The 55,900-nt window shown below is 71.1% G+C and carries 50 protein-coding genes and 1 pseudogene (1 of these 51 cut by a window edge); 24 read left to right on the top strand and 27 right to left on the bottom strand.

The features are described 5' to 3' along the window. Positions 1-206 precede the first annotated feature (206 nt). Positions 207-2,027, bottom strand: a complete 1,821-nt coding sequence (locus ACIHEJ_RS26655) for a phosphoenolpyruvate carboxykinase (GTP) (protein WP_400139147.1) — start codon at positions 2,025-2,027, stop codon at positions 207-209. Between the two features lie 307 nt (positions 2,028-2,334). On the opposite strand from ACIHEJ_RS26655, the gene ACIHEJ_RS26650 reads away from it, so the two are divergent. The 4 genes from ACIHEJ_RS26650 (at position 2,335) to ACIHEJ_RS26635 (ending at position 6,108) form a co-directional block, all read left to right on the top strand. Then, positions 2,335-3,048 (top strand): hemolysin III family protein, encoded by a 714-nt coding sequence (locus ACIHEJ_RS26650; RefSeq protein ID WP_400139146.1) that lies wholly within the window; start codon positions 2,335-2,337, stop codon positions 3,046-3,048. 109 nt (positions 3,049-3,157) lie between these two features. Beyond that, entirely contained in the window at positions 3,158-4,708 is a 1,551-nt protein-coding gene (locus ACIHEJ_RS26645) for an MFS transporter (protein WP_400139145.1), read from the top strand. After that, entirely contained in the window at positions 4,705-5,349 is a 645-nt protein-coding gene (locus ACIHEJ_RS26640) for a TetR/AcrR family transcriptional regulator (protein WP_400139144.1), read from the top strand. Before ACIHEJ_RS26645 ends, ACIHEJ_RS26640 begins: the two co-directional genes overlap by 4 nt. Before the next feature lie 33 nt (positions 5,350-5,382). Then, on the top strand, positions 5,383-6,108 hold the full coding sequence (locus ACIHEJ_RS26635; protein ID WP_400139143.1) for a Mut7-C RNAse domain-containing protein: 726 nt from the start codon (positions 5,383-5,385) through the stop codon (positions 6,106-6,108). Here the strand turns inward: ACIHEJ_RS26635 and ACIHEJ_RS26630 are convergent. The 6 genes from ACIHEJ_RS26630 to ACIHEJ_RS26605 form a co-directional block, all read right to left on the bottom strand. Next, positions 6,105-8,369, bottom strand: a complete 2,265-nt coding sequence (locus tag ACIHEJ_RS26630) for a galactose oxidase-like domain-containing protein (protein ID WP_400139171.1) — start codon at positions 8,367-8,369, stop codon at positions 6,105-6,107. The genes ACIHEJ_RS26635 and ACIHEJ_RS26630 overlap by 4 nt on opposite strands. A 167-nt stretch (positions 8,370-8,536) precedes the next feature. Next, entirely contained in the window at positions 8,537-9,712 is a 1,176-nt protein-coding gene (locus ACIHEJ_RS26625) for a glycosyltransferase (protein WP_400139142.1), read from the bottom strand. Next, positions 9,709-11,349 carry an ArnT family glycosyltransferase gene (locus ACIHEJ_RS26620; protein WP_400139141.1) on the bottom strand — a complete coding sequence of 547 codons (1,641 nt, stop codon included), beginning with the start codon at positions 11,347-11,349 and terminating at the stop codon, positions 9,709-9,711. The genes ACIHEJ_RS26625 and ACIHEJ_RS26620 overlap by 4 nt, the downstream gene beginning before the upstream one ends. Next, the gene (locus ACIHEJ_RS26615) at positions 11,346-12,614 is read right to left on the bottom strand and encodes a glycosyltransferase (RefSeq protein WP_400139140.1); all 1,269 of its coding nucleotides are present in this window, start codon (positions 12,612-12,614) and stop codon (positions 11,346-11,348) included. Before ACIHEJ_RS26615 ends, ACIHEJ_RS26620 begins: the two co-directional genes overlap by 4 nt. A 225-nt stretch (positions 12,615-12,839) precedes the next feature. Next, positions 12,840-14,870: a thioredoxin domain-containing protein gene (locus ACIHEJ_RS26610; protein ID WP_400139139.1), complete on the bottom strand. Its 2,031-nt coding sequence runs from the start codon at positions 14,868-14,870 to the stop codon at positions 12,840-12,842. Next, a complete protein-coding gene (locus ACIHEJ_RS26605; RefSeq protein WP_400139138.1) occupies positions 14,851-15,441 on the bottom strand; it encodes an ArsR/SmtB family transcription factor in 591 nt (196 codons plus the stop codon). Before ACIHEJ_RS26605 ends, ACIHEJ_RS26610 begins: the two co-directional genes overlap by 20 nt. 154 nt (positions 15,442-15,595) lie before the next feature. Here ACIHEJ_RS26605 and ACIHEJ_RS26600 point away from each other — a divergent pair, with 154 nt between their 5' ends. Together ACIHEJ_RS26600 and ACIHEJ_RS26595 are read left to right on the top strand one after the other, a co-directional pair. Continuing rightward, the gene (locus ACIHEJ_RS26600; RefSeq protein ID WP_400139137.1) at positions 15,596-15,994 is read left to right on the top strand and encodes a hypothetical protein; all 399 of its coding nucleotides are present in this window, start codon (positions 15,596-15,598) and stop codon (positions 15,992-15,994) included. A gap of 135 nt (positions 15,995-16,129) precedes the next feature. Continuing rightward, positions 16,130-19,333, top strand: coding sequence for a tetratricopeptide repeat protein (locus ACIHEJ_RS26595; protein ID WP_400139170.1), 3,204 nt, complete (start codon positions 16,130-16,132; stop codon positions 19,331-19,333). 9 nt (positions 19,334-19,342) lie between these two features. Here ACIHEJ_RS26595 and ACIHEJ_RS26590 read toward each other — a convergent pair whose 3' ends face one another. Then, entirely contained in the window at positions 19,343-19,585 is a 243-nt protein-coding gene (locus ACIHEJ_RS26590) for a hypothetical protein (RefSeq protein WP_366015350.1), read from the bottom strand. Next, positions 19,578-20,438 (bottom strand): mycothiol conjugate amidase Mca, encoded by an 861-nt coding sequence (mca, locus tag ACIHEJ_RS26585; protein WP_400139169.1) that lies wholly within the window; start codon positions 20,436-20,438, stop codon positions 19,578-19,580. Before mca ends, ACIHEJ_RS26590 begins: the two co-directional genes overlap by 8 nt. Positions 20,439-20,560: 122 nt before the next feature. Between mca and ACIHEJ_RS26580 the strand changes: the two genes are divergently transcribed. Both ACIHEJ_RS26580 and greA read left to right on the top strand, forming a co-directional pair. Then, on the top strand, positions 20,561-20,959 hold the full coding sequence (locus tag ACIHEJ_RS26580; RefSeq protein WP_400139136.1) for a DUF4307 domain-containing protein: 399 nt from the start codon (positions 20,561-20,563) through the stop codon (positions 20,957-20,959). Between the two features lie 191 nt (positions 20,960-21,150). Then, positions 21,151-21,651, top strand: a complete 501-nt coding sequence (gene greA / locus ACIHEJ_RS26575) for a transcription elongation factor GreA (RefSeq protein WP_400139135.1) — start codon at positions 21,151-21,153, stop codon at positions 21,649-21,651. A 212-nt stretch (positions 21,652-21,863) separates the two neighbouring features. Here greA and ACIHEJ_RS26570 read toward each other — a convergent pair whose 3' ends face one another. The 4 genes from ACIHEJ_RS26570 to ilvA all read right to left on the bottom strand — a co-directional run bounded on the left by ACIHEJ_RS26570 (position 21,864) and on the right by ilvA (position 25,278). Next, positions 21,864-22,664: an ABC transporter permease gene (locus ACIHEJ_RS26570; RefSeq protein WP_400139134.1), complete on the bottom strand. Its 801-nt coding sequence runs from the start codon at positions 22,662-22,664 to the stop codon at positions 21,864-21,866. Next, on the bottom strand, positions 22,661-22,843 hold the full coding sequence (locus ACIHEJ_RS26565; RefSeq protein ID WP_400139133.1) for an integral membrane transport protein: 183 nt from the start codon (positions 22,841-22,843) through the stop codon (positions 22,661-22,663). The genes ACIHEJ_RS26570 and ACIHEJ_RS26565 overlap by 4 nt, the downstream gene beginning before the upstream one ends. Continuing rightward, on the bottom strand, positions 22,840-23,823 hold the full coding sequence (locus ACIHEJ_RS26560; protein WP_400139132.1) for an ATP-binding cassette domain-containing protein: 984 nt from the start codon (positions 23,821-23,823) through the stop codon (positions 22,840-22,842). Before ACIHEJ_RS26560 ends, ACIHEJ_RS26565 begins: the two co-directional genes overlap by 4 nt. A 225-nt stretch (positions 23,824-24,048) precedes the next feature. Beyond that, complete coding sequence (ilvA, locus tag ACIHEJ_RS26555; RefSeq protein WP_400139131.1) at positions 24,049-25,278, bottom strand: threonine ammonia-lyase; 1,230 nt, start codon at positions 25,276-25,278, stop codon at positions 24,049-24,051. Between the two features lie 161 nt (positions 25,279-25,439). On the opposite strand from ilvA, the gene ACIHEJ_RS26550 reads away from it, so the two are divergent. The 3 genes from ACIHEJ_RS26550 to ACIHEJ_RS26540 all read left to right on the top strand — a co-directional run bounded on the left by ACIHEJ_RS26550 (position 25,440) and on the right by ACIHEJ_RS26540 (position 26,957). Beyond that, positions 25,440-25,946 carry a MarR family winged helix-turn-helix transcriptional regulator gene (locus ACIHEJ_RS26550; protein WP_400139168.1) on the top strand — a complete coding sequence of 169 codons (507 nt, stop codon included), beginning with the start codon at positions 25,440-25,442 and terminating at the stop codon, positions 25,944-25,946. 155 nt (positions 25,947-26,101) lie between these two features. After that, positions 26,102-26,605, top strand: a complete 504-nt coding sequence (locus ACIHEJ_RS26545; RefSeq protein WP_400139130.1) for a sigma factor-like helix-turn-helix DNA-binding protein — start codon at positions 26,102-26,104, stop codon at positions 26,603-26,605. 103 nt (positions 26,606-26,708) lie between these two features. Beyond that, positions 26,709-26,957: a hypothetical protein gene (locus ACIHEJ_RS26540; RefSeq protein ID WP_400139129.1), complete on the top strand. Its 249-nt coding sequence runs from the start codon at positions 26,709-26,711 to the stop codon at positions 26,955-26,957. Positions 26,958-26,970: 13 nt separating this feature from the next. On the opposite strand, the gene ACIHEJ_RS26535 is transcribed toward ACIHEJ_RS26540, so the two are convergent. Further along, positions 26,971-28,125 (bottom strand): cystathionine gamma-synthase, encoded by a 1,155-nt coding sequence (locus ACIHEJ_RS26535; RefSeq protein ID WP_400139128.1) that lies wholly within the window; start codon positions 28,123-28,125, stop codon positions 26,971-26,973. A gap of 251 nt (positions 28,126-28,376) precedes the next feature. Here ACIHEJ_RS26535 and ACIHEJ_RS26530 point away from each other — a divergent pair, with 251 nt between their 5' ends. Both ACIHEJ_RS26530 and ACIHEJ_RS26525 read left to right on the top strand, forming a co-directional pair. After that, positions 28,377-29,495 (top strand): hypothetical protein, encoded by a 1,119-nt coding sequence (locus tag ACIHEJ_RS26530; protein ID WP_400139127.1) that lies wholly within the window; start codon positions 28,377-28,379, stop codon positions 29,493-29,495. A gap of 256 nt (positions 29,496-29,751) precedes the next feature. Further along, positions 29,752-29,901 (top strand): hypothetical protein, encoded by a 150-nt coding sequence (locus ACIHEJ_RS26525; protein ID WP_400139126.1) that lies wholly within the window; start codon positions 29,752-29,754, stop codon positions 29,899-29,901. A gap of 32 nt (positions 29,902-29,933) precedes the next feature. Here ACIHEJ_RS26525 and msrA read toward each other — a convergent pair whose 3' ends face one another. Beyond that, a complete protein-coding gene (gene msrA / locus ACIHEJ_RS26520) occupies positions 29,934-30,446 on the bottom strand; it encodes a peptide-methionine (S)-S-oxide reductase MsrA (RefSeq protein WP_400139125.1) in 513 nt (170 codons plus the stop codon). 187 nt (positions 30,447-30,633) lie between these two features. On the opposite strand from msrA, the gene ACIHEJ_RS26515 reads away from it, so the two are divergent. The 5 genes from ACIHEJ_RS26515 to ACIHEJ_RS26495 all read left to right on the top strand — a co-directional run bounded on the left by ACIHEJ_RS26515 (position 30,634) and on the right by ACIHEJ_RS26495 (position 36,571). Then, entirely contained in the window at positions 30,634-31,242 is a 609-nt protein-coding gene (locus ACIHEJ_RS26515; protein ID WP_400139124.1) for a DUF4291 domain-containing protein, read from the top strand. Then, complete coding sequence (locus tag ACIHEJ_RS26510; protein WP_400139123.1) at positions 31,208-32,050, top strand: DUF6230 family protein; 843 nt, start codon at positions 31,208-31,210, stop codon at positions 32,048-32,050. Before ACIHEJ_RS26515 ends, ACIHEJ_RS26510 begins: the two co-directional genes overlap by 35 nt. Positions 32,051-32,136: 86 nt before the next feature. Further along, positions 32,137-32,616, top strand: a complete 480-nt coding sequence (locus ACIHEJ_RS26505) for a DUF6114 domain-containing protein (protein ID WP_400139122.1) — start codon at positions 32,137-32,139, stop codon at positions 32,614-32,616. A 130-nt stretch (positions 32,617-32,746) separates the two neighbouring features. Further along, positions 32,747-35,182 carry a SpoIIE family protein phosphatase gene (locus tag ACIHEJ_RS26500; protein WP_400139121.1) on the top strand — a complete coding sequence of 812 codons (2,436 nt, stop codon included), beginning with the start codon at positions 32,747-32,749 and terminating at the stop codon, positions 35,180-35,182. A 111-nt stretch (positions 35,183-35,293) separates the two neighbouring features. Beyond that, on the top strand, positions 35,294-36,571 hold the full coding sequence (locus ACIHEJ_RS26495) for an ATP-binding protein (protein WP_400139120.1): 1,278 nt from the start codon (positions 35,294-35,296) through the stop codon (positions 36,569-36,571). Positions 36,572-36,628: 57 nt separating this feature from the next. Here ACIHEJ_RS26495 and ACIHEJ_RS26490 read toward each other — a convergent pair whose 3' ends face one another. Continuing rightward, entirely contained in the window at positions 36,629-37,927 is a 1,299-nt protein-coding gene (locus ACIHEJ_RS26490) for a phosphatase PAP2 family protein (protein WP_400139119.1), read from the bottom strand. A gap of 129 nt (positions 37,928-38,056) precedes the next feature. Then, positions 38,057-38,422, bottom strand: coding sequence for a MerR family transcriptional regulator (locus tag ACIHEJ_RS26485; protein WP_400139118.1), 366 nt, complete (start codon positions 38,420-38,422; stop codon positions 38,057-38,059). 103 nt (positions 38,423-38,525) lie between these two features. Between ACIHEJ_RS26485 and ACIHEJ_RS26480 the strand changes: the two genes are divergently transcribed. Together ACIHEJ_RS26480 and ACIHEJ_RS26475 are read left to right on the top strand one after the other, a co-directional pair. Then, the gene (locus tag ACIHEJ_RS26480; RefSeq protein ID WP_400139117.1) at positions 38,526-39,326 is read left to right on the top strand and encodes an amidohydrolase family protein; all 801 of its coding nucleotides are present in this window, start codon (positions 38,526-38,528) and stop codon (positions 39,324-39,326) included. A 72-nt stretch (positions 39,327-39,398) separates the two neighbouring features. Beyond that, complete coding sequence (locus ACIHEJ_RS26475; protein WP_400139116.1) at positions 39,399-40,133, top strand: hypothetical protein; 735 nt, start codon at positions 39,399-39,401, stop codon at positions 40,131-40,133. Positions 40,134-40,210: 77 nt separating this feature from the next. Here the strand turns inward: ACIHEJ_RS26475 and ACIHEJ_RS26470 are convergent. Next, positions 40,211-40,306: pseudogene (locus ACIHEJ_RS26470) on the bottom strand (PPOX class F420-dependent oxidoreductase); the annotation flags it as partial. A gap of 135 nt (positions 40,307-40,441) precedes the next feature. Further along, entirely contained in the window at positions 40,442-41,482 is a 1,041-nt protein-coding gene (locus ACIHEJ_RS26465; protein WP_400139115.1) for an NAD(P)-dependent alcohol dehydrogenase, read from the bottom strand. Positions 41,483-41,663: 181 nt separating this feature from the next. Between ACIHEJ_RS26465 and ACIHEJ_RS26460 the strand changes: the two genes are divergently transcribed. Continuing rightward, positions 41,664-42,593 carry a helix-turn-helix domain-containing protein gene (locus ACIHEJ_RS26460; protein WP_400139114.1) on the top strand — a complete coding sequence of 310 codons (930 nt, stop codon included), beginning with the start codon at positions 41,664-41,666 and terminating at the stop codon, positions 42,591-42,593. Between the two features lie 170 nt (positions 42,594-42,763). Here the strand turns inward: ACIHEJ_RS26460 and ACIHEJ_RS26455 are convergent, their stop codons facing one another. The 5 genes from ACIHEJ_RS26455 to ACIHEJ_RS26435 form a co-directional block, all read right to left on the bottom strand. Further along, positions 42,764-46,003, bottom strand: a complete 3,240-nt coding sequence (locus ACIHEJ_RS26455; protein WP_400139167.1) for a S8 family peptidase — start codon at positions 46,001-46,003, stop codon at positions 42,764-42,766. 300 nt (positions 46,004-46,303) lie between these two features. Beyond that, the gene (locus tag ACIHEJ_RS26450) at positions 46,304-46,987 is read right to left on the bottom strand and encodes an ABC transporter ATP-binding protein (protein ID WP_400139113.1); all 684 of its coding nucleotides are present in this window, start codon (positions 46,985-46,987) and stop codon (positions 46,304-46,306) included. A 42-nt stretch (positions 46,988-47,029) separates the two neighbouring features. After that, positions 47,030-48,499 (bottom strand): ABC transporter permease, encoded by a 1,470-nt coding sequence (locus ACIHEJ_RS26445; protein ID WP_400139112.1) that lies wholly within the window; start codon positions 48,497-48,499, stop codon positions 47,030-47,032. A gap of 131 nt (positions 48,500-48,630) precedes the next feature. Then, entirely contained in the window at positions 48,631-49,878 is a 1,248-nt protein-coding gene (locus tag ACIHEJ_RS26440) for an Ig-like domain-containing protein (protein WP_400139111.1), read from the bottom strand. Between the two features lie 228 nt (positions 49,879-50,106). After that, positions 50,107-50,454, bottom strand: a complete 348-nt coding sequence (locus ACIHEJ_RS26435) for a hypothetical protein (RefSeq protein WP_400139110.1) — start codon at positions 50,452-50,454, stop codon at positions 50,107-50,109. 109 nt (positions 50,455-50,563) lie between these two features. Here ACIHEJ_RS26435 and ACIHEJ_RS26430 point away from each other — a divergent pair, with 109 nt between their 5' ends. Beyond that, positions 50,564-50,938: an LAETG motif-containing sortase-dependent surface protein gene (locus tag ACIHEJ_RS26430; protein ID WP_400139109.1), complete on the top strand. Its 375-nt coding sequence runs from the start codon at positions 50,564-50,566 to the stop codon at positions 50,936-50,938. A 42-nt stretch (positions 50,939-50,980) separates the two neighbouring features. Beyond that, positions 50,981-51,766, top strand: a complete 786-nt coding sequence (locus ACIHEJ_RS26425; protein ID WP_400139108.1) for a hypothetical protein — start codon at positions 50,981-50,983, stop codon at positions 51,764-51,766. A 103-nt stretch (positions 51,767-51,869) separates the two neighbouring features. On the opposite strand, the gene hutH is transcribed toward ACIHEJ_RS26425, so the two are convergent. The 3 genes from hutH to ACIHEJ_RS26410 all read right to left on the bottom strand — a co-directional run bounded on the left by hutH (position 51,870) and on the right by ACIHEJ_RS26410 (position 55,544). Further along, positions 51,870-53,408 (bottom strand): histidine ammonia-lyase, encoded by a 1,539-nt coding sequence (gene hutH, locus ACIHEJ_RS26420; protein WP_400139166.1) that lies wholly within the window; start codon positions 53,406-53,408, stop codon positions 51,870-51,872. 88 nt (positions 53,409-53,496) lie between these two features. Beyond that, positions 53,497-54,639 carry a diguanylate cyclase domain-containing protein gene (locus ACIHEJ_RS26415; protein WP_400139107.1) on the bottom strand — a complete coding sequence of 381 codons (1,143 nt, stop codon included), beginning with the start codon at positions 54,637-54,639 and terminating at the stop codon, positions 53,497-53,499. A gap of 110 nt (positions 54,640-54,749) precedes the next feature. Then, positions 54,750-55,544, bottom strand: coding sequence for an enoyl-CoA hydratase/isomerase family protein (locus ACIHEJ_RS26410; RefSeq protein ID WP_400139106.1), 795 nt, complete (start codon positions 55,542-55,544; stop codon positions 54,750-54,752). Between the two features lie 225 nt (positions 55,545-55,769). Here ACIHEJ_RS26410 and ACIHEJ_RS26405 point away from each other — a divergent pair, with 225 nt between their 5' ends. Continuing rightward, positions 55,770-55,900: the 5' end (the start) of a hypothetical protein gene (locus tag ACIHEJ_RS26405; RefSeq protein WP_400139105.1), read on the top strand. 487 nt of this gene lie beyond the right edge of the window; the window shows 131 of its 618 coding nt (coding positions 1-131); the start codon lies at positions 55,770-55,772; the stop codon falls past the right edge of the window.

Genomic DNA, 55,900 nt, shown 5'->3' with positions numbered 1-55,900 from the left:
CGGCGCGGGGAGGCAAGAGGCACGGCGACGAAGAACTCGGCAGGCGCCGCGCCCCACCCGCACAGGCGGAGCAGGCCCGTCGAAAAGACCGGGGCCCCGCACGCCGTTGTGCGGGGCCCCGGGGGGTGATCACCGCGGCCGGCCGTGACGATCTAGCTGGTCAGGGCACAGTCGGTAAAGCCGGCCGCGGAGTCTTCGGCGGGCGTTCAGCCCAGGCGCTCCACCAGCGCGCGGTACTGGTCCCACAGCTCCTTCGGGGTGTGGTCGCCGAAGGTGTTGAGGTGCTCGGGGACCAGGGCGGCCTCCTCGCGCCAGACCTCCTTGTCGACCGTGAGCAGGAAGTCGATGTCGGACTCGGACAGTTCGAGGCCGTCGGTGTCCAGCGCACCCTTGGCCGGCAGCACGCCGATCGGGGTCTCGACGCCCTCGGCCCTGCCGTCCAGCCGGTCCACGATCCACTTCAGGACACGGGAGTTCTCGCCGAAGCCCGGCCAGACGAACTTGCCCTCGTCGTTCTTGCGGAACCAGTTGACGTAGTAGATCTTCGGCAGCTTGGACTGGTCCTTGTCCTTGGCCACGTCGATCCAGTGGGCCATGTAGTCGCCCATGTTGTAGCCGCAGAACGGCAGCATCGCGAACGGGTCGCGGCGCAGTTCGCCGACCTTGCCCTCGGCCGCGGCGGTCTTCTCGGAGGCCACGTTGGCGCCGAGGAAGACACCGTGGTTCCAGTCGAAGGACTCCGTCACCAGCGGCACCGCGCTGGCGCGACGGCCGCCGAAGAGGATCGCCGAGATCGGCACGCCCTTGGGGTCCTCCCACTCCGGCGCGATGATCGGGCACTGCGAGGCCGGGGTGGTGAAGCGGGCGTTGGGGTGCGCGGCGGGCTCGGCGGAGTCCGGGGTCCAGTCGCGGCCCTTCCAGTCCGTCAGGTGGGCCGGGGTCTCCTCCGTCATGCCCTCCCACCACACGTCGCCGTCGTCGGTGAGGGCGACGTTGGTGAAGACGGAGTTGCCCCAGAGGGTCTTCATCGCGTTGGCGTTGGTGTGCTCACCGGTGCCGGGCGCGACGCCGAAGAAGCCGGCCTCGGGGTTGATCGCGTACAGGCGGCCGTCCTCGCCGAAGCGCATCCAGGCGATGTCGTCGCCGATGGTCTCCACGGTCCAGCCGGAGATCGTGGGCTCCAGCATGGCGAGGTTGGTCTTGCCGCAGGCGCTCGGGAAGGCCGCGGCGACGTACTTGGACTCGCCCTGCGGCGGGGTGAGCTTGAGGATCAGCATGTGCTCGGCGAGCCAGCCCTCGTCACGGGCCATGACGGAGGCGATACGCAGCGCGTAGCACTTCTTGCCGAGCAGGGCGTTGCCGCCGTAGCCGGAGCCGTAGGACCAGATCTCGCGATCCTCGGGGAAGTGCGAGATGTACTTGGTGGAGTTGCACGGCCACGGAACGTCGTCCTGGCCCTCCTCCAGCGGGGCACCGAGGGTGTGCACGGCCTTCACGAAGAAGCCGCTGTCGCCGAGTTCGTCGAGGACGGGCTGTCCCATGCGGGTCATCGTGCGCATGGAGACGGCGACGTAGGCGGAGTCGGTGATCTCCACGCCGATCGCGGACAGCGGGGAGCCGAGCGGGCCCATGCAGAAGGGCACGACGTACATGGTCCGGCCGCGCATGGAACCGCGGAACAGGCCCTTCTCGCCGGAGAAGATCTCCCGCATCTCCGCGGGGGCCTTCCAGTGGTTGGTCGGGCCCGCGTCCTCCTCCTTCTCGGAGCAGATGAAGGTCCGGTCCTCGACGCGCGCGACGTCGGTCGGGTCGGAGGCCGCGTAGTAGGAGTTGGGGCGCTTGATCGGGTCGAGCTTCTTGAAGGTGCCCTTGGCCACCAGCTCTTCGCAGAGCCGGTCGTACTCGGCCTCGGAGCCGTCACACCAGACCACGCTGTCCGGCTGCGTCAGTTCGGCGATCTCATCGACCCATGAGATCAGTTCCTGATGGGTGGTGGGAACGGTGGAAGCCGAGTTGTCGCGCGCCACGGTTGCTCCTAAGTGAGGGATTCATACCCTTGTGGGGGTTTTTTCCTTGTTGCCCCGTGGGGGCTGCGACCCGGATGCTTCGTGGACGCTCATCCGGTGCCGACCGCACTCATTTGATCGTATCCGACACGTGTGCCCATATGTCCAGGGGGCCTCACAGGTGAGCGAGGTGAGGAAGGCCACGATTACAGGCCTGTTTGCGTTCCCTTTGCGTGCAGGTGTGCTTCACCTGAAGGTCTTTTTGCGTACGACCGACCAAGACACGCCCTCACCACCGACTTACGGTGCCGTCGGTACCATGCCCCGCATGACTGCGTCCGCCCCCGACGCGCCCACGGAGACGCCGGCCAGCGGCCGCGGTCCCGTCGCGCTCTCCCTGCCGCATCCGGTCAAGCCCCGGCTCCGCGGCTGGCTGCACCTCGGCATGTTTCCGGCCGTACTCATCGCGGGCCTCGTGCTCACCGCTCTCGCCGACTCGACCAGAGGCCGCGTCGCCTGCGGCATCTACGTACTGACCGCCTGCCTGCTCTTCGGCGTCAGCGCGCTGTACCACCGGGGCAACTGGAGTCCCCGCATGGACGGCGTCCTGCGCCGCCTGGACCACGCCAACATCTTCCTGATCATCGCGGGCACCTACACCCCGCTGAGCCTGCTCCTGCTGCCCGGCGCCAAGGGCCGGTGGCTGCTGTGGGGCATCTGGGCCGCGGCGGCGGCCGGCATCGTCTTCCGCGTCTTCTGGGTCGGCGCCCCGCGCTGGCTCTACACGCCCTGCTACATCGCCATGGGCTGGGCGGCCGTCTTCTTCCTGCCCGACTTCATGCGCACCGGCGGGATCGCCGTCCTGGTCCTGGTGATCGTCGGCGGCCTGCTCTACAGCGCCGGCGGCGTGGTCTACGGCATCAAACGCCCGAACCCGTCACCGCGCTGGTTCGGTTTCCACGAGGTCTTCCACTCCTTCACGCTCGCCGCGTTCGTCGTGCACTACGTCGGCATCTCGCTGGTGGCGTACCAGCACGCGTAACCCCTCCCCCGCCCCTCACGGCCACGGCTCTCCAGCCGTGGCCGTTTTCGCATGCCTGGGAGCAGCCGACTGTTGACAGTAACCCGAATTTGAGAGCTACTCTCATTTCATGGTTACTGTCACTCAGAATCCTCGGCGCTGGTGGGCCCTGGGGGCCCTGGTCGCGAGCATGCTGGTGCTCGCCTTCGACTCGACGATCCTCAACGTGGCCCTGCCGACGATGGCCGGGCAGCTCGGTGCCACGACCGGGCAGCAGCAGTGGATGGCGGACGCGTACGTCGTGGTCTTCGCCGCGCTGATGCTCCCGGCGGGTCTGCTCGGCGACCGGTTCGGCCGCCGCCGGATGCTGATCACCGGGCTCGGTGTCTTCCTCGCGGGCTCGGTCCTGGGATCCCTGGCCTCGGGCGTGGACGCCGTCGTCGCGGCCCGCGCGGTGATGGGCGTCGGCGCCGCGCTGATCATGCCGCTGTCGCTGGCCGTGCTGCCCGCCATGTTCACCCCCGACGAGCGCGGCAAGGCCGTCGGCATGATCTCCGCCGCCTCCGCCCTCGGCATGCCGCTCGGCCCGCTGGTCGGCGGCTTCCTGCTCGACCACTTCTGGTGGGGGTCGGTCTTCCTGATCAACATCCCGATGGCCGCGCTCGGCATCGCCGCCTGCCTCCTGCTGCTGCCCGAGACCAGCGATCCCACGAGCCCGAAGGTCGACACCGTCTCCACCGCGCTCACCGCGACCGGCCTCGGCGCCCTCATCTACGCGATCATCGAGGCCCCGGACCGCGGCTGGACCGACGCGGTGGTGCCGGCGACGTTCGCGACGGCCGCCCTGCTGCTCGCCGCGCTCGTCCTGCGTGAACGCCGGATGAGCCGGCCCATGCTCGACATGACCCTGCTGGCCCACCGCGGCTTCCTGCTCAACACCGTCGCCGCGACCCTCGTGATGTTCGTGCTGTCCGGCCTGATGTTCGCCGTGCCGACCTACCTCCAGGCGGTGCTCGGCCAGGACGCCTTCGCCACCGGGGTGCGGCTGCTGCCGCTGTCGCTCGGGCTGATGGTCGCGGCCAAGGGCGCCCAGGCGGCCGTCGTCCGGTTCGGGGCACGCACGGTGGTCAGCGCCGGGCTGGTCGTCCTCGCCTTCGCCGCCCTGCTCGGCACCCGTACGACGGACGGCTCCGGCTACGGCTTCACCGCCCTGTGGCTGGCGTGCGCAGGCCTCGGCTTCGGCTTCGCGGTCGTCCCGGCGATGGACGGCGCGCTCGGCACCCTGCCCGGCGACCGGGCCGGCAGCGGCTCCGGACTGCTCATGACGCTGCGCCAGGTCGGCGGTGCCGTCGGTATCGCGCTGCTCGGCAGCCTCCTCGCGAGCGCCTTCCGGGACCGGCTCGACGTGACGGGGCTGCCCGGCCCGGTGGCGCACACGGCCGGGGAGTCGGTGGTCGCCGCGCACGCCGTCGCCGCGCGCACCCACTCCGCGCACCTCGCGGCCTCCGCGGACACCGCCTTCGTCCACGGCATGACCCTGGTCCTGCTCGTGTGCGGCATCGCCTCCCTCGTGGCCGCCCTGCTCGCCGCCCTGTTCCTGCCCGACACCCCCGTCGTACGGCGCACCGAGCCGCAGCAGGCCCCGGCCGTGGCCGCCCCCGCCGGGGATGCCGGACAATGACCGGCATGACGGCCGCACGCACCCGCAGCACCTCCCCCGCCGACCGGCCCCATGTCGGCCTGCGGGAACGCAAGAAGATCAAGACCCGGGAGGCGATCCGCGCGGCGACCTACGCGCTGGTCGAGGAGCAGGGCTACGACGCCACGACGATCGACCAGATCGCCGACCGGGCCGAGGTGTCGCCGTCGACCGTCTTCCGGTACTTCCCGACCAAGGAGGACATCGTCCTCACGGACGAGTACGACGCCGTCATCCTGGAGGAGATCAGGCAGCGGCCCGCCGAGGAGCCCTGGCCGGACACCATCCGGTACGTCATGCACCGGGCCGTCCAGCTCGGCACGTCCGAGGACGAGTCGGTCTCCCGGCTGCGCACCCACCTCATGGTCCAGGTGCCCGCGGTGCGCTCGCGGATGATGGAGAGCATGTCGGCCACCGGCCGGATGCTCTGCGAGGCCGTCGGCGAGCGCACCGGCCGCGACCCGGACAGCCTGGAGGTGCGGGTGTACGCGATGTCCCTGATCGGCGGCCTGATGGAGACGTCGATGTACTGGGCCGAGCACGGCCACCGGGACGATTTCGAGGCCCTCGTCGACCGCACCCTGGACGTCCTGGAGCACGGCCTGCCCACGGAAAACCGCTGAGGTCCGGGCGGTCTCCCGTGCGATCCTGACGGGGTGAACGGACCCGAGATCCACGTCGAAGTCGCCCCCGCCCTGCATCTGTTCGTGCCGTCGGCCCGGCGCACCGGCGCCACCCCGCTCGGCACCGACGGCGTCTCGACGCTCGGCCATGTCATCGAGTCCCTCGGCGTCCCGCTGACCGAGGTCGGCGCACTGGTCGTGGACGGCCGCGAGGTGCCGGTCTCGCACATCCCGAAGGCGGACGAGACGGTGAGCGTACGAGCCGTGGAGCGCCCCCAGCGGGTCCCCGGCGCCCCGCTCCGCTTCCTCCTCGACGTCCACCTCGGCACCCTGGCCCGCCGGCTGCGCCTGCTCGGCGTGGACGCCGCGTACGAGGCGACGGACATCGGCGACCCGGCCCTCGCCGCCCGCTCGGCGGCCGAGAAGCGGGTCATGCTCAGCCGCGACCGGGGCCTGCTGCGCCGCCGCGAGCTGTGGGCCGGCGGGTACGTCTACAGCACCCGTCCGGAGGACCAACTCCGCGACGTCCTCGACCGGTTCCGGCCCGAGCTGAAGCCCTGGACCCGGTGCACCGCCTGCAACGGGCTGCTGGACGAGGCCACCAAGGAGGAGGTGGCGGACCGGTTGCAGGGCGGGACGCAGCGGTCGTACGACGTCTTCGCGCAGTGTCGGGAGTGCGGGCGCGTCTACTGGAAGGGCGCGCACCACGAGCAGCTGGTGGCCATCGTGGAGCGCGCCCTGGCGGAGTTCGCCGGTTAACCCTTCCTGAGGTCCGCCTGTCCGCAGGCGATGCCGTCCTTGTCGGGGTCGAGGCCGAGCGGATCGTCCAGGCCGTTGACCTTCAGCCGGCCGTAGTCGTTCTTCTTCAGCCAGGCGCAGCGGGACGCCGCCGTCTTCCTCACGCCCTTCGGGAAGGCCGTCGGCACGCACACGTTGACCGACCCGTAGTGCCGGTCGCAGCCGGAGACGGTCGGGCTGACCGGCTGTGAGGTGCGCTTCCGGCCGGGTCCGGAGACCTTGCCGGACAGCGAGTCGGCGAAGGAGTGGACGTGCGGCGACGCGGCGGAGGCGCCGAGGGCCGCCGGTCCCGTCAGATGCACCCACTTGGCCACCGACGGTACCCCGTTCCCGTCGACCGCGAAGAGCATGTACCAGCCGGGCGGGGCGATGTCCGGGTTGTTGGTCACGTTGAGGTCGACGTTGTTGCCGTCCACCGCCAGCGGCAGGTCGACGAACCGCTGGTTCGGGTCGGAGGAGTGGGTGACCGCGGCCGGGCGGATCAGCTCGGCCCGGGCGACGGGCCGGTCGACCGTGATCCGCTGGGTGTCGCCGTACTTCCACTCCTGGTCGATCACCGAGGTGATCGTCGGCCGGGTGCCCTTGTAGAGGTACGGCGGGGTGTAGACGGACACGTTGTGGTTCCAGGTGCCGTTGCCGGGGTTGTCGCCGGTGGCCATCACGCGGCCGTCGGGCAGCAGGAACGCCGAGGAGTGGTAGCCGCGGGACTCGGGGTCGGCGGCGACGGGGGCGAAGGTGTTGCTGCCGGGGTCGTAGACCGACGACTCGTACACCGGGTCGGCCCGGTTGTGCAGGGCGCCCCCGGTCTCCAGCACCTTGCCGTCGGGCAGCAGCACTGCGGACACGTACATCTTGCCCTGGGCGCCGCTCTCCGCGACCTTGCCGTCGCCGAGGTCGACGGTGCCCTGCGGGATCGGCGGCCCGGCGACGTACGACGGGTCGGTCTGCTTGAGGTCGATCAGGTCGGTGAGGCGGTTCGCGTCCGGGTTGGCGTCGATGTTGCCGCCGCCGATGGTGAGGACCCGCTGGTCCTGCGCGGGCGGCAGCAGCACCGACGCCGACTGGTCGCGCTCGTCCTTGTTCCGCAGCCCGGGGACCTGGGTGACGGTGTTGGCGTCGTAGTCGTAGATCGCCGAGCCGGTGCCGGGGACGTTGTTGCCGAAGACATGGCTGCCCGTGTAGAAGAGGCGGCCGTCCTGCATCAGGATCATCGCCGGGTACAGACCCCAGTACGACCAGGTCTGGTTGACCTTCCACAGCGGCAGCCACTGCTGGTCCTCGTCCGACCAGCGCTCGGCGGTCACCGATCCGGTGGAGTCCTCGCGCAGCCCGCCGAAGGAGATGACGTCTCCGTTGCCCAGCTCGGTCGCCGACGGGTACCAGTGGCCGTCGTTGAGGTCGTTGGTCCTGCTGTAGGTCTCGGTCCTGGGGTCGAAGACGTACGAGTCCTTGAACCCCTCGTAGCCGTGCCCGCCCGCGACCGGGTACGCCTTGTTGCCGCTCATGACGAGGACCCGGCCGTCCTGGAGCTGGACGTGGCCCGCGCAGAACATGTCCTTCGGTGTCGGGATCACCTTGTAGGTGCCGTTCGCCGGGTCGTACACCGCGCTGGTGAAGCTGCCCGCCTCGAAGTTCTCCTCACTGTTGCCGGAACCGGCGATCAGCAGCACCTTGCCGTTGTTCAGGACGACGGAGTGCATCGAGCGGACCGGGTTCTGCGCCGGCAGCACCGACCAGCTGCCGTGCGCGCACTGGTCGTTCGTGCCCGTGCACCGGGCGGGCGGGAGCGGGTCCGCGACCTGGTCCATGGTGTAGTCGTCGGTGGTCGCCGAGCCGGTGCCGTAGACGGAGACACCCCAGGTGATGCGGTCGGTGCCGGCCGGGACCTCGGGGGTGCGGACGGTGGCCCGCGTCCAGTCCGACACCATGTCCAGCGTCTTGAGGTCGGTCCAGTACTGCCAGCCGGCGGTCGCGTCGTGCCGGAAGAGGGTGATGTTGGCGTCCGGGGTCGTGGTCCTGTACCAGAGCCCGAGGTCGTACTGCCTGCCGACGGTCACGGCCGGCGCGCAGTCGGTGGACTCGGTGATGAGCACCTTGCGGTCGCCGTCCACCCGCCGGGTCAGCGTGACCTTCATGGCCCGGGCCCCGGAGTGCGCGTCCGAGGTCGTCTGGAAGGTGACGTCGTTGTCGCCCCACCCCGACTTCTCCCAGCAGTACGGCATGCCGTCCGTACCGGCGGTCTCGAAGCCGGGGTTCTTGACCAGGTCGGCGGCGTCGGCGGACTCGGGTGCGCCCAGGAGCAGCCCGGCGGTCAGGGTACCCACCCCGGCCAGCGCGGTCCGTCTGCGGTACTTCCCGCTGCGGTACGTGCCTTGGCGGTACGTGGCTGTCACACGGCTCTCCTTGCTCGGCTCCCCCGGCGGCGAGGGAGGTAGACCAGGGCTTCGGTGCCGACGAAGCGCAGGACGAACGTCATGACCAGGGCGAGCGCGGTGGCGGGCAGGGCGCCCAGGTGGAACCGGCCGACGAGGAGGGCGATCAGGGGGATGCGCAGCACCAGGTCGGCGTTGGCGAGCAGCGCGAACCGGCCGAGCCGGTCCCACCAGCGGCGGTGCGCGCGCCGATCGCGGAAGAGAAGCTGCTCGATGAGCAGGAAGTTCCAGCCGACGCCGAACTGGTTGGCGAGGATCTCGGCGGGCACGTAGTGCAGGCCGAGTGCGGTGAGCGCGTACAGGCCCACCAGGTTCGGTACGAAGCCGCTCGCGCCGATCAGTCCGAAGCCGACCATGCGGGCGGCCGGCGAGGCGGTGCGCAGTCCGGCCAGGTGGTGCAGGAAGCGCAGGCCCTCCTTGGCGGTGGACTTGGACTCGCCGGCGTACCGGTCCCGGAAGACGAACGGGACCTCCGCGACCTGGCGGGGGCGGCTGCGTACGGCCAGTTCCAGCAGGATCTTGTAGCCGAGGGGCCTGAGCACGTCCGCCGTGACCGCGCTGCGCCGGATGGCGAAGAAGCCGCTCATCGGGTCGCTGATGCCGTGCAGCCGGCGCGGGAAGAGGCTCTTGGTCAGCCAGGTCGCGACGCGCGAGACGGCGACCCGGTAGCCACCGGCGAGCCCGGCCCGGCTGCCGCCCTCGATGTACCGGGAGGCGACGACGAGCCCCGCGTTCGCCCGCTCGCCGGCGGCCACCAACTCCGGTACCAGGGACGGCGGATGCTGGCAGTCGCCGTCCATGACGACGATCCATTCCGAGGTCGCCGCCCTCAGTCCCTCGACGACCGCCCCGCCGAGCCCGCCGACGGGTTCCTCGCGGTGCAGGACGGCCACCGGGAACGGGCAGTCCTGGGCGGCCTCGCGGATCACCTCGGGGGTGTCGTCGGTGGAGTCGTCCACGAAGACGACCTCGCAGGGCAGACGGGCGGGCACCGACTCGGTGATCTGGTGCAGTAGCTGCCGGATGTTCGCGGACTCGTTGAAGGTCGGTACGACGATGGTGACCGCGCCCGGCTCGGGGACCTCGACGGCGTCGAGGCCGGGGGCCGGCGCGGCGTACTCGTGGCTGGTCATCGCGTGCCTCCCGTGGCCTGTATCTGCCGGATCTCGATGCGGTCCGGGCCGCTGCCGAAGGTGGCGACCGGGGTGGAGTGCCGGATCGCGGACCTGACGCCGGGCAGGTCCTTGGCGTCGCGGCGGACGGTCGGCGAGGCGACGACGTAGTCGAGGTCCCGCCAGCCGTGCGGCATGGTCCGGGTGACGGCCGGGTCGAGGTCGGCCTTGTAGAACCAGATGGCGCCGAGACCGGGCCGGTATCCGGCGTGCACCAGGTCCAGCCAGAGGGCGTCGTCGACGAGGACGCGGGTGTCCTCGGGGTGCTCGACCTTGCTGCTCAGCCAGTGGGAGGCCTGCCGGTAGGGCTCGTTGGCGTCGGCGGTGAGGGCGGTGCGGTCGCCGTCGTACCAGTGCGGGACGACGTAGGCGCCGGCGGCGACGGCGAGGACCGCGGCGAGCGCGTACCGGCCGCCGGTGACGTACCGGCGCTCGCCCTCGGCCCGCCACCTGCGGACGACGGCGTGGGCGACGGAGGCGGCGCCGCCGGCCAGGACCAGGGCGAGGAAGGGCAGGGCGCCGATGATGTACATGGCGGGCAGATAGCCGCCCGGCCGCAGGGCGACGAGGGCGAGGACCGCCACGGTCAGGGACGGCCCGGCGAGGGCGCGGGCGGTGACCGACCAGCGCCAGGTGACGAGGAGGAGCAGCGCTCCGGCGAGGCCGCCGAGAGGCAGCACACGGTCGTAGTAGAGCCAGGAGTGCAGGACGCCGTGCGAGCCGGATCCCGCGTCGAGGATGAAGCCGGAACCCGGCCGGGACATCTGGTAGGTGATGCCGTCCCACAGCGAGACGTGCCCGGCGCCCGGGAACAGCTCGCCCTTCAGCAGGGCGAAGAGCGGGTAGGAGAAGCCGATCAGGGCGCAGGCGGTGACGGCTCCGGTGAGGGCGAACTTCCGGGTGTCACGGTGGCTGTGCCGCCACATGGTGACGAACAGGGCGGGCAGGACGACGAGCATCGTCTCCTTGGTCAGGACGCCCGCGGCGGCGGCGAGGCCCGCACCGAAGTGGTGCCAGAGGTGGCGGCTGGGCGAGGCGGCGAGGCAGAACGCCAGCAGTAGCCACATCACGGCGATGTTGTCGAGGAAGATCTCCCGGCTGAGGACGACCGCGAGCGGGGACAGCCCGAACAGCGCCATGCCGAGTCCGGCGGCCCAGCGGGGCAGCGAGAGCCGGCGGCCGAGCACGTAGACCAGGACCGCGCTGACGCCGGTGATCACCAGCATGGTGATCCGCATGGTGCCGACGGTCATCGAGCCGGGGCTGAGGGCCGAGGGGACCCAGCTGAGCAGGGCTATCTGGATCCAGCCGAGCGGCGGGTGGTCGTACCAGTAGGTGTAGTGGGCCAGGCCCCGGCCCTGCTGGACGGCCCAGGCCTGGGCGAGGTAGGTGCCCTCGTCGTCGCTGAGGGCCGGGTAGTCGGTGATGTTCCAGCCCTGGACGACGAGGATCGCCGTGAGCAGGGCACCGCAGAGCAGCAGGTCGGGGCGGGAGGAGCGGAGCCGCTCCGGGCCTCTTCGGCCGGCCGGACGCGCTTTTGGCACAGGGGGGTGCTGCGCGGGGACCTCGCCGGTCACCGCGGGAAGAGTGGAGGTCACGCGGGAACGTCCTCTCGGATCTGCTCGGCCGCGGTGAGGTGCGCGCCGACGTGCGTGGTCAACTCCCAGTCGTTGCGGCCGCGCTGCTCACGCCAGACGGCGCGGATCGCGGCACCGGCGAGCAGGACCTGGTAGAACGGGCCGCCCACGACGAGCTTCACGTAGTGCGCGAAGCGGACCCGCAGGCCGTACTGCTTGCCGAAGTCGTGCAGCCCGACCACTTCGAAGACGAAGGTGACGGCCGCGGTGACGAGCGGCAGGAAGGTGAAGAAGGCTACGCCGACCGGCACGTCGAGGAAGAGCGCGACGGCCGCGTTCAGCGGGATGATCACGCCGGAGAAGGCCTGCAGGAACGGGGTCATCAGTGTGTACCGGGCGAGCAACCGCTGTCCGAACGCGGGCAGTTGCTTCCAGTCCCGCTTGCGGTACACCTGCAGGAAGCCCTGGTTCCAGCGGGTGCGCTGCTTCAGCAGCGACATGAGGCTGCCGGGTGTCTCCTCACGGGTGACCATGTCGGAGTCGTAGGCGACGACGACCTTCTTGCCGACGCTGGACAGCCGGACGCCCAGGTCGCAGTCCTCGGCGAGGCAGTCGGGGTCCCAGCCGTCCGCTTCCCGCAGCACGTCCGTGCGGACGAAGACGGTGTTGCCCCCGAGCGGGATGAATCCTTTCTGCGCATGCAGATGGAGCCGGGAGCGGAACCAGAAGAAGTACTCCAGGCAGTTGCGCAGGCTGTACCAGCTGGAGTGGAAGTTGATGAGCTGGACGCCGCCCTGGACCACGTCCGCGCCGGTGGTCCGGAAGGCGTGGTCGACGTGGGCGAGCAGCTCCGGGTGGACCTGGTCCTCGGCGTCGAAGACCCCGACGACGTCACCGCGGCAGTGCGGCAGCGCCGTGTTCATGGCCTTGGGCTTGTTCTTCTTCTCGTGGGTGTCGACGACGACCCGGACGCGCGGGTCCCGGGCGGCGGCCTCCTCCGCGACGGCCGCGGTCCCGGGGTCGTCGTGTCCGACGATCACGATGATCTCGAAGTCGGTGTGCGTGGACCGCAGCAGCCGCTGGATGGTGTGGTCGAGCACGGCCTGCTCGTGCCGGGCCGGCACGAGCAGGGAGAACGACAGGTGTTCGGCGCCATCAGGTCTGCCGAACCGGGTGGAGGCCAGCACTTCCGGCGTGCGCCACGCGTGCATCTGCCACCACAGGGTGAAGGCCGCCATCCAGAACAGGGCCAGTGAGACGACAGCGATGAAGACAGACGTCAGCAAGCAGATCCCCCCAGATCCTGATTACCCCCGGTGGACACGACGGTGAGTCACGCACGCCGTGTCACTGTGGAGAGATTAGGAGGGATCTGTGAAGCGCGGGAGCTGTTCAGATAAATAACGTGTTTCGGAACGGCGGGCCAGCAAGCGGGATCTACCCGAACACCTGCTCACATTCGGACAGTTCGACGCTTACGCTCCCACGCGCAGAAGCCACGTACTGGCTGGTCAGCGGCCGTTGAGCGTGGCGCGCAACCGTTCCGGATCGGTCGTCGGGGCGTCACAGGTGAAATGACGGCAGACGTACGCCGCCGGTTCACCGGCCACGAGCGGACGGTCGGCGAGGAGCGGAAACTCGTCACTGTCCGTAGTGCCGACGGCGACGACGGCTCCCGGTGCGGTGCCCAGCAGCGCCGTACGGTGCAGGGCGCCGGTCCGTTCGTCGGTGCGGGACGGGCCGACGACCGCCACCTCCTTCGGCCCGTCGAGCAGGGCCTCGGCGACGGCGAGGCCCCAGCCGACGAACCGCGGCACGCGCGGCCCGAGGGTCTTCACGACACCCAACGCCCGCTCGGCGGCGGTCCGGTGGGCCTGAGACCCGGTGTGGGCGGCGTAGCCCAGCAGGGCACCGGCCGCGGCCGTCCAGCCGGAGGGGGCGGCGTTGTCGGTGGGGTCCTGGGGCCGGCGGATGAGCTTCTCGGCGTCGGAGGCGGTGTCGTACAGGGCGCCCGTCTCCGGATCGGTGAAGCGGTCGAGCACGTGGTCGAGGAGCAGGCCGGCGAAGTCCAGCCAGACGCCCTCGCCGGTGACGGAGGCGAGTGCGAGGAAGCCCTCGGCGACGTCGGCGTAGTCCTCCAGCACGCCCGCGTTGGGGCCGACGCGACCGTCCTTGCTGGTCCGGGCGAGGTGGGCGTGCTCGTCGAGGTGCACCCGGACGAGGAGGTCGGCGGCGGCGAGGGCTGCCTCGACCAGGTCGGGCCGGTCGAAGTAGGCGCCGGTCTCGGCGAGCGCGGCGACGGCGAGCCCGTTCCAGGCGGCGACGACCTTGTCGTCCCGGCCGGGAGCGGGGCGCCGGGCCCGGGCGGCGAGGAGGCGGCCCTTGACGGAGGCGACCTTCTCTGCGTCGGACACGCCCTCGTCCTGCGGGAGTTGGAGCACGGACTGCCCTTGCTCGAAGGTGCCCTCCTCGGTCACCCCGAAGTGCCGGGCGGCGAGTTCGGCGTCCGCGCCCAGCACCTCGCGCAGCTGCTGCGGCGTCCAGACGTAGTACGCGCCCTCGACGTGCCTGCCCGTTCCGTCGTCGCTGTCGGCGTCGAGCGCCGAGGCGAACCCTCCCTCGGACGTGCGCAGTTCACCGACGAGGAAGTCGGCGGTCTCCAGGGCGACCCGGCGGGCGAGGTCCGAACCGGTGGACCGCCAGAGGTGGGCGTACACCCGGCACAGCAGCGCGTTGTCGTACAGCATCTTCTCGAAGTGCGGCACGGTCCAGTCGCGGTCGACGGAATAGCGGGCGAAGCCGCCGCCGAGCTGGTCGTAGATGCCGCCGCGGGCCATGCGCTCACAGGTGTCCTGGGCCATCTGCAGCGCGCCCTCGGCGCCGGTGCGCGCGTGGTGGCGCAGCAGGAACTCCAGGACCATGGACGGCGGGAACTTCGGCGCCCCGCCGAATCCGCCGCGCTGCGCGTCGTACTCGCGGGTCAGCCCGAGCAGGGCCTGCGCGAGCTCCTGCTCGCCCGGGGCACGGTCGCCCTGGTGGCTGATCTCCCGCTGGGCGAGGTCGCGCACGATCTTCCCGGCGACCTCGGCGACCTCGTCGTGCCGGGTGGTCCAGGCCTGCTGGACCCCTTCCAGCACCTGCCGGAAGGAGGGCATGCCGTGCCGGGGCTCGGGCGGGAAGTAGGTGCCGAAGTAGAAGGGTTCGGCATCCGGGGTGAGGAAGACCGTCATGGGCCAGCCGCCGTGTCCGGTGGCCGCCTGGACGGCCTCCATGTAGACGGCGTCGACGTCCGGGCGCTCCTCGCGGTCGACCTTGACGCTGACGAAGTGCTGGTTCAGGTAGTCGGCGGTGGCGCGATCCTCGAAGGACTCGTGCGCCATGACGTGGCACCAGTGACAGCTGGAGTACCCGACGCTCAGCAGGACGGGTTTGCCGGCCTTGCGGGCCTCGTCGAAGGCCTCGGCCGACCAGGGCCACCAGTCGACGGGGTTGTCGGCGTGCTGGAGCAGATACGGGGACGTCTCATGGGCCAGTCGGTTCACCGTTCCACTCTCCCACGGGCTCGGGCACCGCGAAGAAACGCACGAGCACCGGGCGCGCCCCTTCCGGAGCCTCCTCGCGCGAGCGGCTGTACCGGTCGAGCAGGGCGTGGTACTCCCGCATGAAGTCGAGCAGTTCCTGCTTGGTCATCCAGGTGCCGTGGCGCTGGATCTGGGCCCAGCCCTCGGGGCCGCGGTACTCCTCGTAGGCACGGCGGTGGAGGGCGGTGTCCAACTCGATCTTGATGTGGGCGACCTGGACGGCGGCGGCGTACTCCTCCGCAGACATGGCGGCCGGGTCGGGCGTGGTGTGCCGGAAGGGCAGCGCCCGCCACCAGCGCTCGCGCCCGCCGGACTTCTCCGGGATCTCCTCGACGAGCCGCTGCTCGGCGAGTTTGCGCAGGTGGTAGCTGGTGGTGCCGGAGCTTTCGCCGAGTTCCCGGGCGAGGACGGTGGAGTTGGCCTCGCCGTGCCGGCCGAGGTACTCGAGGATCCGGCGGCGCAGGGGGTTGCCGAGGGACTTGTAGAGAGCGGTGCGCTCCAGGCTGGTCATCTCGGGCATGCCGTCGGTCATGACGTCACGGTAACCCTGAGAACCCTGAGACGTCCCCGACATCTGCCGAATTTTCTTTGCAGAACTTTCTCTGCGATTTACTGTGGAGGCAGCGGGAAGCCGCTGGATGCGGTCGGTACGCAGCGGGAGGACGCTGCCGGAAGGGGGCGCGGCGATGGGGAAGAAGTGGACGCTGGTGGCGCTGGGGGCGGCGGCGGTCCTCCTGGTGCCGTGGATGGTGGTGCTGGCGGTGACCCTGCCGGGCAGCACCGAGGTGGACCACTGGCCGCTGGCCTGGATCGGCCTGGACGTCCTGATGGCGGCGGGCTGCGCGGCAACGGCCCTGCTGGGCCTGCGCGGTGACCCCCGGGCCCGCCTGACGGCCTCCGCGACGGCCGCGGTGGCGGTCCTGGACGCCTGGTTCGACATAACGACGTCGGGGACGGGCGCCCCGCTGGCCGAGGCACTGGTGTGCGCGGTGGCGGAGGCGGCGCTGGCGGGGGCCTGCGCGGTGCTCGCGCTGGGCAAGGGCCGGCTGGCGGACCACGGGTTCGAGCACACCGGTGGACGGTGACCCCGCCCCGCGCCCCGTCGCCGCGACGAAGTGCCACGAAACCCTCACCCGCCCACTGATCGCTCCCCCTCGCCATCCCGCCTCCCCCGAAGGACACTCATGGGCAAGGAAGTTGCCGCCGGAGGGGGACGGGACATGCGGGACGACCATCGGGCGGAGGCCGAGCGGCTGCTGTCGCGGGCCGTGGAGGAGGAGGTACGGCGCTCGGGAGGGCGGCTCGACGGGCAGCTGCTGCTGTCGCGGGCGCGGGGCGGACTGGACGCGATGGCGCAGGCCGCCGGGGAGGAGTACGAGGCGTACGCGCGCGCTCTGGAGGAGGCCGAGGCCGGCCGGATGACCTTCGGCCAGCGGTATGCGCGCGAGGGAGCCGGAACCGCCTTACTGGTGGCGGCCGTTGCCGCGGTCGCCGCGGCCGTGGCCGACCTGTCCCTCGGCACCGGCACCGGCACGGCCGTCGGCGCGGGCGTCGTGGCGGGTGTGGTGGGCGCCGCCGCCACGGTGGTGAAGGTGGCCGGCTCCCATCTGCCCGCCGCTCATCACCGTGCGGGCGCGGCCGGTCAGCCCGGCGGCCCGGAGCAGCTGCGGCTGCAGTGGCTGACCGCGCTGGAGGTGCGGGGCATCCGCCCGTTCCTCGACCAGCAGCGGATGCTCAGCGCCTCCACGGGCCCGAAGAAGACCGCCGGCCCAGCACTGCGCGGCACGGACAAGAGCGCGGCGGCCCGCAGGCGCACGGTACTGGAGCAGTCGTTCGGTCAACTTCCCGAGCCGGACGGGACGTTCGCGGGGCGGCGGCAGGAGCTGGCGCGGATCAGGCAGTGGACGCAGGCGGCACGGGCGGCCACCGAGACCCGGCCGACGGTGGTCGTCCTGCACGGCGAGCCCGGCTCCGGCCGGAGCACGCTGGCGGTGCGCGCTGCGCACGATCTGCGGGACCACTTCCGGGGCGCGGTGGTCGTGGACCTGCGCGGCGGCAGCCGGGAGGAGGCCCCGCTGTCCACCCGGGACGCCCTGCTGCATCTGCTCAACCGGCTGGGCGCGCCCCGCGAGCAGCTGCTGTTCCGGGAGCGCTCCTCCCCCGACCAGCAGGTCAAACGGCTGAGCGAGCTGTACCACCGGCATCTGACGGGCCTGCCGGTGACGATCGTGCTGGACGACGCCTCGGACCCGGAGCAGGTGCGGGCACTGGTGCCGGAGCGTTCCGACAGCCTGGTCCTGGTCACCGCCCGTGCGGCGCTGGACCTGCCCGTGGATCTGCCGGCCCGGGTGCACCATCTGCCGGTCGAGGCGCTGGACGGGGCGGGTGCCGAGGAGCTGCTGGGCGCGGCGGCCGAGGACGCGTCGGGTCCGTACGACGCCGAGTCCGCCGAGACGATCCGTGCGCTGTGCGGAGGGCTGCCGCTGGCGCTGCGGATCGCGGGGTCGGCGCTGGGGCCGCGCTCACCCCGGCAGCTCGCCGGTGACCTGGGCGCGTACGGCCCGGTGGAGCCGGTGGAGCGGGCGCTGTGGCTGCGCTACACCGACCAGCCGGAGCCGGCGCGCCGGCTGCTGCGACGGCTCGCGCTGGCCGGGCGGGCCTCGCTGGGCACGGCGGCGGCCGCAGCCCTGCTCGCCACGGACGAGGCGGAGGCGACGCGCCATCTGTCCGCCCTGGCGCGGGCCGGGCTCCTCGACCATGTGCGCGGCAGCCGCTACCGGCTGCACGACCTGGTGCGCGCCTTCGCCCAGGCCCGGCTGCTGGACGAGGAGGACCCGGCCGAGCGCACGGCGGCGCAGGAACGGCTGATCGTGAACTACGCGGAGCTGGCCGACTCGGTGCTGCGCCTGGTCGACGGCAACGTGTCCACGCGGTCGAACCAGTTCGGCTCGCACGGCTTCACCTCGCTCGACGAGGCGCTGCGCTGGCTGGACGACGAGTCCAGCTTCATCACGGCGGCGCTGCGCCAGGCGGAGGGCGTGGACCAGGCGGCGGTGCTGAACCTGCTGGGCGCGCTGTGCGACTACTGCCTGCTGCGCGGCGACCTGTACCGGCTCGGCGAGATCAGCGAGCTGACGCAAGCCGTCGACCAGGGCCTGCTGGTGCGCTCGGTGCAGTGGCGCACCGGCATCGCGGCCCGGCAGCTGGGCGAGCTGGACAAGGCGCGCACCACCCTGGCCTCGGTGGTGGACCTGTACCGGGAGGCCCACCACGACGCGGGTGCGGCCCGCGCCCTGTGCTCGCTCGGCATCACCCTGCACCACCAGGGCAATCTCACCGAGGCCGCCGCCAAGCTCCAGGAGGCGCTGGACCTGCAGGCGGCGCCGGAGCTGGCGACCGACCGGGCGTGGACGATGCACGCCCTCGCCGCGGTGCAGCGGGACCGGGCCCGGCTTTCGGAGGCACTGGAGCTGCTCACCGCCTCCCTGGTCCTGCACCGCGAGGGCGGCTCGGTGCACGGCGAGGCCTGGGCGCACTTCCAGCTCGGCCAGCTGGCGCTGCGCATGGGCGACGTGCCGCGTGCGCAGAAGGAGCTGCGGGCCGCCCTGGAGCGGTACGGCCGTACCCACGACGCCCGCGGCGAGGCGTGGGCGCTGACCCAGCTCGCCCGGGCCCGGCTGGTGGACGGCGACGCCTCGGCCGCCGTCGACGCCCTGCGGCAGGCCGCCGCCCGGCACAGGGAGAACGAGGACGCGCGCGGCGAGGCGTGGACGCTGTTCTACCTGGGGCAGGCACTGGAGGAGACCGGCGAGCTGGACCAGGCGGTCCGCGACCTGGAGCGGTCCCGGACGATGTTCTCCCGGATGCGCGACGTCTACGGTCTGGCCTGCGCCCGGCACCACTCGGCCCGGGTCACCCGGGACCAGCGGGCCGCGCAGACCGGCTCGCTGCGCAATTCCGGCTTCGCCCGTCAGCTGCTGGTGGACGCCCGCGCCGACTTCCAGCGCATCGGCGTCGCCCACGGCGAGGCATGGACCTGCCTGGAGCTGGCGGTGGTCGACGCCGGCAACGCCCGCACCCAGCAGGCGCTGGCCCTGTGCGACGAGGCACTCGACCTGTTCGCCTCCTACGGCGACCGGCGCGGCGAGGACTGGGCCCGCTTCCTGCGCTGCACCCTGCTGCCGTACGCGGCGCCGGGCGGGACGGAGGTGGGCACGGCTGTCGCCCAGGAGGAGCTGGCCCAGCTGGAGCGCGCCACGCATCCGCTGCGCGACGAGAAGCTCACCGACTTCCTCCCGACGTACGCCCTGCTGCTGGAGCGGGGGGTGAGCCTGGAGGCCGGCTGGCAGGCCTGGCGTCTGCGCATGACGCCGGACCGCCACGCCCGGGAGGTGATGGGGGTGGCGGTGCCGGCGGGACGCTGAGGTTTCGGGTCAGCTCCGCCGTGCCGTGGAGTCCGCCTGCTCGTCCTTCGCCTCCGGGTCGGGGGCCTCCTTGAAGTCGACCTTCCGCATCTGCTTGCTCATCGACTTCATCAGGCCCCAGACCGCCAGGGCCATCACCGCGAAGACGACGAAGCCGAGGACGCCGGGGGTGACCTTGTTCTCGTCCACCTCCTTGGCGAGGGGGACGAGGTGCGTCACTGCCAGGCTCACGCTTGCGCTCATGTCAGGCATTGTCCCGGATGCCCGCGAAGAGGTCGTCCTCGGGGAGGGAGGTGTCGACGAGCGACTTCGCCAGCTCGTACTCCTCCGTGGGCCAGACCTCCTTCTGCAGCTCCATCGGGACCTTGAACCAGCCGCCGTCCGGGTCGATCTGGGTGGCGTGCGCGATCAGCGCCTTGTCGCGGATCTCGAAGAACTCCGCGCACGGCACGTGCGTGGTCAGCGTGCGCTCGGTGCGCTCGATCTCGCTCCAGCGCTTGAGCCATTCCCCGTACGGCGACTCCAGGCCGCGGTCGAGCATCGCGTTGTGCAGCGCCTCGGTGCGGGGGCGGTTGAAGCCCTGGTTGTAGTAGAGCTTCAGCGGCTGGTAGGCGGTCCCGAACTCGCTCTCGGGGTACTTCTCGGTGTCCGCCGCGCCCTCGAACGCCACCATGGAGATCTTGTGGGTCATGATGTGGTCGGGGTGCGGGTAGCCGCCGTTCTCGTCGTAGGTGGTGATCACCTGCGGGCGGAAGGAGCGGATCTGCCTCACCAGCTCACCGGCCGCCTTGTCGACGTCCTCCAGGGCGAAGCAGCCCTCGGGCAGCGGCGGCAGCGGGTCGCCCTCCGGCAGACCGGAGTCGACGAAGCCGAGCCACTCCTGCTTCACCCCGAGGATCTCCCGGGCCTCGTCCATCTCCTTCTTGCGTACCTCGTGGATGTGCTCCTCGATGTACGCATCGCCCTGCAGTTTCGGATTGAGGATGGACCCGCGCTCGCCGCCGGTGCAGGTCACCACCAGCACATCCACCCCCTCGGACACGTACTTCGCCATGGTCGCCGCGCCCTTGCTCGACTCGTCGTCGGGGTGCGCGTGAACGGCCATCAGTCGTAGCTGGTCAGTCAAGACTCAATCCTCGTAAGTCGGCGCCCCCGTGACTTGGGGTGCGATCGGCGCTTCTATAGTGACCGAATCGGGGGGCGAATAATTCCGCGGAGAGGACGATCATGAGTACGGCGAGCACGCGGCTGCCCGAGGGCCGCTACGGCCGCTCCTCGGACGAGCGCGCCGACCGCAAGCTCAAGGTCGCCGGCACTGTGCTCGGCGCGGTCCTGCTCGCGCTGGTCGGCTTCTTCGCCTACCACTACGTCGTCGAGAGCAAGATCAGCGCTCAGGTGATCGCCTTCGACGCCACCGACGACGCGGTCAAGGTGCATCTCGAGGTGCACAAGGACTCCGGCACCGACGGCTACTGCACGCTGCGCTCCCAGGGTGCCGACGGCTCCGAGGTGGGCCGGGCGGACTTCCGGTTCACCGGACCGGCCACGCGCATCGACAAGGTCGTCACGCTCCGTACGACGGCCAAGGGGACCACGGCCGAGCTGCTCGGCTGCCACACCGGCTGACGCCCGCCGGACACTCCCCTGGTGTCACCCGGAATACGTAGGGCGTGACCTGCGTTGATGCGATTCTGATGCCTTATGTCCTCCCCCTTCTGCCGTTGAATTGTTAGGCTCGTGGTTTCGCCCATCCAAGAGGGAACATTCTTCTGGGTAGGGCGATGCTTTGTATTCCCAGTACCGACGAGGAGCACCCTGTGACCCAGACCAGCGAGAACGTCACCTGGCTGACCCAGGAGGCGTACAACAAGCTCAAGGACGAGCTTGAGTACCTTACTGGTCCTGCGCGCACGGAGATCGCCGCCAAGATCGCGGCCGCGCGCGAGGAGGGCGACCTGCGCGAGAACGGCGGGTACCACGCGGCCAAGGAGGAGCAGGGCAAGCAGGAGCTGCGTGTGCGGCAGCTGACCCAGCTTCTCGAGAAGGCCAAGGTGGGCGAGGCTCCGGCCTCCGCCGACGGTGCCGTCGCGCCGGGCATGGTCGTAACGATCGCCTTCGACGGTGACGAGGACGACACCCTTACGTTCCTGCTCGCCTCCCGCGAGTACGCGAGCGCCGACATCGAGACGTACTCCCCGCAGTCCCCGCTCGGCGCGGGCGTGATCGGCCACAAGGTCGGCGAGGACGCGGAGTACGAACTGCCGAACGGCAAGAAGGCCTCGGTGCGGATCCTGAAGGCCGAGCCGTACGCGGGCTGACCCGAACCACGCGCGGCCGAACCCAGCCGCACCGGACTGATCCCGGTCCCTGATTCATCGGGCCCCCGGCGTCCAGCGACGCCGGGGGCTTCGTCATGCACGCCGCGTCGTCATGCGGTGGCGGAGCGGTACCTGCGGACCGCGAACGTGCGGAAGACGGCGATGATCAGGATCGAGTACAGGCCACGCTGGAGGCGCAGCGAAGAAAAACATCAACCGGCCGCCCGGCGGTACTTGCGGACCGCGAGGGTGCGGAAGACCAGGATGATCACGACCGACCAGACCAGCGAGGCCCACACGGGGTGCTGCATGGGCCAGGCGTCGGGTGTCCTGAAGCCCGGGGGAAGGTTGCCGAACATTTCGCGGGCAGCCTGCACAGTGGCGCTGAACGGGTTCCACTCCGCGATGTGCCGCAGGAAAGCAGGCATCTGGTTCGCGTCCACGAACGCGTTCGAGATGAACGTCAGCGGAAAGAGCCAGATCAGGCCGCCCGAAGTCGCCGCCTCAGGAGTGCGCACAGACAGGCCGATGAGCGCGCCGATCCACGAGAACGCGTACCCGAGCAGGAGGAGCAGACCGAACCCGGCCAGCACCTTTCCGACGTTCTCGTGCGCGCGCCAGCCGACGATCAGGGCCACGACCGCCAGGACGACCAGGGTGAGCGCCGTCTGGACCAGGTCAGCGAGGGTGCGCCCGGTCAGGACCGCGCCGCGCGCCATGGGCAGGGAGCGGAAGCGGTCTATGAGGCCCTTGTGCATGTCGTCGGCGATGCCCGCACCGGCGCCCGCCGTGGCGAACGTGACGGTCTGGGCGAAGATGCCGGCCATCAGGAACTCGCGGTAGGCCTGCGTGGAGTTGGACGAGCCGACCTGGATCGAGCCGCCGAACACATAGGTGAACAGCACCACGAACATGATGGGCTGGATCAGCCCAAAGATGAGCATCTCAGGAATCCGGCCCATGCGAATCAAGTTCCGGCGGGCGACGACCAGGGAATCGTTCACGGCGCTCACTTCACCTGCTCCTTCAGGGCATTGGGTCGCCGGTCCTGGATGCGCGGCGAAATGGATCCCGAACGACACCGGGACATGCGGATCAGGTTGCGTTTCGCGACGACCATCGAGTCGCGGACGGACCGGATGACCGGATTGCCCGGCGGTGCCACCCGCACGGCCTCGGTGACGGCACTCATTTCACGGCCTCCTTGCCGTTCGCCTCGTCCTGGTCGGTGGCCTCGGCCACGTGTCCGGTCAGGGACAGGAAGACGTCGTCGAGGGTGGGGCGGCGCAGCCCGACGTCGTCGAGCTCGATCCCGCGGGTGTCCAGTTCCCGGATGACCTCCGCGAGCAGCTTCGCGCCGCCCGTGACCGGGACCGTGAGCTTGCGGGTGTGCTCCTCGATCGTGGTCTCGCCCTTGCCGAAGCCGGCGAGGACCTCGGCGGCGGCCGTCATGTGCTCGCGCTCGTGCACCACGATCTCCACCCGCTCGCCGCCGGTGCGGGCCTTGAGCTGGTCGGAGGTGCCCTTGGCGATGACCCGGCCGTGGTCGACCACGGCGATCTCGTGGGCGAGGTGGTCGGCCTCCTCCAGGTACTGCGTGGTGAGCAGCAGGGTCGTACCGCCGGAGACGAGCTGTTTGATGACGTCCCACAGCTGCTGGCGGTTGCGCGGGTCGAGGCCGGTCGTGGGCTCGTCCATGAACATCACCGGCGGCGAGACCACGAGGGCCGCGGCCAGGTCGAGCCGGCGGCGCATGCCTCCGGAGTACGTCTTGGCGGGGCGGTCGGCGGCGTCCGCCAGGTGGAACTGCTCCAGCAGCTCCACCGCGCGCGCCTTCGCCGCCTTGCTCCGCATCTGGTAGAGCTGTCCGACCATCTGCAGGTTCTCGCGGCCGGTCAGGTACTCGTCGACCGCCGCGAACTGGCCCGACAGGCCTATGGAGCGGCGCACGGTGTCGGGATGTCTCAGCACGTCCACGCCCGCGACCACCGCCTTGCCGCTGTCGGGGCGCAGCAGGGTGGTCAGGCAGCGGACGGTCGTCGTCTTGCCGGCGCCGTTCGGCCCGAGCAGGCCGAGGACCGTGCCTTCGGGCACGTCGAGGTCGACGCCGTCGAGTGCCCTTACGTCTCCGAAGGTCTTGACCAGGCCTTCGGCATAGATGGCGCCTGGCATGTCTGTCTCCACGTCGTCGGGGATGCTCCGGCAAAGGCTAGGTTTGCGGGCCGGTTTCCGCCTGCGGTTTTCCGCAAGCCCGCACACGGCCGTCCGGGAGCGAGCGTCCGGCGGCCGCACGCACAACGTAACGCGATGTATCGCGTCTTACAACAGGCTTCTCCGACCTACGCCCGAACGGGTGATCCCCGGTCTCCGGGCCCCGTGCCGGAAAAGGTCCCGGTCTCAGTCGATGACCGTGTAGCCGGCGTCCCGCAGCGCCCGGCCCACCTCGGCGCAGTGCGCCGGGCCCTTGGTCTCCAGGTGCAGCTCCACCTCCGCCTCCGTCAGCCCGAGCCGGGGGTCGGTGCGTACGTGGCTCACGTCGAGGACGTTGGCGTCCACCGCTGACAGCACCCCGAGCAGCGTGGCGAGGGCGCCCGGGCGGTCCGTCAGCCGCAGCCGCACCGCCAGGTAGCGGCCCTGCGCGGCCATGCCGTGCCGCAGCACCCGCTGCATCAGCACCGGGTCCACATTGCCCCCGGAGAGCACCGCGACCACCGGCCCCTCGAAGGCGTCCGGAGCACCCAGCAGCGCCGCGACCGGGCTCGCACCGGCCGGCTCCACCACCAGCTTGGCCCGCTCCAGACACAGCAGCAGCGCCGCCGACAACTGGTCCTCGCCGACCGTGCGCACCTCGTCGACCAGCTCCTCGACGATCCCGAACGGCACCACGCCCGGCCGCCCCACCCTGATCCCGTCGGCCATCGTCGCGGGGTTCCGCACCGACACCGGGCGCCCGGCGGCCAGCGAGGGCGGGTATGCCGCCGCGCCCTCCGCCTGCACACCGACGATCCGCACGTCCGGCCGCAGCGCCTTCACCGCGACCGCGATACCGGCCACGAGCCCGCCGCCGCCGATACCGACGACGATGGTGCGGACCTCCGGGCACTGCTCCAGGATCTCCAGACCGACCGTGCCCTGACCGGCGATCACGTCCGGGTGGTCGAAGGGGTGGATGAACACCGCGCCCGTCTCGGCCGCGTACTCCTGCGCGGCGGCCAGCGTCTCGTCGACCACCTGACCGTGCAGCCGCACCTCCGCGCCGTACTCCCGGGTCGCGCTGATCTTCGGCAGCGGCGCGCTCTTCGGCATGAACACGGTCGCGTGTACCCCCAGCAGCGAGGAGGCCAGCGCCACGCCCTGGGCGTGGTTCCCGGCGCTCGCCGCGACCACACCGGCCGCCCGCTCCTCCGGCAGCAGCCCGGCGATGCGCACATAGGCGCCGCGGAGCTTGAACGAGCCGGTCCGCTGCAGGTTCTCGCACTTGAGGTGCACCGGCGCCCCGACCAGCTGGGACAGGTGCCGGCTGCCCTCCATCGCGGTCACCCGCGCCACACCCGCGAGCATCTTCCGGGCGCCGCGCACGTCGTCGAGAGTGACGGACCGCAAGGACTCAGCCGTGCTGTAGCTCATGACTCCAGCATCGCAGTTCACACGCGCACGCGACGGGTGTGACCAAGCTCCGAGACCGGTTTGCGCAGCGCCGGTACGGTCCGTCGCCGAGCCGCGTACCCTGTCCCCCAACCAGCAGCCTTTTATGAAGCGAGCCTCCGGCCATGCCCACAACACCTGAAATGTCGATGGACATGACGACCGTCGGTGAACCCGGTCTTCTCGACACCCTCCAGCACGAGGTGGCGGTGTTCGCCCGCCGCGCCGAACAGACGCGGCTCGGCGGTGTCGGGCAGGTGCGCAACTCCATGGACCGCGCCGCCTACCTGCTGCTCAACCGCCTCGACAAGGAAGGCCCGATGGGCGTCAAGGCGCTCGCGGCGAGCATGGGCATCGACTCCTCCACGGTCACCCGCCAGGTGGCTCCGCTGGTCGACTCCGGACTCGTCAAGCGCACCTCTCACCCGGAGGACGGCCGCGCGGTGGTGCTCCAGCTCTCCCCGCGCGGGACCACCCGGCTGGAGGAGGTGCGCTCCTCCCGGCGTCAGCTGATGGCCGAGCTCACCCAGGACTGGGAGCCGGAGGAGCGTGAGCAGTTCTGCTCCCTCCTGACCCGCTTCAACGGCGCCCTGTCCGCGCGGATGACGGTGCAGGGCGTCGCGCCTGCGGAACAGCCGCCCGTCTCCTGAACCTGGGCGCGTCCCCGACCGCTCCCGGTCGCGCCGACCGGTCGGCTCCGTAGTCTTGACCCCGGGCCGCCGCTGGCCTCATATGAGACCGGGTCCTGCGTCGTACGCGGTTCACCTGTCCCGTACCGGACAGGGCCCCTGCAGGGGGAGGAACGGTGCGTGATCGGCAGGTGTCCCACGGTGCCCGCCGGGCCCGGGAGTACGAGGCGTTCGTCGCGGGTGCCGCCGGGCGTCTGCTGCATGCCGCCACACTGCTCACCGCCGAGGCGCCGAACGCCAACCCGCGCGCGCGGCGCCTGCTGACACAGGCCCTCGCCCACACCTACGCCCGCTGGGACCGGCTGCGCGGCGAGGACCCGTACGACTGCGCCCGCCAGTACCTCGCCACCCGCTTCGCGCGCGCGACCTGGCACCGGTACGGCGCCTTCGGCCGGTCCCGACCGGATCCGCGCAGCCCGCTCGCGGCCCTCTCGCCGCAGGAACGGCTCATCCTGGTGCTGCGGCTCTACGAGGGCGTCGCGGAGGAACAGGCGGGGGCCCTGCTCGGCCTCCCCGTGGAGCGTGTCCACACCATCTGCGACCGCGCGACGGCCACGCTGCTGCATCCCGCCCGTCCGACCGCCCCCCGCGCGGTGGGCACGAAGGTGGCGCCGTCATGAGCGCGGGCCGGGGTATGGAGGGACCGCCTCGTCCGGAGAGGCCGCCGCTGAGGGAGGGGCTGCCGCCTGCAGGCAGGCCGTGGCTGCTCGCGGGGAGGGCGCGGTGAATCGAGCCGAGCGCGAGGCCGCCGTACGGCGGATTCTGGAGCAGACCCCGGCGCCGGTGCCTCCGGACCTGTGCGCGGAGGCGGTGCGCCGGGGTGAACGCATGCTGCGGCGCAGGCGGTTCGTCCGCCGGGTGCTGTGGCTGGTGACCTGCGCCGCGGTCGTCGCGTTCACCGTGTGGGCGGCCAGGGTGCACCCGTGGGTGGAGCCGCCCTCCCAGACGACCCCACCGATCACCGGGTGGTGAGACCGGCCACTCGCTAGCCGAGGGCCTGCTGCAGGTCCTCCAGCAGGTCGTCGACGTTCTCGATGCCCACGGACAGGCGCACCAGGTCGGCGGGGACCTCCAGCGCGGAACCGGCCGCCGAGGCGTGCGTCATCCGGCCCGGGTGCTCGATGAGGGACTCGACACCGCCGAGCGACTCACCGAGGGTGAAGACCTTGGCGCGGTTGCACACCTCGACCGCGGCCTGCTCGCCGCCCTCGACCCGGAACGACACCATGCCGCCGAAGGCCTTCATCTGCTTGGCGGCGACCTCGTGACCGGGGTGCTCGGGCAGCCCCGGGTAGAGGACGCTCGTCACGCGTGCGTGCCGGGTCAGCATGTCGGCGATCTTCGTGGCGTTCTCGCTGTGCCGGTCCATGCGCACCGCGAGCGTCTTGGTGCCGCGCAGCACCAGCCAGGAGTCGAAGGGGCCGGCGACGGCGCCCATCGCGTTCTGGTGGTACGCCAGCTCCTCGCCCAGCGCCTGGTCGGAGACGATCAGCGCGCCGCCGACCACGTCCGAGTGACCGCCCATGTACTTGGTCAGGGAGTGCACGACGACGTCGGCGCCGAGCGACAGCGGCTGCTGGAGGTAAGGGGTGGCGAAGGTGTTGTCGACGACGAGCTTCGCGCCCGCGTCGTGGGCGACCTGGGCGACGGCGGCGATGTCGGTGATGCCGAGCAGCGGGTTGGAGGGGGTCTCCACCCAGACGGCCTTGGTCTTCGGGGTGATCGCGGCGCGCACGGCGGCCGGGTCGCTGGTGTCCGCGACGGACCACTCCACGCCCCAGCGGGTGACGACCTTGGCGAACAGTCGGAAGGTGCCGCCGTAGGCGTCGTTCGGGATCACCACGTGGTCGCCGGGGCTGAGCAGCGTACGCAGCAGGGTGTCCTCGGCCGCCAGGCCGGACGCGAAGGCGAGACCGCGCCGGCCGCCCTCGAGCGCGGCGAGGTTCTCTTCCAGGGCGGTCCGGGTCGGGTTCGCGCTGCGGCTGTACTCGTAGCCGCCGCGCAGCCCTCCGACGCCGTCCTGCTTGTAGGTCGAGACCTGGTAGATCGGCGGGACGACCGCGCCGGTGAGGGGATCCGCGGTGTTGCCCGCGTGGATCGCGAGAGTCTCGAAGTGCTGACTGATGTGCCTGTCGCTCATTGCACCGAGCGTAGTGCGCCCGGCCGGATGCTGACGGCCGCCGGGCGCACGGAGCACCGGACGAAGGGTTTTCCCTGCACCGGATCCCCCGCCTCCGCGCCCCCGCGTCGCCCCGGGTGCCGGCTCCGCGCCGGCTTCGTGCCGTCCGCCGCCCCGCCCGCGGCCTCGTTCTGTCATGGTCCGGCCCGGAGTTTTCCACAGCCCCGCGGTGGGGTTGGCCAACTGTCGGCGGCGTCTGGTTCGCTTGAGGCATGGCGATTCTCTGGCTGCTGATGGCGCTGCTCATGCTGAGCTTCGTCCTGCTCCCGGTCATGCGGCGCAGGCGCGGGGTGATCGAGCAGGTTCCCCCGGGACACCCTGATGCCGCGGACCCGGCGGACTACGGCTTCGTGCTCCAGGAGGAGCTGGACGTGCGCATGCCCGGCCCGGACCAGGACCTGCTGGACGTCCTTGAGCTGGTGCAGCGCACGCGGGACTATCGGGCCGCCGCCCAGCTGCTGGCCGGCACCGAGGCCGGGGGCGAGGAGCGCTGGCAGCGGGTGCAGGCCTTCGCGGGCGCTGCCGCGCTGGAGCTGCAGCAGCGGCCGGGCGGGATACACGAGACGCCGGGCGGCCAGTGGCTCAGAGTGTGGCGGGCCGAGCAGCCGAAGGACGCGGGCGGTGCCGCCGTCCACGCGGAGTTCCTGGTGCAGCAGGCGTGGCGTACGTCGACGCCGGGCACGGACGACTTCCGGATCATCATGGAGGAGGCCCGGGAGGCCTGTGCCCAGGCGGCCCTGCTGGCCCCCGGTGACCCGGTCCCGTACATCGTCGAGCTGTCCATCGCCCGGGGACTCGCCTACACGCAGGCCGAGTTCGAGCAGCTGTGGCTGAAGGTCCTGGACCGCGCGCCGCACCACATGGGCGCGCACCTGGCCGCGCTGCACTACTGGTGCGAGAAGTGGCACGGTTCGCGTGAGCAGGCGTACGCCTTCGCCGAGGCCGCCGCGGCCCGCGCCCCGCAGGGCTCGCTGCTCGCCGCGCTGCCGCTGTTCGCGGTCTTCGAGCACCTTCCCGAGGTGAACCTGGTCGCGAGCTTCTACCAGAGCGAGGTCGTCACCAAGGCGATGCACGGCGCGCTGCACGCGGTGCACACCGCCGGCCCCGACGACCCGATGCTCGCGCACGTCCGCCATCTGCTGGTGTTCTTCCTGGTCCGCGCCGAGCGCTGGTCGGAGGCCATGAACCAGCTGATACACGTCGACGGCCACGTCGGCGCTCTGCCCTGGATCCTGTCCGCCGACCCGGCTGCCGATTTCGCCGTCTACCGCGCCCTGGCGGTGGCAGGCTACGAGGCCAACGGCGGCAGCCCGGCAAGCCTGCCCGGCTGACGCCCGTGGTCGACGCGGCCGCCCCGGCGCCGCTCGGCCCAGCTGATCCGGCGCCGCTCGGCCCGGCTGCCTGCCCGGCCCGGCCCGAACGCCGTGTACGGGCCGGCGGTGTGGCACAGCCGCATCGGCACCCTCCTGCCGGCGGCTCGGGACACCTGGTGGACGGTCTCCCCCACGAGCGATCGAGCCGCGTGGCCCGTGGTGTCATCACCACGATCACGGACTACGTGCTCCCAGCCATCAAGGAACGACTCTCTTGACGGCCGAGCGAAGACACCAGCAGTACCGGGACAAGAACCCGGCCGGCTACCGCGGGCCGGGCGGGACGGGGGTCAAGCCGAGTACCCCGTTCGAGACGAACTCGGGCGCGTCCTGCCCCACCGGTGTCGCCACGACCGACGGCTGAGCCGCACGGCTCTTCTCCCGGTCACCTCGTGGTCAGCCCTCCGCACGGGTGGGCAGCCGCCATCCCGGGCGCGGGAAGTGGCAGGTGTAGCCGTCCGGATAACGCTGCAGGTAGTCCTGGTGCTCGGGCTCGGCCTCCCAGAAGGGGCCGACCGGCTCCACTTCGGTGACGACCTTGCCGGGCCACAGTCCGGAGGCGTCCACATCCGCGATCGTGTCCTCGGCGATCCGCTTCTGCTCGTCGTCCACGTAGTAGATCGCCGAGCGGTAACTGAGGCCGATGTCATTGCCCTGGCGGTTCTTGGTGCTCGGGTCGTGGATCTGGAAGAAGAACTCCAGGAGCGTACGGTAGTCGGTCCTCGCGGGGTCGAAAAGGATCTCGATGGCCTCCGCGTGCGTGCCATGGTTGCGGTACGTCGCGTTGGGCACGTCACCTCCCGTGTATCCGACCCGGGTCGCCGTCACGCCCGGGAGTCGGCGGATCAGCTCCTCCATCCCCCAGAAGCATCCGCCTGCAAGCACGGCCCTCTGCGTCTGCGCAGTCATCACGACCCCTCCACTTTCTGTCAGCTCCGCGGCATCCCTGCCCGTTGTCCTCAACGCGCGAGGCCTCCAGGCGATTCCGCGCGCCGTGGCACCGGCCGTCCGCACGGTGCTGCGGCCGGAGCTCTCGCGGCGAACGGCAGTCGAAAATCAGTGGCCGCCCGAACCGGTCGACCCCACGCTGTACGCCATGGAAGAACCGCAACGCAGGATCCGTGCGGCGTACTCGGAATCCACCGTCACCGTCTACCAGGCGTACTGCCCGGACATCGGCCTGCCCGCTGTCCGTGACGGCCGATTCCCCGCCGTGTGGAAGCGGGACAGGATGACGTGGATCAAGCCGTCGTTCCTGTGGATGATGTACCGCTGCGGCTGGGGTGCGAAGGCAGGGCAGGAGACCGTTCTCGCTGTCGAGATCACCCGCGAGGGCTTCGAGTGGGCGCTGCGCCATGCCTGCCTGTCGAGCTACGCCCGCGAGGTCCACCCCGACCGCGCCACCTGGCGGCGTCAGCTGAAGCGCGCGCCCACCCGCGTGCAGTGGGACCCGGAGCGGGACCTGCACCTGCAGCCCCTGCCGTACCGGTCGCTGCAACTCGGCCTCTCCGGTGAGGCCGCAGGCCGCTACGCGGACGAGTGGACGGTCGCCATCCGCGACGTGACCCCACTCGCCCAGGAGATCCAGGTCCTCGTCAGTGGTGGGGACCTGGACTCCGCCGCCGGGCTGCTGCCCCGGGAACGCCCCTATCCCGCAGGAGACGGTCTTCTTGCCCACCTCTCCGTCCGGGCCGGTCACCCCTGAACGGGCGTCGGCTCGTGAGCACTGCGTCGCCCGAAGGGCCGAGCAGCAGGTGCGTCACCCGGACGGCGGCCCCGGCGTGCAGCCGATTGCCACAACGGGAAGCCTAGGATCCGTCACTGGACAGCGAAGAACTATCCGCTTCGTCCAGGTGGAGGCGGCTGACGCCATGACCGAAGGAGACGGGATGTCGCCCCGCGTCGGCAAAACCTGTTGGCGCCGCTTCGTGACGGTCCTGGTGCCCAGCGTCGCCGCCTGCGCGGCCCTCGGCATCGCCATGGGACAGGGTGTGCTGGCCGCGTCGTTCCTCATCTCCGGCAAGAAGTTCCAGGTCACCGCGGACACGCTGACCGCTCGCGGGTTCAGCGTGTACAGCATGGTGGATGTGACCCGGCAGGGCGAGCGGGTGCCGGTGATGGTCACCGGAGCCCGGCACTCGACGATCAGCGCGCTGTGCCAGTCCGTACTGGTCGAGGTCCCGGTGCTGGGCGAGCAGACCGTGAAGCTCACCGGCGGAGACGAACGACCGGTCGAAGCGTCGAACCTGTTCCTCGACACGACGTCCCAGTCGGCCGGGCAGGCGGATTTCAGCGGCCTCGACCAGGGAATCGCGCAGGGGGAGATCACCAAGGGCCCGATCAATCCGGGCGACCGGAACTCGCGCTTCTTCGACCCCGACGGCTTCGGGCAGCAGGCCACGTCGGTCGTCCTGACCGACGTACGCGTGACCGCGGTAGCGCTCTCTGCCGGAACGTTCAACATCCCGGGCCTGCGCGTGCAGCTCGAGCACGGCCGTCACGAGTGCTTCTGAGTCCTGGGCGGGCCGTACCTGCCGTACGCCCCCGCAGTCACCTCCCACGGCCCGTGCGCGCGCCGCACCGCTGATCAGGAAGACACGTGATCACCAATTTCCCCGGCAGACGCCCCCGACCGCGCGTCACCGCGGCGCGCGTCCGGCACAGATTCAGAACCTGGCGCGGCGAACGCCCCTTCTGGGCGGGGTTCTTCACCTCGACGGCGGGACTGCCGATCCTCTACTGGCCGTACGCGAACCTGGACCTGGGCGGAATCCCGCTGGCCATGTCGACCACATCCGGTGCCGGGGCCCTGGTCATCGGAGTCCTGCTCATCACCCTGGGGCTCACCCTCTGGCGCCACCCGCACCTCCGCGTGTTCTCCGGGATCGCCACTCTGCTGCTCACCCTCATCTCCTTCCCCGTCGCGAACTTCGGCGGCCTCTTCCTCGGGCTGATCACCGGTCTGATCGGCGGCTCCCTGGCCTGCTCCTGGACTCCCGTCGCCAGCGGGACCTCGACGGCGCCGGCGGACCGCGCGTCCACGGCCGTTCCGGCGGAAGAGGGTCGACGTGGATCCTGACGACACCGGCTGGGGCGTGCACAAGTAGGCCACGGGTCCTCCCAGAGGGCTCCGGGCCGAGAGGAACGGGAGAGTCGCGGACGAAGACCACAGGGAGGAACATCGGAGGCACGGAGGCAAGGTGGTGGCTATGGGGACGCCGTCGATCCATTTCAGCGAGAGCCCCGAGGACCCGTTCGCCCTCGGGCGTGGCGCCTCGGCGGTGCTCGACGATCAAGGCACCGTGGTCGGCTGGAGCGCACGTGCACAGGACCTGCTCGGCTATTCGGCCAAGGAAGTGATCGGGCGGGCGTGGCAGGAGCTGCTGGTCGACAGGCGTGACCTGCCGGTCGCGCGGTCCGCCGTCGTGGCCGCCGTGAAGGCGGGGGGATGGTTCGGTGTCCTGCCCGTCCGGCACCGCGACGGACGCCGTGTGGAGTTGGGTTTCCGGGCCCGTACGGTCACCCGGGAGGGGGGCGGTCATGAGTGGTTCCTGGTCGGCGCTCCCGCCACGGAGGTCGTCACCTGGCAGCGGGACCGTGCACTGCTGGACGGCCTGTACCGCCGGTCCCCGATCGGTCTGGTGACCTACGACCCGGACCGGAGGGTGATCCGGGTCAACCGTGCGGTGGAGAAGGCGAGCGGGGTTCCGGCCGAGGCGCCGGTGGGCCACCGGCCCCGCGAGTTCATGGTCGACGAGGACGCGGGTCCGGCGGACGAACGGGTACGGCACGTCCTGGAGACCGGCGAGCCGCTGATCTTCACGGAGCAGTCCGCCCGGGCACGCCACGAGCCGGGCCGGGAACGGATCGTGTCCGTCTCGGCGTTCCGGATGGAGGATCCCTCGGGCCGGGTCCTCGGTGTGGCCGAGACGATCGAGGACGTGACCGACCGCCACCGGGCGCAACGCAGGCTCGCCCTGCTGAACGAGGCGAGCGCCCGGATCGGAACGTCACTGGACGTGGCCCAGACCGCTCGGGAACTTGCCGGGGTGGCCGTCCAGGGGCTGGCCGACTACTGCTCGGTGGACCTCCTCAAGCCCGTCACCACGGGTGACGAACCGGGTCCCGAGGCGGCGGGTCCGCTGATCCGGACCGCCCTGTCGCCACCGGAACACCGCGTCCCGTACCGGGAGGGCGATGTGGTGCCGCTGCTGCCGGAGTCCGCACAGGCGCGGTGCCTGGCCGAGCGTCGCCCGATCCTCGAAGGGCTGCTGTCCCTGCGCCCCGAGTGGTACGCCATGGACCGGCGGCGGATCGAACTCGCCCTGGGCCTCGGTGTCCATTCGCTGATCGCGGTGCCCCTGATCGCGCGCGGCCTGGTGCTGGGCGTGGTGAGCCTGTGGCGTTCGCGCAATTCGGAGCCGTTCGAGGACGACGATGCGGCGGTGGCCCAGGAGCTCTCCTCGCGTGCGGCCGTCTGCATCGACAACGCGCGCCGCTTCACCCAGCAGCAGAACACCGCCCTGACTCTTCAGCGCAGTCTGCTGCCGAGCACGCTGTCCGACCTGCCGGCCGTGGAGGTGGCCTGCCGATATCTCCCGGCGAGCGGTGAGCCGGGCCTCGGGGGTGACTGGTTCGACGTGATCCCGTTGTCAGGGGCCAGGGTCGCCCTGGTCGTCGGGGACGTGGTCGGTCACGGGATCCACGCCGCCGCCTCGATGGGCCGGCTGCGCGCCGCCGCGCGTACCCTGGCCAGCCTCGACCTGGAACCGGACGAGGTGGTGGCGCGGCTGGACGATCTGGTCAGTCTGCTGGCCGGCGAGCTGGAGGCGAACGCCGGCGGCAACGCATCGGCGATCGAGCAGGTGCTCGGTGCCACCTGCCTCTACGCCGTCTACGATCCGGTCACCCAGCGCTGTTCCCTGGCGCGGGCCGGTCACCCCGCGCCGGTGGTGTCCACCCCGGACGGCGAGGTGACCGTGCTGGATCTGCCCGCGGGTCCGCCGCTGGGCCTGGGCGGGCTGCCCTTCGAGACGTACGAGCTGGACCTCCCCGAGGGCAGCCTGCTCACGCTCTACACCGACGGCCTCCTGGAGGCGGGCGCCGGCGACGTGGACACCGCGCTGGAGCACCTGTACGCCTGTCTCGGCGGCACCACGCAGTCCCCGGAGCACGCCTGCCACGCCGTGGTCGAGGCGCTGCTGCCCAAGGGCCACCTCCCCACCGACGACGTCGCGCTGCTCGTCGCCCGTACCCGGGTGCTGCGGCGGCAGAACGTCGCCGCATGGCAGCTGCCGCTGGAGGCGACCTCGGCCGCCCGCGCCAGGGAGCTGGCCACGGCGAAGCTGGCCGAGTGGGGGCTGGACGAACTGGCCTTCACCACCGAGCTGATCGCCAGCGAACTCGTCACCAACACCTACCGGTACGCGGCCGGCCCCGTGACCCTGCGCCTCATCCGCACGGACTGTCTGATCTGCGAGGTGTCCGACACCAGCCACACGTCGCCCCACCTCCGCCGGGCCCTCAGCACGGACGAGGGCGGCCGCGGACTCTTCCTGGTCGCGCAACTCACGGAGCGGTGGGGCACCCGCTACTCCCACGACGGCAAGACCGTCTGGACGGAACAGCCTCTGCCACCCGCATGACGCGTCTCGCCGGGACCGGTGTCCTCCTGCTCGACGGCGAGGACCGGCCGGGTCGTCACCGGAACCCCTCGCTGGGACAATGAGGGTTCCAGGCCGGTGAGGGTGGTGGACATGCCCGCTTGGCATCTGCGCGACTATCGCGACGACGATCTCGACCAGGCCATTCAGATCTGGGACCAGAGCCGCCGTGCCGGCGAGGACAGGGTGTTTCCCGTCTCCGAGGTCATGGCCGCGGCGAAGGCCGGTCAGACGGCGGTCGTGGCCGTGGTCGGCGACGAACTGGTGGGCATGGCCGTGGCCCAGGCGCACGGCAAGCGAGGGTGGATCCTCCTGGTGGCGCTCGCCTCCCGATGGCGCGAGCGCGGGCTCGGCAGTGCCCTCCTCACCGAGTTGGAGCGGCGCCTGCGAGCGCTGGGCGTACGCCACATCAGCGCGCTGCTGCCCGCCGGTGCCGCCGGCACGAAAGCCCTGGAGAACTCCGGCTACCGGTTCCGCGACGACCTGACCTACTACGAGAAGGTCGAACCGCCCGGAGCCGCCAACGCCGATGTCCTCGCGGCGCTGGGTGGTCGTATGCTCCCCGACCGGCTCTGGGACGCCATGGCCGGCATGGAACGCGAGAAGCAGGTGGTCGAGCGTCGCGTCGTGCTCCCACTGACGGAGCCCTCGCTCGCCGACCGCTACGGGGTCGCCCCTCCCAAGGCGATCATCCTGTTCGGCCCTCCTGGCACCGGCAAGACCAGCTTCGCCAAGGCGGTCGCCTCGCGGCTCGGCTGGCCGTTCGTGGAGCTCTTCCCGTCCCGGCTCGCGGCCGACACGAGCGAGGGGCTGGCCGCGGCGCTTCGGGAGGCCTTCGCGGACCTGGCGGAACTGGACTCGGTGCTGCTCTTCATCGACGAGGTCGAGGAGATCGCCGGCGTGCGGTCCGGGAAGGCGGTCGATCCCGGGCACGGGGTGACCAACGAACTGCTCAAATTGATCCCCGGCTTCCGCGAGCACGACGCGCGGCTGCTGGCGTGTGCCACCAATTCCGTGCGTTCGCTGGACCCGGCCTTCCTGCGGCCGGGCCGGTTCGACTACGTCATTCCCATCGGCCCACCGGGCCCGACCGCCCGCGCGGCGATCTGGTCCCGCTATCTCAGGGCCGCCGGCGACTCGGTGGACCTGACACAACTGGTCGAGGCCAGCGAGCTGTTCACCCCCGCGGACATCGAATTCGCGGCTCGCAAAGGCGCACAGGCGGCGTTCGAGCGTGAGGTCACGGAGCGCAGGGACAGACCGGCCGACACCCAGGACTACTTGACTGCCGTGGCCGACACCCGGCCGACGCTCACCGCGCAGGCGATCAAGGAGTTCACCGAGGACATCGAGAAGTACAGCCGCCTCTGAGAGCCGGAGGCGGCGGCCGCCCCGAGCCACCGCTTCGTACGACTCCCCCCCGCGGGCTCAGGCCGGTTCGGGCTGGGGTTCCGGCTGGGGTACGGGTGCGGGCTGCGGGGCCCACTGCTTGGTGGTCCGTAGGTAGCCGTGGATCACCGAGGCCAGCGCCAGGAGGAGGAGTGGGCCGAACATCCAGGGGTGTTCGGCCATCGGCGAGGAGAGGTAGCGATAGGACAGCAGGAGCGCGGTGAAGACCGTTGCGCCGTGGGCCACCAGCTGGATTCCCGAGCGGTCCCAGCCACGCCCGTGGGAGCGCAGCGCCGCCTCGATCGTCAGCGTGAACACCGCGCCGGCGACGAGGTCCGCGCCGTAGTGGTAACCGAATCCCAGCGTGGCGCCGAGGGTGGCGATCAGCCAGAACGCGCCCGCGAAGCGAAGAACGCGCGGCCCCTTGCGGGAGTGGATGAAGATCGCGGTGGCCCATGCGGTGTGCAGGCTGGGCATGCAGTTGCGCGGGGTGATCGCGTCGAACCGCATCGGGTGCGGGGCGGTGAGCGGGGGTGGCGTGTGCGGCCACAGATGGGCCACCGGCCAGTGGCCGCCGCCCGTGCCGAAGGCGCCGCTGCCGTAGGCGAAGACCGGGCCGACCACCGGGAAGACCAGGTAGACGAGCGGTCCGACGAGGCCGATCACCAGGAAGGTGCGTACCAGGTGGTGGTCCGGGAAGCGGCGCTCGACCGCCACGTGGCGCAGCTGGTACAGGGTGACGACGACCGCGGCGATCGGAAGCTGGATGTAGACGTAGTCGAGGACGTGGGAGCCGACCGGGCCGGTGGCCTTGACCAGTTCGCCCACCAGCCAGGAGGGGTTGCCGAGGGCGTGGTCGGCGGTTGCCACGTACTGGTCGAGCACCGCCGGGCGGGTCTTCGACGTGATGAGCAGGAAGGTGTCACCGGTCTTGCGGCCGGCCACCAGCAGCATGGCCAGCCCGACGCCCTGCAGCAGCAGGAGGCGTTCCCGGCCGGTGCGGCGTGTGACGGCGACGACCGCGTATCCCAGAATCACCCACAAGGCGCCGTTGCCGAAGGGGTGTCCGTCGGTCACCTCGATGCCGAGCGCCCATCGCACCGTGAAAATGGCGAGGTCGATGCCGATCGCGACACCGGCCGCGACGAGCCGTTGCCGCCAGGTGAGCACCACCATCATCAACGCCATGCTGGCGTAGAGCAGAAAACCCGATTTGGGCGGGAAGATCACCTCGCGCGCCTGATTGGTGACCGGCCCGGGGAGGCCGTAGTGGCGCGCGGCGATCTCCAGCGCGACGAGGAATCCGAGGGCTGCCACACACGCCGTGGCCCACAGCATCACCCGTGGCCGGCGCCACGCGGCGGGTTCGATTCTGCTGTTTTGTCGCGAAAACACCCGCGATGTACTAGGTATCAATTGTTTGGCCGATTTGTCATATGTTGATCAAAGTGGTCAAGTTGAAACATGTTAGACGGGTCGGGACAGCTCCGCTATCAGGCGTCGCAGCTCCGCCCGTTCGCTCTCCAGACGCGCCGCCCGCCCGTCCAGTTCCGCCAGGCGGGCGCGCAGCGCCTCCGGGACGCCGGGGCAGGCGGTCAGCGCCGGGCCGTGTGCCGGTGTGGTGGTCGTGCAGGGCAGCAGGGCTGCGACCACCCGGGTGGGCAGGCCGGCCGCGAGGAGGGTGCGGATGCGGCGCACGCGGGGGATGTCCGCGTCGGTGTACTCGCGGTATCCGTTGGGGCGGCGGTGCGGGGTGAGGAGGCCGGTGCGTTCGTAGTGGCGCAGGAGACGGGGGCTGGTGTCGGTGCGGGCGGCCAGTTCGCCGATCAGCATGCGGTCATCCTCTCCGTGCGCGAGCTGTCGCTTGACCTTCTCACTGTGTCAGCCTGCAACTCTCCCACGGCAGCGCGATGTTCCGCCCACCCGAGGAGAGCAGATGATCATTGACGCGCACGGGCACGTGCACGACCCCGTGGCCCTTCACCTGGACGCCCTCGACGCCGCCGGTGTCGACAGGGCCGTACTCTTCCCCACCCGCCCGCACCCCGAGCGCGCCGGCGATCTCGCGGAACTGCGACGGGAGTTCGCCGTGCTGGAGGGTGCGCTCGGTGGGCAGGGAGGGTCCCGGGCGGGTTTCGCCGCCGCCCTGGACGAGGTGAGTGCGGCCGTCGCCGCCCGGCCGGACCGGTTCATCGGGTTCGGATCCGTGCCCCTGGAGCAGCCGGACGCGGAGGTGGAGCGGGCCGTCGCCGAGGACGTGGTGGGGCGGGGGCTGCGCGGGATCGGTGAGCTGACGCCGGCGCCGGGGCGGGCCGGCCGGCTGGAGCCCGTGCTGCGGGCCGCGGCCGATCACGGAGGGCTGCCGGTCGTGGTGCACGGGTTCGCGCCCACCACCGCCGAGGACCTGCGCACGCTCGCCGCCCTCTCCCGCCGCCACCCCCGCGTCCCGCTCGTGGTCAGCCAGCTCGGCGGGCTGCACTGGATGGAGGCCGTCGAACTGGTCCGGGAAACGCCCGGCATGTATCTGGAGCTGTCCACCGCCTTCCTCGTCCTCGCCGTACGACTCGCCGTCCGCGAACTCCCCGAGCGCACCCTCTTCGGCTCGGACGCCCCCTACGGCGACCCGGTCGTGGCCCGCACGATGGTGGAGCGGGCGACGGTGTCCGGCGAGGTCCGTGATCGTGTCCTCGGCGGCAACACGGCCCAACTGCTGGGGCTGGTGACGCGAGCCGGGTAATTGCGGCGACGGCAGCCGCCGCTCCCCCGTACAGTCACCCCTCGCACCACGGCTAGGGGGAGGAACCCGGGGATGGGCACGTTTCTGATCGGCGGCGGCTGGGGCACCGCCGAGGTGTACGAGCCGTTCGTACGGGCGGTCGGCGGGGGCCGGCGTGTGGGGTGCCTGATCATCGACGAGGGGGACGGGGCGGCGCAGTTCGAGCGGTATGCCGAGGTCCTGCGGAAGGCGGGGGCGCAGGCGCCCGTGCCGCTGCTCGTGCCGGTCGGCGGGCGGTTCGAGCCGGAGGCCGCGCTGGACGGGATCGGCGGGCTGCTGGTGTGCGGCGGGCTGACCCCCGCCTACCAGGCAGCACTTGACGGGTGCCGGGAGCGGCTGCCGGGGCTGCTCGCGGAGCGCGGGATGCCGTACGCCGGGTTCTCCGCCGGTGCCGCCGTCGCCGCGCGGCGGGCGGTGGTCGGTGGCTGGCTGCTGGACGGGGTCCCGGTGTGCGCGGAGGAGACCGGCGAGGACCTGGCGGAGGTCGAGGTCCGGGCCGGGCTCGGGCTGGTGCCGTTCGCGGTGGACGTGCACGCGGCCCAGTGGGGGACGCTCGCACGGCTGGTCGCGGTGGTCGGGCGGGGCGAGGTGCCGTACGGGATCGCCGTGGACGAGAACACCCTGCTCGCCGTCGCGGACGGGGAGGCGCGGGTGGCGGGGCGGGGGCGCGTCCACGTCGTACGGCCCGGTGCGGACGGCAGTGTGCGCGTGCGGGCTCACGGCACCGGGGAGAGCTTTCCGGTCGAGCCCTCCGGAGAAGGGGCGTAGGGCTCACGGCGTTCGATCAAGGGCGCGCACCTGCGTCGCGACCCGCGTGCGGCGCTGCACGTGCAGGGCGGCGACGGCTTCGACCGGACGACCACGCGGCGCTCGGCGACCAGCTGTGCCAGGAACGCGTCCTCGTCCTCCGGCTTCGCGTCCTGCGGGATCATGCCGTGGAGCGGCTGTACGGGACGGCACTCGACGCGGCCGGCACCGGCTGAAGCGCCGGGGCCGTGCCGGACCCAGCCCCTCGCGGAGTGCGACCGGCACGGCCCCGGCCACCGCATCGGCGGCAGTGACGGTGACGGTGACGGTCAGATCGTCGCCGTGTCGATCACGAAGCGGTAGCGGACGTCGCTCGACAGCACCCGCTCGTACGCCTCGTTGATCTGCTCGGCGCGGATCAGTTCGATCTCGGCGCCGATGCCGTGCGCCGCGCAGAAGTCCAGCATCTCCTGGGTCTCGGCGATGCCGCCGATCATCGAGCCCGCGAGGGTCTTGCGGCCGCCGATCACCGAGAACAGGTTGAGGGAGATCGGCTCCTCGGGCGCGCCCACGTTGACCAGCGCGCCCTCCACCTTCAGCAGCGACAGCAGCGCGCCGAAGTCCATCGGCGCCGACACGGTCGAGACGATCAGGTCGAAGGTGCCGGCCAGCTCCTCGAAGGTCTTCGGGTCGCTGGTGGCGTGGTAGTGGTCGGCGCCCAGCTTCAGGCCGTCGTCCTTCTTGCGCAGGGACTGCGAGAGGACCGTCACCTCCGCGCCCATCGCGTGCGCGATCTTGACGGCCATGTGACCGAGGCCGCCGAGGCCGACGACCGCGACCTTCTTGCCGGGACCGGCGTTCCAGTGCCGCAGCGGGGAGTAGGTCGTGATGCCCGCGCACAGCAGCGGCGCGGCCACGTCCAGGGACAGGCCGTCCGGGATGCGGACGACGAAGTTCTCGTCGACGACGACCTTCTCGGAGTAGCCGCCGTAGGTGGGCTCGCCGTCCTTGCCGATGGCGTTGTAGGTGCCGACCATCCCCTTGAGGCAGTACTGCTCCAGGCCCTTGGCGCAGTTCTCGCACTCGCGGCAGGAGTCGACCATGCAGCCGACGCCCACCCGGTCACCCACGGCGAACCGGGTGACGCCGGGGCCGACCTCGGAGACGACGCCCGCGATCTCGTGGCCGGGGACCATCGGGAAGATCGCCTCGCCCCAGCCCTCGCGTGCCTGGTGGATGTCGGAGTGGCAGATGCCGGCGAACTTGATGTCGATCAGGACGTCGAACTCGCCGACCGCGCGTCGCTCGATGGTCGTCCGCTCCAGCGGGGCCTTCGCGGCGGGCGCGGCGTACGCAGCAACAGTGGTCATGCCCGGGTTCTCCTAGCAGGGGGGTTCGTGCCCGGCAGCCTTTCGGCCGGGTACGGCGTCCAGCCTGCCCCGGCGCCCGCCGGTCACCCAGACCACGCCTTTGCGTACGACCGCTGTGCCTACTACTGACGGGATCAGGCTCCTGTGCGTACGACCGGGAGGGACGGCCGATACTGGCCGTATGGACGAACACCCGCAAGCGCCGGCCGCCGTCGGCCGGCCCCTGGACCGGCGGGCGGAGCTGAGCGAGTTCCTGCGCAGCCGCCGGGCCCGGCTGAAGCCGGAGGACGTGGGCCTGCGGGACTTCGGGCGACACCGCCGGGTGCCGGGGCTGCGCCGCGAGGAGCTGGCGCAGCTGGCCGGGGTGTCGGTGGCGTACTACACCCGGCTGGAACAGGGCAACGGCCGTAACGTGTCGGCGGAGGTCCTGGACTCGATCGCCCGGGCCCTGCGTCTGACCGACGCCGAGCACGCCCACCTCACGCATCTGGCCAAGGGCAAGTCGCACCAGAAGAGGCCGACGGCACGGCCGCAGCAGGTCCGCTCGGCGCTGCGGCAGCTGCTGGACACGATGGACGCGGTGCCGGCGTACGTCGTCGGCCGCCGCGCGGAGATCCTCGCCTGGAACCGGATGGCGGCGGCGGTCTTCGGCGACTGGTCGGAGCTGCCCGCGGCCGAGCGCAACTGGGCGCGCCTGGTGTTCCTGAAGCCGGAGTACCGCGATCTGTTCCTCGACTGGGAGCAGAAGGCGATCGACATCGTGTGCGCGCTGCGGATGGACGCGGGCTGCCATCCGGACGACCCACGGCTGTCCGCCCTGGTGGGGGAGCTCTCCGTCAAGAGCGAGGAGTTCCGCCGGCTGTGGGCCACCCATGACGTCAAGGAGAAGAGTCACGGCCTGAAGCGCCTGCACCATCCGCTGGTGGGCGACCTCTCCCTGAACTTCGAGAGCTTCCGGCTGACGGACGGCACGGACCAGTCCCTGGTCACCTACCACGCGGAGCCGGGTTCGCCCTCCGCCGAGTCCCTGCGGCTGCTGGCCAGCTGGGGCGCGGACGCGACGCACGCGGTGCCCTCGGCCCAGCAGCAGCCTCCGAGCCACCGGCTGTAGTCCTCCCGGGCCGCTGAGGTCAGGGACATGTCCGCAGCCCGTTCGCCGGCCACGCCTCTGCCGGCGCGGACGTCAGGGAAGTGCTGTCGATCACCGAAGGCGAGGGGCACCCGGAATCCTTCTCCGGGTGCCCCTCGCCGCGTCAGCGGGTGTTACCGCTCAGACACCGCTCACTTGCCGAAGTACGCGTCGTAGATCGTGATCTCCGACGTGTTGCCCTTCCTGTCCGTGATCTTGGAGCGGAAGGAGACGGACTTGCCCTTCCCCGGGTTCTTCACGGTGATCTTGCCGCCGTGGACGGTGACCTTCTTGAAGGTCTTGCCGTCGTAGGAGACGTAGACCGACAGGGACTTCAGGTTGCTGCCCGCGGCCGAGCCCTCGACGGTGACCGGGAAGGTGACCGTCCTGCCCGCCTCGACGCGGCTGTCCAGGCCGGTCGCGGCGCCGTAGTGCAGGACGGAGGCGGGAAGCTGGGCGAAGTCGCTCGCCGGCTTCTTCGAGCGGAACGTCCAGGTCGCGTCGACCCGGGAGGAGGCCTGCGCCACCTTCGCGGAACGCTTGACCGACGTGGTCAGCTTGTACCCGGCGTCACCGGCGGGAACCTTGAAGGTCTTGTCGCCGACCAGCGGGTCGTCGTTGGAGCCGACCTTGGTGCCGTTGCGGTACAGGGTGGTGGTCACCGAGGTGTAGTCCGAGTACCCGACGTGCTGGGCGGAGTCGGCGAACAGCGGCAGGGAGCCGAAGATCTCGTTGCCACTGCGGTACAGGCCGAGGTCCTTGCCCAGGTGCGGGCCGAAGACGGCGGTGTTCACCGTCTCGGTGTAGGTCCGGCCGCCCTTGAAGGCGAACTGACCCAGCGCGTAGCCCGCCTCCGTGACCGGGAAGCCGTCCTGGTCGGTGCCGCCGCTCTGCTGGAAGTCCAGCTCCCACGTCGCCCCGCCCGTGGCGGACAGGTGCAGCGTGCGGGTGCCGGGCAGCTTCTGCGGGATGGAGACCGCGGAGGCGCCGCTGCTGCCGGGCAGCCAGCCGAACGCCGAGACCGTACCGGTCTTGCCACGCGCGGAAGCACCGAGCCGGGCCTTCACCGTGGCCAGCTCACCGGCCTTGTAGTGCTTGGTGTAGCCGGTGGCGAGCTGCTTGACCGGGCCGCCGGAGGTGACGCCGTACTCCTCGCTCGCGCCCTTGGTCCAGTGGCCGTCCCACTGCTGGGTCAGCTGCCCGGCGGGCAGCTGCGGGCCCAGGTGGGCGGTGCGGAAGCCCTTGTACGAGTCGAGGAACCAGCCGTAGCCGTACTGGCCGTCGCCGGCCGTGACGTCGAACTCCGGCGAGGCGAACCGCGACTTCACGCCCGTGGCAGGGACGGTGATGTCCACCGGCTTGGCCTTGCGCGCGTCGATCGTGATCGTCTGCTTCTTGGCGACCGTCAGCTTCGGCTGGGCGATCCAGTCGGTGCCCTTGGCGGCGTTCTCCGGGTCGGCGAAGACCGCCGAGTTGAGGATGTACGTGCCCTTCGGCGCGCGCACCTTCACCGTGCCGGACTTGTCGTACGGCGTCAGGTCGATGCCGTGGGCCAGGCCCGCCACACCGGTCAGGTCGGCGTTGTAGTACGGGGCCGGCTTTCCGTCACGGCCGATGAACTTCAGCGTGACGTCGTACGACTCCACCTCGCGCTGCACCGCGGCGGCCGTGCGGACGGTCTGGCCGTCGCCCGTCGCCGTCACGTAGGAGGAGTAGGCGCCGTCGACGGTGCCGCCGAGCTTGGTGTCGACGGTGAAGTCCACGCTCGCCCTGCCGTGCGCCGGGACGGTCACCTTGGTCGCGCCGAGCTTGAAGAAGCCCGCCGGAGCCGCCTGGCCCTTGGGGTTGGTGCCGGTGCCGGCCAGGTCGAGCGTGACGTCCTTGTCACCGAGGTTGCGGTACGTCAGCTTCTTGGTGACCGGCTTGTCGTCGGTGTGCGGCCACTGCTGCGTCCCGAAGCTCACCGACACCGGGTCGGCGATCACGGACTGCTTGATGGCCTTGTCGACGGCGATCCGGCCCGAACCCTGCTGGAACGGGGTGTAGTTGCCGCCCTTGGCGGAGCCGGTGAGCGCGCCCTTCAGCTCGGCGTAGCTCCAGTCGGGATGCTCCTGCTTCAGGATCGCGGCGGCGCCCGCGACGTGCGGGGTGGCCATCGAGGTGCCGGAGATGGTCAGGTAGCCCTCGGGCTTCTCACCGACCTCCTGGTCGATGACGCTGCCCTTGGCCGCGGCGGCGGTGATGTCCACACCCGGCGCGGTGACGTCCGGCTTGATGGCGCCGTCGCCGACGCGCGGGCCGGTGGAGGAGAAGGCCGCCAGCTTGTCCTTCTTGTCGACGGCGCCGACGGTGAGCGCGGCGTCGGCGCTGCCCGGCGAACCGATCGACTGGGGGCCGTCGTTGCCCGCGGCGATCGCGAACAGGATGCCCTTGTCGGCGGAGAGCTTGTTCACCTCGGCCTCGAGCGGGTCGATGCCGGGGCTGTCGTAGCCGCCGAGGCTCAGGTTGACGACGGAGGCGCCCTGCGAAGCCGCCCACTCCATGCCGGCGAGGATGCCGGAGTCGTCGCCGGAGCCGCCGTCGTCCAGGACCTTGCCGTTGAGGATCTTGGCGTCCGGAGCGACACCCTTGTACTTGCCGCCCGACTTCGCGCCGGTGCCCGCCACGATGGAGGCGACGTGCGTGCCGTGCCCGAAGTGGTCCGTGGCGTCGGTGGCGGCGGAGAAGTTCTTGGACTCGACCACCTGGTCCTTGAGGTCCGGGTGTCTGGTGTCCACACCCGTGTCCAGGACGGCGACCTTCACGCCCTTGCCGGTGTAGCCGGCCTTCCACGCCACCGGGGCGCCGATCTGCGGCACGGACTTGTCGAGGGCAGCCTTGCGGACGCCGTCGAGCCAGACGTGCGCGATGCCGGAGGCGGTGCCGCCGCCGCTGGTGATCGCGTCCCAGAGCTGCGGGGTCCGCTGGACCGGCGTCTGCACGGCGTCGGCGTTCAGCGCCGTCAGGCTGCGGCGCAGCCGGCCCGCGTCCCGGACGTCGGCCTTGGCGGTCGCGGCGGCACCGGTGTAGCCGACGATGACCTTCAGGCCGTTCCTCTGCGCCTTGCGGGTGGCGGCCTTGTTCAGCTCGGTGATGTCGAACAGGCGCTGGTCCAGCTTCCCCGAGGCGACCAGGTGGGCCGCGTCGGCGGGGACGACCAGCGTGTGTCCGGCGGTCCTGCGGACCTGGAACGGTATGTTCTCCCGGCCCTTGGCCCGCTCCAGGCCGACGACCCGGCCCTTGGCGTCGAGGGCCACGCGGTCACCGGTGACGAGCGTGACGTGGGTCCTGGCGGTGAGCGCGGAGGCGGCCGATGCGTGCCCCGCGGGCTTCGCCGACGCCGGGCTGGTCATACCCGCTGCGAGGGCGACGGCTGCGGCCGTTGCCACCGTGGCCGCAGCTGCTCTTTTCACTTGTCTGCGCAAGTTCTCCCCCTGGAGATGAGGTACCGGGCGAATTCCCCGTTCACCCGGCCGGGGGATGTCTCGTACACGTGCGCGCCAACCCCCCGGATCACGCAGTATGCCGGGGGGCGATCAGACGGCTCAATAGATGAGAGGACGGTAAGAAGGGCGCCGGAAAACTGTTACTCCGTGTGCGGGAGTCCGTTACAGAACCGCGAAGTGCTTTGTGGGAAGGCGGTGTTATACGCGTCAGGCGCCGGCGTTCTCCTTCACCGTGATCCGCCCCTTGCGGATGGTGGCCAGTCGCGGGGCCTTCTTCGCCATGGAGGAGTCGTGGGTGACCATGATGAAGGTCAACCCGTGCTCCGTGCACAGGCGTTCGAGAACCTCCATGATCTCGTCACGCATTCCCTCGTCGAGGTTGCCGGTCGGCTCGTCGGCGAGCAGCACCTTGGGCTTCTTGACGACGGCCCGGGCGATGGCGACGCGCTGCTGCTGGCCGCCGGACAACTCGCCGGGGAGATGCCCGAGGCGCTCCCCCAGGCCGACGGACGTCAGTGCCTCCGCGGCGAGTTCGCGGCGCTCCTTCGCCTTGATGCCGAGCGGTACGAGCGCCGTCTCGACGTTCTCCTGGGCGGTGAGGGTGGGGATGAGGTTGAAGGACTGGAAGACGAAGCCGATGTTCTCGCTGCGGATCCGGGTCAGCCGGGCCTCGCTGAGCTTGGTCAGGTCGGTGCCGTCGAGGACGACCTCACCGGAGGTGGGCCGGTCGAGTGCGCCCAGCATCTGGAGCAGCGTGGACTTGCCGCCGCCGGTGGGGCCCTGGATCACCAGCCGGTCGCCGTCGGCGATGGTCAGGTCGACTCCGTCGAGGGCGTGGACGGTGTCCTTGCCCCGTGCGTAGCGCTTGGTGACGTTCTTCAGTTCGTACATGGTCGCTCCTGGGTGGGGTTCGCGGGTGGTGCGCTGGTACGGCTACTCGACGCGGCGCAGCGCATCCGCCGGACGGAGCCTCGAGGCCCGCCAGCCGCCGAACGCTCCCGCGATCAGGCCGCCGGCCACCGCGAGTCCGACCGCGAGGACGATCGTCGTCACGCTCACCGGGGCCGTGAGAGCCACCTCCAGGGACTTCGCCGCCTCGCGGCCCGGGCCGCCGAAGCCACCGCCGGCCCCGCCGCCGAAGCCACCGCCGCCGGGGCCGGTCGGTCCGCCGCCGGTGTTGCCCAGCTGGGCCTGGAGCGTCGGGCTGATCGCCGTGACCGCGTAGGCACCCGCCAGACCGAGCGCGATACCGAGGACACCGCCGACCAGGCCGTTGACGACGGCTTCACCGACCACCTGGCGGGTCACCCGGCCCGACCTCCAGCCCAGTGCCTTGAGGGTGCCGAACTCGCGGACCCGGCGGGAGACCGCGGAGGACGTGAGCAGGCCCGCGACCAGGAACGCGGCCACCAGCACGGCGATGGACAGCCACGTGCCGACCTTGGTGGCGAGGGAGGACGCGGTGGACAGCGAGCCGGAGACCGTCTTGGCGAGGTCGGAGGAGGTGGTGACCGTCGTACCGGAGACGTTCTTCTGGATGGCGCTCTTGACGGTGTCGATCTGCTGGGAGTCGGTCGCCCTGACGTAGATCGTGGTGACCTTGTTCTTCTCGTCCGCGAGGGTCTGCGCCTGCTTCAGCGGGATGTACAGGTCGGCCGCCGAGTCCCCGCTGGAGGCGGTGGCGATGCCGATCACCGTGAACTTGGTGCCCTTGACGGTGACGGTGGAGCCGACCTTGTACTTCTTCTGCTTGGCGTACGCCGAATCGGCCACGGCCACCCGGGCGTTCGTCTCCGTGGTCGTGAAGGTGCGGCCGCTGGTGATCTTCGAGGAGGTCAGCGGGCCGACCCCGGTCCGGGTGACGTCGGTGCCGAAGACCGTGTACTGGTTGATGTCGAAGTCGGCGCCGCCGCCCTTGACCTCGCCCTGCGGCTGACCGCTTCCGCCGCCGCGCGGGAAGCCGCCGCCGTCGCCGTTCTGCTGGAACTGGCCGCGGGTGAACTGGCCGCTGACCTTGACCACGCTGAGGTTCAGCCCGCCGACGGCCTGCGCGACACCCTTCTGGTCCGCCACCTCGGTGACGGTCGAGGAGGCGAGGGTGGTGAAGCCCTGCACCCGTACCCGGTCGCTGCTCTGCTCGGAGTCGTCGCCGTCGTTCCGCGCGTCGAAGCGGAAGCGGGGCTGCTGGGAGCCGGCGGCCGCGGGCGTCGCCGCCTTGGAGACCGTCATGTCCGTACCCAGGCCGTACAGCGACTGCAGGACCTTGTCCTGGGCCTTGCCCATGCCGTTGGACACGGAGTTGACCACGATGACCAGCGCGATGCCCAGCGCGAGTCCGGAGGCGACGACGAGAGCCGCCTTTCTGCGGCGGCGCAGCTCGCGCCTCAGGTAGGTGAAGAACATGGCCGCAAGCTAGGGACGGACCGTGACGGCACCCTAAGGCCGGCATAAGAGAAGGATGAGAAGGCTGTCGCCGCCCCCGGAAACGACGGTGCCGCCCCTGGGGGCGGCACCGGGAAGCTGTGGACGGACCGTCAGGCGGCCGAACCGGCCTTCCACTGGGACCAGTCCATGTTCCAGCCGTTGAGGCCGTTGTCCGGCGAGACGGTCTTGTCGCCGGTGTTCCGGACGACCACGACGTCACCGATCAGGGAGTGGTTGTAGAACCACGCGGCCGGCATGTTCGGGTCGCCCGCGCCCTTCTTGTCCTGGAGGCCGACACAGCCGTGGCTGGTGTTGACGCTGCCGAAGACGGAGGGGGCGCCCCAGTAGTTGCCGTGGATGAAGGTGCCCGAGTTGGTCAGGCGCATGGCGTGCGGCACGTCCTTGATGTCGTACTCGCCCTTGCCGTCGTCGTCGGTGAAGCCGACCGTGGCACCGTTCATGCGGGTCTGCTTGAACTTCTCCGAGATCACCATCTCGCCCTCGTAGGTGGTGTGCTCGGGGGCGCCGGCGGAGATCGGGATGGTCTTGACGACCTTGCCGTCCTGCGTGACCTTCATCTGCTTGGACTTGGCGTCGACGTAGGAGACCTGGTTGCGGCCGATGTGGAAGGTGACCGTCTTCTGCTGGACGCCGTAGACCCCGCTCGCGCCCTGGACGCCGTCGAGCGCCAGCTTCAGGGTGACGGTGGAGCCTTCCTTCCAGTACTGCTCCGGGCGGCAGTCCATGCGGTTGGCGTTGAACCAGTGGCAGGCGACCTCCTGGCCGCTGCTGGAGGTGACCGTGACGCCCTTCTGCACGGCCGCCTTGTCGGTGATCGCCTTGTCGAAGTTGATCGAGACCGGCATGCCCACGCCGACCGTGGCGCCGTCGTCCGGGGTGAAGGTGCCTATGAAGCTGTTGGCCGGGGAGACCGTCGTGAAGGAGGCGTTCTCGTGGGCTATGCGGCCCTCGGAGTCCTTGGCCTCCGCGGCGACCTTGTAGGTGGTGGACCGCGCGAGCTGGGCGCTGGGCTTCCAGCTCTTCTTGTCGGCGGAGAGCTGACCGGAGACGGCCTTGCCGTCCTGGGAGGTCATGGTGACGCCGGTGAGCGTGCCCTTGGCGACCGTCACGCCGGCCGAGTTGTTGATGGAGGCGTTGTCCGAGCCGTCCTTGGGCGTGATGGTGATCTGGGCCTCGGAGGACTTCTCGGCCGCTGCCTCGTCGGCCTTCGCCTGCGAGCTCTTGCCGCCGTCGGACGCCTTGGCGTCGCCACCGCTGGAACAGCCCGTGACCGCCAGGACACCACCGAGCAGTGCGGACGCGACCATCAGGCCCTTGCGCCGCTTACTGTCCGTCATCACACACGTCTCCATCGTTGCCGAAATCGCGAAAACCCCGAGCCCCCCGTTGCGAACCATCCAGGCTACGGGCGTTCCGTCCTGTCCCCCATGGTTCGCGCGTGTTAGGCGCACCACGGTCGCCACCGGTCGCCAGAGGCGGGTGGTGCGGAAGTCGTCCGGGCGCCCCCGAGACGACGAAACCCCGGACGGCGGTTGCCGTCCGGGGTCATGGGTGCCCCGGGACGCTCAGCCGATGCCGTCCTCTTCTTCTTCGTCGTCCTCCCCATCATCCTCGTCGAGTTCCCAGTCGGCGGAGTCGGGGTCGTAGTCGATCCGCTCACTCGACCAGGACGCCTGCTGGAGCTCCACTCCGGGGACCTCATTGACCAGGTCGAACGGGTCCACGAGGTAGGCGAGGGCCTCCGCGGTGTCTTCCGTCACAGCGGCCTCGGCGTGGGCCCGCTCGGCCTCCGGCAGTTCCGGGTCCCGGGCGAGCCCCCGCAGCGCGGCCTTGGTCACCTCGTCCTCGTCCTGCACCTCGAGGACCAGCTCCACACGAAGCCGTACAAAACGTGATGTCTCTTCAGTGCTCATGGCGCGAGCGTACGGCCGAAACCTCCCGTGACTTTCCTGTGACCCGCGCCTTTCACTAACATCGCCCCACACGGCCAATTCGCCAGCGTCACAAGGGGATCGATATTCCGTGTCATCCGCTCGCCGTCCGCTGCTGACCGCCACCGCTGCGGGCACCCTGCTCTGCGCGCTCTGGTTCGTCCCCTCCGCGCACGCGTCGCAGGACGCCCCGGGGAGAGAGACGACCGGGGCGGCCTCGGCCACGCAGTCGACGCAGCAGGCCAAGGCGGTCTCGTCGACCACGGCGGGCACCGCGACGAACACCGCGCAGGACGCGGCACAGGGGACGGACCAGGACACGGTGCAGGACACCGCGCAGATATCCGAACTCGCCGACACCGGAAGCCCCGACACCACGCCGTACGTCGTCGGCGGGACCCTCTTCCTCGCCGTCGGCGCCGGTTTCGTGGTGTATTCGGTGCGTCGCGACCGCCTGGGGTTTTAATTTTCCTTGACGGGTCTTTGACAGCCCGCACATAGTTCGGCCATGGAGAGATCATCGGGCGTGCGGCTGTGCGCCACTGCCGCTGTGAGCGCGCTGTCGCTCGCGCTCATCACCGGCTGTTCCGACGGAGGGTCGAAGGACTCCGGGAACGCCAAGGGCACGGACGCGGCGAAGCCGGCCGCGAAGGCGCTGAGCGCTGCCGAGTTGAAGAAGCTGATCGTCGCTCAGGGCGAGGTGCCCGGCTACAAGGTCGGGGCGGTCGAGGGGGGCGTCCCGGACAAGAGCACCCTCAAGGTCGCCGACCCGAAGTGCCAGCCGGTGGCCTACGCCATGTTCGCGCAGTCGCCGGCCGACGCCGCGGCCCAGACCAGCACCGAGGTTACCGAGAACACGAAGAAGACGCCGACGGACGACGCGTCCTCGCTGGACGACAAGTCGTTCGAGGACGCGATGAAGAAGTCGATGGACATCGACATCACCGTGGTCACCCTGTCCTCCTACGACGGGGACGGCGCCGAGAAGGCCCTGCAGTCGCTCTCCGACGGGGTGAAGGCGTGCGCGGGCGGCTTCTCGGCCAAGCCGGACGGCGACCAGACGAAGATCACGAAGGTCTCCGGGGAGAAGTCGTCCGCCACGGGTGACGCCTCCGTGGCGTTCGCGGCGACGAACACGGCCGACGGCGAAGAGGCCGTCATGCACGTCGAGGTCGTGCGGCACGGGAACACCCTCGCGTCGTACTCCACGATGAACATCGGTGCCGCGATGTCCAAGAAGGCGTACACGGTGCCGGCCCCGGTGGTCGAGGCGCAGACGGCCAAGCTGAAGTGACGGCCTGAAAGAAAAGGGCCCCGTCCGGTCGGACAGGGCCCTTTCTCCTGCGGCCCCGGGCTGATCCGGACGAAGCCCCCTGGCCGCAGCTGCCTCGGTGGCCCTACTGCAGCGGGCCGGTGACCGACTCGGCGGCCGCGACCAGCTGGCCCCCGCGCACGAAGGCGTCGGCTGCGGCCAGGTCGGGTGCCAGGAAGCGGTCCGGTCCCGGGCCCTGGACGCCGGCGGCGCGGACGGCGTCGATGACGGCCCGGGAGGCGGGCGCCGGGGTCAGACCCTCGCGCAGCTCGACGGCGCGGGTGGCCGCGTACAGCTCGACGGCGATGATCCGGGTGAGGTTGTCGACGGCGGTGCGCAGCTTGCGCGCGGCCGACCAGCCCATGGACACGTGGTCCTCCTGCATGGCGGAGGACGGGATGGAGTCCGCGGAGGCCGGTACGGCGAGCCGCTTCATCTCGCTGACCAGGGCGGCCTGGGTGTACTGGGCGATCATCAGGCCCGAGTCGACACCGGCGTCGTCGGCGAGGAACGGCGGCAGGCCGTGGCTGCGGTTCTTGTCCAGCAGCCGGTCGGTGCGGCGCTCGGCGATGGAGCCGAGGTCGGCGGCGGCGATGGCGAGGAAGTCCAGGACGTAGGCGACCGGGGCACCGTGGAAGTTGCCGTTGGACTCCACACGGCCGTCGGGCAGCACCACCGGGTTGTCGACGGCGGAGGCCAGCTCGCGCTCGGCGACGAGCCGGGCGTGCGCGAGGGTGTCGCGTCCGGCGCCGGCGACCTGCGGGGCGCAGCGCACCGAGTAGGCGTCCTGGACGCGCGGAGCGTCGTCCTGGTGGTGCCCGGTGAGCTGCGAACCCTTCAGCACCGCCAGCATGTTGGCGGCGGAGGCGCCCTGACCCGGGTGCGGGCGGATGGCGTGCAGCTCGGGCGCGAGCACCTTGTCCGTGCCGAGCAGCGCCTCGAGGCTGAGGGCGGCGGTGATGTCGGCGGACTTGTAGAGGGTGTCGAGGTCGGCGAGGGCCATGATCAGCATGCCGAGCATGCCGTCGGTGCCGTTGAGGAGGGCGAGGCCCTCCTTCTCGCGCAGCTCGACGGGCTGGATCCCGTGCTCGGCGAGCAGTTCGCCGGCGGGGCGTACGACACCGTCGGGGCCCTCCGCGTCACCTTCGCCCATGAGGGTGAGGGCGCAGTGCGAGAGCGGGGCCAGGTCGCCGGAGCAGCCGAGGGAGCCGTACTCGTGCACGACCGGGGTGATCCCGGCGTTGAGGACGTCGGCCATGGTCTGCGCGACCTCGGGCCGCACGCCGGTGTGCCCGGAGCAGACGGTCTTCAGGCGCAGGAACATCAGGGCCCGTACGACCTCGCGCTCCACCCGCGGCCCCATGCCGGCGGCGTGCGAGCGGACGATGTTGCGCTGCAGCTGGGCGCGCAGCTCCTGGCTGATGTGCCGGGTCGCCAGGGCTCCGAAGCCGGTGGAGACGCCGTAGACCGGATCCGGCTTGGCCGCCAGGGCGTCCACGATCTCGCGGGCCGCCGCGAGGGCCGCCACCGCCTCCGCCGACAGCTCGATGCGGGCACCGCCGCGCGCCACGGCGAGAACGTCGGACGCCGTGACACCGGACGTCCCCACCACCACAGTGTGCATATCCATATTCAGGAGCGTACGCATTGAATGCATGGATGTCACTAGTGGGGGACGGGAGCGCCCCTTACCCACAGGTGTGGGCTTCGCCTCACGGCCGGCGCCCGCGGAACCGGCGCCGCTCGCCGCGCGAGGGGGGCGGCTCGTCGGCCAGCCGCACCACCGGGTCGTCCGGCCCCTCCCGCCCGGCCACCACCGGCCGGTCCGCGCGCAGGGCCTTGGCCCGGTACTGAGCCGCGTCGGCGAGGCGGAACAGACGCCGGGCGTCGTGCACCGGCCCGATCGGGTCCTCGGTCGAGGCGACCCCGCACGCCACCCCCTCTCCCATCTCCAACTCCCCGGCCCGGCGGCACAGTTCGTCGGCGGCCTTCACCACGTCGTCGGCGGGCCGCCCCACCGCGAGCAGACAGAACTCGTCCCCGCCGAGCCGCGCGGCCAGGGCGCCCGGCACCATCGCGCCGCACAGCGAGAGGACCGAGCCGAAGCGCTCCAGGAGGCGGTCCCCGACGGCGTGCCCGAGGGTGTCGTTGACCCGCTTGAGCCCGTTGAGATCGCAGACGACCAGGCTGACGACCACGCCCTCCACGCGGTGCCGCTCGACGGCCTCCTCCAGGCGGACGTCCACGGCACGGCGGTTGGCGAGCCCGGTGAGGGCGTCGGTGTAGGCGAGCCGGCGGGCCTCCTCCAGCCGTTCGGTCTGGGCGAGACCCGCGGCGACGACGGCGGCGAGCACGGTGGCGAAGTCGGCGTCGCCACCGTCGAACACGGGGGCGTCGGTGGGGCGGGCGACGTACAACTCGCCCCAGGCCCGGCCGTGCAGCACGACCGGCGCGACCACGCAGCAGCCGCGGCCCCGCCGGCGCAGGGCGGCGACGCGCTGGTGGAAGTAGCCGGGGGTGCCGGCGGCGGTCCCCTCGGCGGTCTCCACCCAGGCGTTCGCCCCGCCCCCGCCGGCCCACCGCTCGTGCAGGAACTCGGTGATCTCCGGGAACTGGTGCACCGGGTAGGCCTCGGCCTCGGGGAACTCCTCCTCGTCCGGGCGCCGGTCCCCCACGTTCACCAGGACCCGCAGCCGGCCCAGCTCGCGCTCCCACACCGACAGCGCGGCGAAACTCCCGTCCAGCGCACGGCAGGCGCCGAGCGCCGCGGCCCGCCAGGACTCCCGCGGGGTGTGCGCCGCGGCCATGCCCTGGGCCAGCGCCACGACCGCGGCCAGCCGCCTGTCCTCGCCCATTACTCCAGATTAGGGAGGAGTTATGAGTTTTGGGGTGTTGGTGCGGCGATCAGGTGGAACCGACACGGCCACGCACCCGTGGGGAGCCGCGGTCCAGGGCGTCCCGCCCGTCACTCGCCGGGCCACTCCGGCTTCCGCTTCTCGTTGAAGGCCGCCACACCCTCCGCCCGGTCCCCCGAGAACGCCACCGTGCGCCACGCCGCGTCCTCCACCTCCAGCCCGGCCCGCAGATCCAGCCCCTGCCCCAGCCGCATCGCCCGCTTCGCCGCCCGCAGCCCCACCGGGGAGTTCCCGGCGATCCGGGCACCGAGGGCGAGCGCCTCCTCGCGGTCCCGCCCCCGCTCCACCAGTACGTCGACCAGCCCCAGCTCGGCGGCCTCCGCGGCCTCCACCCGGCGCGCCGAGAAGATCAGCTCGGCCGCCCGCGCCGACCCGACCCGCCGCGGCAGCAGCTGCGTACCGCCGCCTCCGGGGATCACGCCCACGGACACCTCCGGCAGCCCCACCACGGCCGTACGGTCGGCCACGATCAGGTCGCAGGAGAGCGCCAGCTCGTACCCGCCGCCGAGCGCGTACCCGTGCACCGCCGCGATCGTCGGCATCGGCAGCTCCAGGACTCCGGTGTACGCCCCCCGGGACACCGGCCTCTGCCGTCGCAGATCGGCGTCCGTGAAGGAGTTCCGCTCCTTCAGATCGGCTCCGACGCAGAACGCCCGTTCGTGCGAGGAAGTCAGCACGACCACCCGCGCATCCCGGTCCGCGGCCAGCGCCGCGCACGCGCCCGCGACGGAACGGGCCATCTCCGACGAGACGGCGTTCATGGCCTTGGGCCGGTCCAGCACCAGCTCCGCCACCTGCCCGTGCCGCCTCACCAGCACGAACTCCCCGAACCGCTCCTCGCTCATGGACCACCCTCCGGTGAACGCCGGTTAACTCATGTCGGCCCGATCATCGCAGCCCCACCCCGCCCCGGGAAAGAGCCGCCGCCCCACCCCGGGCACCCCGCGCCCGCCACCCCTCCTACGCCCGTTCGAGTGACATCCCGGCCTTCTCCCCGCACACCCCCCACAAGAGCGCATAGCGTGCCTGCGCCCCGGCGCGCACCGGGGCGCACGGTGGGGAGGGAACCCATGACACCGATACCTGAAGCGCAGCAGCCGCCGACGGCAGCGACGGACACGGCGGACGGCACCCGGGAGACGGCCGACGTGCGTCGGGGGCGGCACCGCAAGCCCCGGCCCCGCAAGGTCCTGCTCGCCGC

It is taken from the genome of Streptomyces sp. NPDC052301 (assembly GCF_044593395.1).
Lineage (GTDB): Bacteria > Actinomycetota > Actinomycetes > Streptomycetales > Streptomycetaceae > Streptomyces.
This window is presented reverse-complemented; position numbering and strand designations above follow the sequence as displayed.

Coding starts and splice junctions, on each gene's coding strand:
- ACIHEJ_RS26650 (WP_400139146.1), top strand. CDS start 2,335: ATGACTGCGTCCGCCCCCGACGCGCCCACGGAGACGCCGGCCAGCGGC.
- ACIHEJ_RS26645 (WP_400139145.1), top strand. CDS start 3,158: ATGGTTACTGTCACTCAGAATCCTCGGCGCTGGTGGGCCCTGGGGGCC.
- ACIHEJ_RS26640 (WP_400139144.1), top strand. CDS start 4,705: ATGACCGGCATGACGGCCGCACGCACCCGCAGCACCTCCCCCGCCGAC.
- ACIHEJ_RS26630 (WP_400139171.1), bottom strand. CDS start 8,369: ATGCCGTACTGCTGGGAGAAGTCGGGGTGGGGCGACAACGACGTCACC.
- ACIHEJ_RS26625 (WP_400139142.1), bottom strand. CDS start 9,712: ATGACCAGCCACGAGTACGCCGCGCCGGCCCCCGGCCTCGACGCCGTC.
- ACIHEJ_RS26605 (WP_400139138.1), bottom strand. CDS start 15,441: ATGACCGACGGCATGCCCGAGATGACCAGCCTGGAGCGCACCGCTCTC.
- ACIHEJ_RS26600 (WP_400139137.1), top strand. CDS start 15,596: ATGGGGAAGAAGTGGACGCTGGTGGCGCTGGGGGCGGCGGCGGTCCTC.
- ACIHEJ_RS26595 (WP_400139170.1), top strand. CDS start 16,130: ATGCGGGACGACCATCGGGCGGAGGCCGAGCGGCTGCTGTCGCGGGCC.
- ACIHEJ_RS26590 (WP_366015350.1), bottom strand. CDS start 19,585: ATGCCTGACATGAGCGCAAGCGTGAGCCTGGCAGTGACGCACCTCGTC.
- mca (WP_400139169.1), bottom strand. CDS start 20,438: ATGGCCGTTCACGCGCACCCCGACGACGAGTCGAGCAAGGGCGCGGCG.
- ACIHEJ_RS26580 (WP_400139136.1), top strand. CDS start 20,561: ATGAGTACGGCGAGCACGCGGCTGCCCGAGGGCCGCTACGGCCGCTCC.
- ACIHEJ_RS26565 (WP_400139133.1), bottom strand. CDS start 22,843: ATGAGTGCCGTCACCGAGGCCGTGCGGGTGGCACCGCCGGGCAATCCG.
- ACIHEJ_RS26560 (WP_400139132.1), bottom strand. CDS start 23,823: ATGCCAGGCGCCATCTATGCCGAAGGCCTGGTCAAGACCTTCGGAGAC.
- ilvA (WP_400139131.1), bottom strand. CDS start 25,278: ATGAGCTACAGCACGGCTGAGTCCTTGCGGTCCGTCACTCTCGACGAC.
- ACIHEJ_RS26550 (WP_400139168.1), top strand. CDS start 25,440: ATGTCGATGGACATGACGACCGTCGGTGAACCCGGTCTTCTCGACACC.
- ACIHEJ_RS26535 (WP_400139128.1), bottom strand. CDS start 28,125: ATGAGCGACAGGCACATCAGTCAGCACTTCGAGACTCTCGCGATCCAC.
- ACIHEJ_RS26530 (WP_400139127.1), top strand. CDS start 28,377: ATGGCGATTCTCTGGCTGCTGATGGCGCTGCTCATGCTGAGCTTCGTC.
- msrA (WP_400139125.1), bottom strand. CDS start 30,446: ATGACTGCGCAGACGCAGAGGGCCGTGCTTGCAGGCGGATGCTTCTGG.
- ACIHEJ_RS26515 (WP_400139124.1), top strand. CDS start 30,634: ATGGAAGAACCGCAACGCAGGATCCGTGCGGCGTACTCGGAATCCACC.
- ACIHEJ_RS26500 (WP_400139121.1), top strand. CDS start 32,747: ATGGGGACGCCGTCGATCCATTTCAGCGAGAGCCCCGAGGACCCGTTC.
- ACIHEJ_RS26495 (WP_400139120.1), top strand. CDS start 35,294: ATGCCCGCTTGGCATCTGCGCGACTATCGCGACGACGATCTCGACCAG.
- ACIHEJ_RS26490 (WP_400139119.1), bottom strand. CDS start 37,927: ATGCTGTGGGCCACGGCGTGTGTGGCAGCCCTCGGATTCCTCGTCGCG.
- ACIHEJ_RS26485 (WP_400139118.1), bottom strand. CDS start 38,422: ATGCTGATCGGCGAACTGGCCGCCCGCACCGACACCAGCCCCCGTCTC.
- ACIHEJ_RS26480 (WP_400139117.1), top strand. CDS start 38,526: ATGATCATTGACGCGCACGGGCACGTGCACGACCCCGTGGCCCTTCAC.
- ACIHEJ_RS26475 (WP_400139116.1), top strand. CDS start 39,399: ATGGGCACGTTTCTGATCGGCGGCGGCTGGGGCACCGCCGAGGTGTAC.
- ACIHEJ_RS26465 (WP_400139115.1), bottom strand. CDS start 41,482: ATGACCACTGTTGCTGCGTACGCCGCGCCCGCCGCGAAGGCCCCGCTG.
- ACIHEJ_RS26460 (WP_400139114.1), top strand. CDS start 41,664: ATGGACGAACACCCGCAAGCGCCGGCCGCCGTCGGCCGGCCCCTGGAC.
- ACIHEJ_RS26455 (WP_400139167.1), bottom strand. CDS start 46,003: ATGACCAGCCCGGCGTCGGCGAAGCCCGCGGGGCACGCATCGGCCGCC.
- ACIHEJ_RS26450 (WP_400139113.1), bottom strand. CDS start 46,987: ATGTACGAACTGAAGAACGTCACCAAGCGCTACGCACGGGGCAAGGAC.
- ACIHEJ_RS26445 (WP_400139112.1), bottom strand. CDS start 48,499: ATGTTCTTCACCTACCTGAGGCGCGAGCTGCGCCGCCGCAGAAAGGCG.
- ACIHEJ_RS26440 (WP_400139111.1), bottom strand. CDS start 49,878: ATGACGGACAGTAAGCGGCGCAAGGGCCTGATGGTCGCGTCCGCACTG.
- ACIHEJ_RS26435 (WP_400139110.1), bottom strand. CDS start 50,454: ATGAGCACTGAAGAGACATCACGTTTTGTACGGCTTCGTGTGGAGCTG.
- ACIHEJ_RS26425 (WP_400139108.1), top strand. CDS start 50,981: ATGGAGAGATCATCGGGCGTGCGGCTGTGCGCCACTGCCGCTGTGAGC.
- hutH (WP_400139166.1), bottom strand. CDS start 53,408: ATGCACACTGTGGTGGTGGGGACGTCCGGTGTCACGGCGTCCGACGTT.
- ACIHEJ_RS26415 (WP_400139107.1), bottom strand. CDS start 54,639: ATGGGCGAGGACAGGCGGCTGGCCGCGGTCGTGGCGCTGGCCCAGGGC.
- ACIHEJ_RS26410 (WP_400139106.1), bottom strand. CDS start 55,544: ATGAGCGAGGAGCGGTTCGGGGAGTTCGTGCTGGTGAGGCGGCACGGG.